This is a genomic window from Rhodococcus sp. OK302, assembly GCF_002245895.1.
Classification (GTDB): domain Bacteria; phylum Actinomycetota; class Actinomycetes; order Mycobacteriales; family Mycobacteriaceae; genus Rhodococcus_F.
Genome location: NZ_NPJZ01000001.1, coordinates 798551 through 850000, shown reverse-complemented (window position 1 = coordinate 850000; position 51450 = coordinate 798551). Strand labels below are relative to the sequence as shown.

At 60.1% G+C, this 51450-nt stretch carries 47 protein-coding genes, 2 rRNA genes and 3 pseudogenes (2 of these 52 only partly in view); 23 read left to right on the top strand and 29 right to left on the bottom strand.

Annotated features, from left to right (window positions below):
• The 3 genes from BDB13_RS03905 to BDB13_RS03895 form a co-directional block, all read left to right on the top strand.
• A 23S ribosomal RNA gene (locus BDB13_RS03905) occupies positions 1-1222 on the top strand; it begins 1911 nt to the left of the window's first position.
• Positions 1223-1374: 152 nt separating this feature from the next.
• A 5S ribosomal RNA gene (gene rrf, locus BDB13_RS03900) occupies positions 1375-1491 on the top strand.
• A gap of 243 nt (positions 1492-1734) precedes the next feature.
• Positions 1735-3159: an aldehyde dehydrogenase family protein gene (locus tag BDB13_RS03895; RefSeq protein ID WP_094270494.1), complete on the top strand. Its 1425-nt coding sequence runs from the start codon at positions 1735-1737 to the stop codon at positions 3157-3159.
• A 345-nt stretch (positions 3160-3504) separates the two neighbouring features.
• Here the strand turns inward: BDB13_RS03895 and BDB13_RS03890 are convergent, their stop codons facing one another.
• The 3 genes from BDB13_RS03890 to BDB13_RS03880 form a co-directional block, all read right to left on the bottom strand.
• Positions 3505-5058: an AMP-binding protein gene (locus BDB13_RS03890; protein ID WP_094270493.1), complete on the bottom strand. Its 1554-nt coding sequence runs from the start codon at positions 5056-5058 to the stop codon at positions 3505-3507.
• 43 nt (positions 5059-5101) lie between these two features.
• Positions 5102-6454, bottom strand: coding sequence for an MFS transporter (locus BDB13_RS03885; RefSeq protein WP_094270492.1), 1353 nt, complete (start codon positions 6452-6454; stop codon positions 5102-5104).
• A gap of 154 nt (positions 6455-6608) precedes the next feature.
• Positions 6609-7355, bottom strand: a complete 747-nt coding sequence (locus BDB13_RS03880) for a FadR/GntR family transcriptional regulator (protein WP_254922700.1) — start codon at positions 7353-7355, stop codon at positions 6609-6611.
• A gap of 162 nt (positions 7356-7517) precedes the next feature.
• On the opposite strand from BDB13_RS03880, the gene BDB13_RS03875 reads away from it, so the two are divergent.
• The 6 genes from BDB13_RS03875 (at position 7518) to BDB13_RS03850 (ending at position 14134) form a co-directional block, all read left to right on the top strand.
• The gene (locus tag BDB13_RS03875) at positions 7518-9203 is read left to right on the top strand and encodes an AMP-binding protein (RefSeq protein WP_094270490.1); all 1686 of its coding nucleotides are present in this window, start codon (positions 7518-7520) and stop codon (positions 9201-9203) included.
• 7 nt (positions 9204-9210) lie between these two features.
• Positions 9211-9975, top strand: coding sequence for an enoyl-CoA hydratase-related protein (locus BDB13_RS03870; protein WP_094270489.1), 765 nt, complete (start codon positions 9211-9213; stop codon positions 9973-9975).
• Positions 9972-11207 (top strand): acyl-CoA dehydrogenase family protein, encoded by a 1236-nt coding sequence (locus BDB13_RS03865; protein ID WP_094270488.1) that lies wholly within the window; start codon positions 9972-9974, stop codon positions 11205-11207. The genes BDB13_RS03870 and BDB13_RS03865 overlap by 4 nt, the downstream gene beginning before the upstream one ends.
• 9 nt (positions 11208-11216) lie before the next feature.
• A complete protein-coding gene (locus BDB13_RS03860) occupies positions 11217-12272 on the top strand; it encodes an acyl-CoA dehydrogenase family protein (protein ID WP_094270487.1) in 1056 nt (351 codons plus the stop codon).
• Positions 12273-12448: 176 nt separating this feature from the next.
• Positions 12449-12877, top strand: coding sequence for a YciI family protein (locus BDB13_RS03855; protein ID WP_094270486.1), 429 nt, complete (start codon positions 12449-12451; stop codon positions 12875-12877).
• Between the two features lie 3 nt (positions 12878-12880).
• Positions 12881-14134 carry an RNA polymerase sigma factor gene (locus tag BDB13_RS03850; RefSeq protein WP_094270485.1) on the top strand — a complete coding sequence of 418 codons (1254 nt, stop codon included), beginning with the start codon at positions 12881-12883 and terminating at the stop codon, positions 14132-14134.
• A 77-nt stretch (positions 14135-14211) separates the two neighbouring features.
• Here the strand turns inward: BDB13_RS03850 and BDB13_RS03845 are convergent, their stop codons facing one another.
• Complete coding sequence (locus tag BDB13_RS03845; RefSeq protein WP_176459520.1) at positions 14212-15279, bottom strand: esterase-like activity of phytase family protein; 1068 nt, start codon at positions 15277-15279, stop codon at positions 14212-14214.
• 173 nt (positions 15280-15452) lie between these two features.
• Positions 15453-16304, bottom strand: a complete 852-nt coding sequence (locus BDB13_RS03840; RefSeq protein ID WP_176459519.1) for an alpha/beta fold hydrolase — start codon at positions 16302-16304, stop codon at positions 15453-15455.
• 808 nt (positions 16305-17112) lie between these two features.
• Between BDB13_RS03840 and BDB13_RS03835 the strand changes: the two genes are divergently transcribed.
• Positions 17113-17961, top strand: a complete 849-nt coding sequence (locus BDB13_RS03835) for a fumarylacetoacetate hydrolase family protein (protein WP_094270482.1) — start codon at positions 17113-17115, stop codon at positions 17959-17961.
• Here the strand turns inward: BDB13_RS03835 and BDB13_RS32790 are convergent, their stop codons facing one another.
• Positions 17962-18303 (bottom strand): hypothetical protein, encoded by a 342-nt coding sequence (locus BDB13_RS32790; RefSeq protein WP_254922699.1) that lies wholly within the window; start codon positions 18301-18303, stop codon positions 17962-17964. It lies immediately after the preceding gene.
• A 243-nt stretch (positions 18304-18546) separates the two neighbouring features.
• Here BDB13_RS32790 and BDB13_RS03825 point away from each other — a divergent pair, with 243 nt between their 5' ends.
• Entirely contained in the window at positions 18547-18906 is a 360-nt protein-coding gene (locus BDB13_RS03825; RefSeq protein ID WP_094270481.1) for a hypothetical protein, read from the top strand.
• Between the two features lie 9 nt (positions 18907-18915).
• Here the strand turns inward: BDB13_RS03825 and BDB13_RS03820 are convergent, their stop codons facing one another.
• Complete coding sequence (locus BDB13_RS03820) at positions 18916-19551, bottom strand: DUF5701 family protein (protein ID WP_094270480.1); 636 nt, start codon at positions 19549-19551, stop codon at positions 18916-18918.
• 175 nt (positions 19552-19726) lie between these two features.
• Here BDB13_RS03820 and BDB13_RS03815 point away from each other — a divergent pair, with 175 nt between their 5' ends.
• Both BDB13_RS03815 and BDB13_RS03810 read left to right on the top strand, forming a co-directional pair.
• Positions 19727-20977, top strand: a complete 1251-nt coding sequence (locus BDB13_RS03815) for a M23 family metallopeptidase (RefSeq protein ID WP_094270479.1) — start codon at positions 19727-19729, stop codon at positions 20975-20977.
• A gap of 17 nt (positions 20978-20994) precedes the next feature.
• Complete coding sequence (locus BDB13_RS03810) at positions 20995-22323, top strand: diacylglycerol/lipid kinase family protein (protein ID WP_094270478.1); 1329 nt, start codon at positions 20995-20997, stop codon at positions 22321-22323.
• Positions 22324-22331: 8 nt separating this feature from the next.
• On the opposite strand, the gene tnpA is transcribed toward BDB13_RS03810, so the two are convergent.
• Positions 22332-22784, bottom strand: coding sequence for an IS200/IS605 family transposase (gene tnpA / locus BDB13_RS03805; RefSeq protein WP_094274653.1), 453 nt, complete (start codon positions 22782-22784; stop codon positions 22332-22334).
• A 19-nt stretch (positions 22785-22803) separates the two neighbouring features.
• On the opposite strand from tnpA, the gene BDB13_RS03800 reads away from it, so the two are divergent.
• Together BDB13_RS03800 and BDB13_RS03795 are read left to right on the top strand one after the other, a co-directional pair.
• A complete protein-coding gene (locus BDB13_RS03800) occupies positions 22804-24024 on the top strand; it encodes an RNA-guided endonuclease InsQ/TnpB family protein (protein ID WP_176459518.1) in 1221 nt (406 codons plus the stop codon).
• An 80-nt stretch (positions 24025-24104) separates the two neighbouring features.
• On the top strand, positions 24105-24767 hold the full coding sequence (locus BDB13_RS03795; protein ID WP_094270476.1) for a YoaK family protein: 663 nt from the start codon (positions 24105-24107) through the stop codon (positions 24765-24767).
• Between the two features lie 219 nt (positions 24768-24986).
• Here BDB13_RS03795 and BDB13_RS33530 read toward each other — a convergent pair whose 3' ends face one another.
• The gene (locus tag BDB13_RS33530) at positions 24987-25496 is read right to left on the bottom strand and encodes an O-acetyl-ADP-ribose deacetylase (RefSeq protein WP_369597467.1); all 510 of its coding nucleotides are present in this window, start codon (positions 25494-25496) and stop codon (positions 24987-24989) included.
• A gap of 570 nt (positions 25497-26066) precedes the next feature.
• A pseudogene (locus tag BDB13_RS33525) lies at positions 26067-26909 on the bottom strand (ADP-ribosylglycohydrolase family protein); the annotation flags it as partial.
• A 60-nt stretch (positions 26910-26969) separates the two neighbouring features.
• Here BDB13_RS33525 and BDB13_RS03785 point away from each other — a divergent pair.
• Genes BDB13_RS03785 through BDB13_RS03775 form a run of 3 tightly spaced genes read left to right on the top strand, consistent with a single transcriptional unit; the run spans position 26970 to position 29303 of the window.
• Positions 26970-27641 carry an NUDIX hydrolase gene (locus BDB13_RS03785; RefSeq protein WP_094270474.1) on the top strand — a complete coding sequence of 224 codons (672 nt, stop codon included), beginning with the start codon at positions 26970-26972 and terminating at the stop codon, positions 27639-27641.
• A 50-nt stretch (positions 27642-27691) separates the two neighbouring features.
• Positions 27692-28837 carry an NAD(P)H-dependent amine dehydrogenase family protein gene (locus BDB13_RS03780; RefSeq protein WP_094270473.1) on the top strand — a complete coding sequence of 382 codons (1146 nt, stop codon included), beginning with the start codon at positions 27692-27694 and terminating at the stop codon, positions 28835-28837.
• Complete coding sequence (locus BDB13_RS03775) at positions 28818-29303, top strand: carboxymuconolactone decarboxylase family protein (protein WP_094270472.1); 486 nt, start codon at positions 28818-28820, stop codon at positions 29301-29303. Before BDB13_RS03780 ends, BDB13_RS03775 begins: the two co-directional genes overlap by 20 nt.
• Here the strand turns inward: BDB13_RS03775 and BDB13_RS03770 are convergent.
• The 7 genes and pseudogenes from BDB13_RS03770 to BDB13_RS03740 form a co-directional block, all read right to left on the bottom strand.
• A pseudogene (locus tag BDB13_RS03770) lies at positions 29300-29459 on the bottom strand (SDR family oxidoreductase); the annotation flags it as partial. The gene BDB13_RS03775 and the pseudogene BDB13_RS03770 sit on opposite strands and share 4 nt — an antisense overlap.
• Positions 29460-29562: 103 nt before the next feature.
• Entirely contained in the window at positions 29563-30378 is an 816-nt protein-coding gene (locus BDB13_RS03765; RefSeq protein ID WP_094270470.1) for a mycofactocin-coupled SDR family oxidoreductase, read from the bottom strand.
• The gene (locus BDB13_RS03760) at positions 30375-31907 is read right to left on the bottom strand and encodes a flavin-containing monooxygenase (protein WP_094274652.1); all 1533 of its coding nucleotides are present in this window, start codon (positions 31905-31907) and stop codon (positions 30375-30377) included. The genes BDB13_RS03765 and BDB13_RS03760 overlap by 4 nt, the downstream gene beginning before the upstream one ends.
• A gap of 19 nt (positions 31908-31926) precedes the next feature.
• Complete coding sequence (locus tag BDB13_RS03755; protein WP_094270469.1) at positions 31927-32529, bottom strand: TetR/AcrR family transcriptional regulator; 603 nt, start codon at positions 32527-32529, stop codon at positions 31927-31929.
• A 99-nt stretch (positions 32530-32628) separates the two neighbouring features.
• A complete protein-coding gene (locus BDB13_RS03750) occupies positions 32629-33423 on the bottom strand; it encodes an IclR family transcriptional regulator (protein ID WP_094270468.1) in 795 nt (264 codons plus the stop codon).
• Positions 33424-33796: 373 nt separating this feature from the next.
• Positions 33797-35260, bottom strand: coding sequence for an FAD-dependent oxidoreductase (locus BDB13_RS03745; protein ID WP_094270467.1), 1464 nt, complete (start codon positions 35258-35260; stop codon positions 33797-33799).
• Positions 35261-35418: 158 nt separating this feature from the next.
• Positions 35419-36231, bottom strand: coding sequence for an SDR family oxidoreductase (locus BDB13_RS03740; protein ID WP_094270466.1), 813 nt, complete (start codon positions 36229-36231; stop codon positions 35419-35421).
• Between the two features lie 71 nt (positions 36232-36302).
• Here BDB13_RS03740 and BDB13_RS32785 point away from each other — a divergent pair.
• Positions 36303-36496, top strand: a pseudogene (locus tag BDB13_RS32785) (carboxymuconolactone decarboxylase family protein); the annotation flags it as partial.
• On the opposite strand, the gene BDB13_RS03730 reads toward BDB13_RS32785, so the two are convergent.
• The 6 genes from BDB13_RS03730 to BDB13_RS03705 are packed head-to-tail and all read right to left on the bottom strand — an operon-like array spanning position 36493 to position 44270.
• The gene (locus BDB13_RS03730) at positions 36493-37281 is read right to left on the bottom strand and encodes an SDR family NAD(P)-dependent oxidoreductase (protein ID WP_094270465.1); all 789 of its coding nucleotides are present in this window, start codon (positions 37279-37281) and stop codon (positions 36493-36495) included. The pseudogene BDB13_RS32785 and the gene BDB13_RS03730 overlap by 4 nt on opposite strands.
• Positions 37271-39016 (bottom strand): N-acyl-D-amino-acid deacylase family protein, encoded by a 1746-nt coding sequence (locus tag BDB13_RS03725; RefSeq protein WP_094270464.1) that lies wholly within the window; start codon positions 39014-39016, stop codon positions 37271-37273. Before BDB13_RS03725 ends, BDB13_RS03730 begins: the two co-directional genes overlap by 11 nt.
• The gene (locus BDB13_RS03720) at positions 39013-40674 is read right to left on the bottom strand and encodes a class I adenylate-forming enzyme family protein (protein ID WP_094270463.1); all 1662 of its coding nucleotides are present in this window, start codon (positions 40672-40674) and stop codon (positions 39013-39015) included. The genes BDB13_RS03725 and BDB13_RS03720 overlap by 4 nt, the downstream gene beginning before the upstream one ends.
• Positions 40675-40693: 19 nt before the next feature.
• Entirely contained in the window at positions 40694-41734 is a 1041-nt protein-coding gene (locus BDB13_RS03715) for an NAD(P)-dependent alcohol dehydrogenase (RefSeq protein ID WP_094270462.1), read from the bottom strand.
• Positions 41731-42885 (bottom strand): serine hydrolase domain-containing protein, encoded by a 1155-nt coding sequence (locus BDB13_RS03710; RefSeq protein WP_094270461.1) that lies wholly within the window; start codon positions 42883-42885, stop codon positions 41731-41733. The genes BDB13_RS03715 and BDB13_RS03710 overlap by 4 nt, the downstream gene beginning before the upstream one ends.
• Positions 42882-44270: a flavin-containing monooxygenase gene (locus BDB13_RS03705; protein WP_094274651.1), complete on the bottom strand. Its 1389-nt coding sequence runs from the start codon at positions 44268-44270 to the stop codon at positions 42882-42884. The genes BDB13_RS03710 and BDB13_RS03705 overlap by 4 nt, the downstream gene beginning before the upstream one ends.
• 168 nt (positions 44271-44438) lie before the next feature.
• Between BDB13_RS03705 and BDB13_RS03700 the strand changes: the two genes are divergently transcribed.
• Entirely contained in the window at positions 44439-45092 is a 654-nt protein-coding gene (locus tag BDB13_RS03700) for a TetR/AcrR family transcriptional regulator (RefSeq protein ID WP_441347224.1), read from the top strand.
• A gap of 10 nt (positions 45093-45102) precedes the next feature.
• On the opposite strand, the gene BDB13_RS03695 is transcribed toward BDB13_RS03700, so the two are convergent.
• A complete protein-coding gene (locus BDB13_RS03695; protein WP_094270459.1) occupies positions 45103-45666 on the bottom strand; it encodes a dihydrofolate reductase family protein in 564 nt (187 codons plus the stop codon).
• Positions 45667-45758: 92 nt separating this feature from the next.
• Here BDB13_RS03695 and BDB13_RS03690 point away from each other — a divergent pair, with 92 nt between their 5' ends.
• Positions 45759-47066, top strand: a complete 1308-nt coding sequence (locus tag BDB13_RS03690) for a M23 family metallopeptidase (RefSeq protein ID WP_217902116.1) — start codon at positions 45759-45761, stop codon at positions 47064-47066.
• Between the two features lie 14 nt (positions 47067-47080).
• On the opposite strand, the gene BDB13_RS03685 is transcribed toward BDB13_RS03690, so the two are convergent.
• Positions 47081-47683 carry a hypothetical protein gene (locus BDB13_RS03685; protein ID WP_254922697.1) on the bottom strand — a complete coding sequence of 201 codons (603 nt, stop codon included), beginning with the start codon at positions 47681-47683 and terminating at the stop codon, positions 47081-47083.
• The gene (locus tag BDB13_RS03680) at positions 47680-48138 is read right to left on the bottom strand and encodes a hypothetical protein (RefSeq protein ID WP_094270458.1); all 459 of its coding nucleotides are present in this window, start codon (positions 48136-48138) and stop codon (positions 47680-47682) included. The genes BDB13_RS03685 and BDB13_RS03680 overlap by 4 nt, the downstream gene beginning before the upstream one ends.
• A gap of 107 nt (positions 48139-48245) precedes the next feature.
• On the opposite strand from BDB13_RS03680, the gene BDB13_RS03675 reads away from it, so the two are divergent.
• On the top strand, positions 48246-48881 hold the full coding sequence (locus BDB13_RS03675; RefSeq protein ID WP_094270457.1) for a CHAP domain-containing protein: 636 nt from the start codon (positions 48246-48248) through the stop codon (positions 48879-48881).
• On the opposite strand, the gene BDB13_RS03670 is transcribed toward BDB13_RS03675, so the two are convergent.
• Positions 48872-49633, bottom strand: coding sequence for an acyl-[acyl-carrier-protein] thioesterase (locus tag BDB13_RS03670; RefSeq protein WP_094270456.1), 762 nt, complete (start codon positions 49631-49633; stop codon positions 48872-48874). The genes BDB13_RS03675 and BDB13_RS03670 overlap by 10 nt on opposite strands.
• 128 nt (positions 49634-49761) lie before the next feature.
• Here BDB13_RS03670 and BDB13_RS03665 point away from each other — a divergent pair, with 128 nt between their 5' ends.
• Complete coding sequence (locus BDB13_RS03665) at positions 49762-50172, top strand: DUF7144 family membrane protein (protein WP_094270455.1); 411 nt, start codon at positions 49762-49764, stop codon at positions 50170-50172.
• A 66-nt stretch (positions 50173-50238) separates the two neighbouring features.
• Here BDB13_RS03665 and BDB13_RS03660 read toward each other — a convergent pair whose 3' ends face one another.
• Both BDB13_RS03660 and BDB13_RS03655 read right to left on the bottom strand, forming a co-directional pair.
• Positions 50239-50451, bottom strand: coding sequence for a hypothetical protein (locus tag BDB13_RS03660; RefSeq protein ID WP_094270454.1), 213 nt, complete (start codon positions 50449-50451; stop codon positions 50239-50241).
• Positions 50452-50550: 99 nt separating this feature from the next.
• Positions 50551-51450 carry the 3' portion of a DUF1254 domain-containing protein gene (locus tag BDB13_RS03655; protein WP_176459517.1) on the bottom strand. Its footprint extends 504 nt past the window's final position, so the window shows 900 of its 1404 coding nt (coding positions 505-1404); the start codon falls outside the window, past its right edge — the gene reads right to left on this strand; its stop codon occupies positions 50551-50553.

The following is a 51450-nucleotide window of genomic DNA, read 5'->3' as shown; positions in this document are numbered from 1 at the left end:
CCCCCGTAACTTCGGGAGAAGGGGGGCCCTGTTTGGTGACGGAACTTGCTTCCTGAGCTGAGTGGGGCCGCAGAGACCAGTGAGAAGCGACTGTTTACTAAAAACACAGGTCCGTGCGAAGTCGTAAGACGATGTATACGGACTGACGCCTGCCCGGTGCTGGAAGGTTAAGAGGACCGGTTAGTCACTTCGGTGGCGAAGCTGAGAATTTAAGCCCCAGTAAACGGCGGTGGTAACTATAACCATCCTAAGGTAGCGAAATTCCTTGTCGGGTAAGTTCCGACCTGCACGAATGGCGTAACGACTTCTCAGCTGTCTCAACCGTAGACTCGGCGAAATTGCATTACGAGTAAAGATGCTCGTTACGCGCGGCAGGACGAAAAGACCCCGGGACCTTCACTACAGCTTGGTATTGGTGTTCGGTTCGGTTTGTGTAGGATAGGTGGGAGACTGTGAAGCGGTGACGCCAGTTACTGTGGAGTCGCTGTTGAAATACCACTCTGATCGAATTGGACCTCTAACCTCGGACCATGATCTGGTTCAGGGACAGTGCCTGGTGGGTAGTTTAACTGGGGCGGTTGCCTCCCAAAATGTAACGGAGGCGCCCAAAGGTTCCCTCAGCCTGGTTGGCAATCAGGTGTCGAGTGCAAGTGCACAAGGGAGCTTGACTGTGAGACTGACAGGTCGAGCAGGGACGAAAGTCGGGACTAGTGATCCGGCACCGGCAAGTGGAAGCGGTGTCGCTCAACGGATAAAAGGTACCCCGGGGATAACAGGCTGATCTTCCCCAAGAGTCCATATCGACGGGATGGTTTGGCACCTCGATGTCGGCTCGTCGCATCCTGGGGCTGGAGTAGGTCCCAAGGGTTGGGCTGTTCGCCCATTAAAGCGGCACGCGAGCTGGGTTTAGAACGTCGTGAGACAGTTCGGTCTCTATCCGCCGCGCGCGTAAGAAACTTGAGGAAGGCTGTCCCTAGTACGAGAGGACCGGGACGGACGAACCTCTGGTGTGCCAGTTGTTCCGCCAGGAGCACTGCTGGTTAGCTACGTTCGGAAGGGATAACCGCTGAAAGCATCTAAGCGGGAAGCCTGTTCCAAGATGAGGTTTCTCACCCCTTGAAGGGGGTAAGGCCCCCGGCAGACCACCGGGTTGATAGGCCAGAACTGGAAGTCCGGTAACGGATGTAGGTGACTGGTACTAATAGGCCGAGGACTTACCACAAAGAAGCTACGCGTCCACTGTGCGGTATCTGAAACAACACACAGATACCTTGAGAAACTTGTTTTCTCCATCCTCCAACACCATCAGTTTTGGTGTTGACGGGTGGTGGAACCGAGTGTCCAGGGTTGGTTACTGTGACAGTTTCATAGAGTTACGGCGGTCATAGCGAAGGGGAAACGCCCGGTCCCATTCCGAACCCGGAAGCTAAGCCCTTCAGCGCCGATGGTACTGCACTCGACAGGGTGTGGGAGAGTAGGACACCGCCGAACACAATTTACGAGAAGACCCCCAACCTGATGGTTGGGGGGCTTTTTCGTGTTCCGGAACGATTTCAACGATTTCGGAGAGCCGGTCAGGTCCTGGTCTCCGGCCGGCACGGGTGTTCCGAAGTGATATCGTTCCCCCAATTTCGTGTTGAACGGCCCCGTCGTGGCTAGGCTCAGAGCAGGTGCCCCACGCGCATGTGTGCGGTACCCCTCAATTGTGCATGTGTCACGACTACGGAGGCCTCGATGAGCGATATTCTCGACCGCACGAAGATTTATGTCGACGGAGCCTGGATCGAATCGACAGGAACCGGCAGGATCGACGTACTCAATCCGGCGACGGAAGAACTTATTGCGACGGTCGCTGAGGGCACTTCCGAAGATGTCGATGTTGCTGCGGCGGCAGCTCGGGCGGCGTTTCCGTCTTGGTCTGCGTTGACCGGTCCCGAGCGCGCCGAGTATTTGTCCAAGGCCGCTGGTGTTATTGCTGAACGTATCGACGATCTTGCTGCCTTGGTATCGGAAGATATGGGTATGCCGATCGGCTTTGCCAAGCCGGTGCAGATCGGCATGCCACTGGCGAATCTGAACGCATTTGCGGAGTTGGCACGTACCTACGATTTTGATGCCCACGAAGTTGGCAACTCGCTGATTGTCCGGGAGCCCGTGGGGGTTGTCGGTGCGATTACACCCTGGAATTTCCCGCTTCATCAGGTTGTGTTGAAGGTGGGCGGGGCGTTGGCCGCCGGCTGCACAGTGGTTCTCAAACCCACTGAGGTTGCGCCACTTATCTCGTACGCGCTCGCCGACATCTTCGATGAAATCGGTTTGCCGGCAGGTGTCTTCAACCTGGTCAGCGGATACGGTCCCGTTGTGGGTGAGGCAATCGCCGGGCACCCCGAGGTCGATATGGTCTCGTTCACCGGGTCGACGCGCGCCGGCAAGCGTGTAGCCATCGTGGCTGCGGACACCATCAAGAAGGTGTCCCTTGAATTGGGTGGAAAATCCGCGAACGTGATTCTCGACGACGCCGATCTGGAAAAGGCTGTCACCGACGGCGTCGCAAAGTGCTTCCTTAATTCAGGGCAGACCTGTTCGGCTCTGACTCGTATGTTGGTTCCCGCGGAGAAGATGGATGAGGCGGCAGCCATTGCCGCTGCCGTCGCAGCGCATTTCCAGATTGGTGATCCGACACAGCCGACATCGGTACTCGGGCCGTTGGTCAATGCGAATCAGCTCGGGCGAGTTCGTGGATATATCGAGAAGGGTGTGGCCGAGGGTGCCACCGCTGTTGTGGACGGGCGTGAAACCGGTTTGGAGAGTGGATACTTCGTCGGCCCGACGGTTTTCTCCAACGTGACGGAGGATATGACGATCGCTCGCGAGGAAATCTTTGGACCGGTGCTCTCGATCATGGGATACAAGGATGAAGCTGACGCGGTCCGAATCGCTAACGGGACAGAATACGGTTTGGCGGGCGGCGTCTGGTCGGGTGATCCCGATCGCGCGGACCGCGTCGCACGTCAGCTGAGGGCTGGGCAGGTCGAGGTCAACGGCGGCGCGTTCAATACGAATGCTCCGTTCGGTGGTTACAAGCAGTCGGGTGTCGGACGTGAAGCCGGCACATTCGGACTGGAAGAGTTCCTCGAGATCAAGGCAATTCAGCGGTAGACAATGGAAAATGGCGATGCGTCCGTACTAGCTACGGGCGCATCGCCATTGCTATGTCTGGATCAGGGCGTGCGGTCCAAGACCGCACGCGTCTCGACATAATTGAAGAGTCTGGAGAGTCGGCATAGAACAACAGAATCGAGATGCGAACATTCAGTGCGCTGGAAACGGTGCACTGAATGCTCTTGTGGCAGTTGTGGTTTGGAGCCGACTCGCTCGACGGTGGTGGTACCTGCTGGCTCCTACCCGACGAGGTGCTTGATCACGGGCCTAGCAGGAATAACATGGCGAACTGGCCTACATACCACCTCGAGGAACCGGCGTTCAGAGGCTACAGTTCGACCTTCAGTTCGGTCGCGGATTGTGCCCCAGGCGGTTGCGCAGAATGTACTTCTGAATCTTCCCGGTTCCCGTCTTCGGCAACGGTCCGAAGATCACCCGTTTCGGTGTTTTGAAGCCAGGCAGTATCTTTCGGGCGAATGCGATTAACTCCTGCTCAGTGAGTCTAGATCCGTCGACGACAGATGCGTACGCGACGGGCACCTCGCCCCAGCGTTCGTGTGATTCTGCGACGACGGCACATTCGAGTACGTCGGCGTGGCGTTCGAGCACCTGCTCCACTTCCACCGAGGCAATGTTCTCGCCACCCGAGATAATCACGTCCTTGGAGCGATCTCGCAGTTCGATGTAGTTGTCGGGGTGTTGAACTCCGAGATCACCGGTTCGAAACCAGCCGGATCCGAACGATTGACGCGTCGCTTCAGCATCGAGGTAGTAGCCCAGTGCCACTGTGTTTCCGTGTACGGCAATTTCGCCTGTCGTCGTTCCGTCAGCGGGAACGTCGGAGCCGTTTTCGTCCAGAACACGCAGGGGCGTACCTGCGATGTTGCAGTTGCCTTGTCGGGCCTTGAATCGTGCCTGTTCCTCCATGCCCAATGACGAATACTCGGAGGGGAACTCACAGATCGCCGACGGTCCGAATGTTTCGGTCAGCCCGTACAGATGGGTGATGTCGAAGCCGAGATTGCCGAGTTGTGCGAGCAGTGTCGGCGATGGCGGTGCACCACCGGTGCCTACACGCAGAAGTTTGTCGACAGAATGCGCAGCAGGGTGCGAGGCAAGGTCGATCAATACGGTTGGGGCAGCATTGAAACTGGTTATACCCTCAGTGTCGATGAGTTCCCAGATGCGTCCGGCGTCGACCTTGGGGAGGCACACGTGTGTGCCTCCGGCAGCGGTGACGGCCCAGGTGAACGCCCACCCGTTGCAGTGGAACATCGGTAGTACCCAGAGGTGAGCGGTGTCCGTATCGAGTTTGCTGTGAAAGGCCATTGCCATTGCCTGGAGGTAGGCACCCCGATGGTGGTACATCACGCCTTTGGGTCGCCCGGTCGTCCCTGAGGTGTAATTCAGTGCGATCATTGAGTATTCGTCCGCAACCGGAATTTCCAGTTCTTCCGCGTCGATCAGGCGTTTCTCGTACGTTTCTGAATCGAGTGAGAATTCCACTGCCAACTGTTCGGCGAGTTGGTCGAGCGATGTGTCGTACAGGAGGACTGTCGCGCCGGAGTGCTCGATGATGTGCTGGAGTTCGGGGGCCGTCAGTCGTGTATTCAGTGCTACCAGTACAGCTCCCGCCATCGCGGTTCCGTAGTGGGCGTCGAGAAGCATGCGGCTGTTCGGGGCGAGTACTGCGACGCGGTCTCCTGGCTTGACATCGAGTGAAGCCAGGAGGCCGGCGAGGCGCCGGCTGCGCGCCAACCACTGTCGGTAGGTGATTCGGATGTCTCCGTCGACGACAGCGATCCTGTCGGGGAAGAACGTGGCAGAACGCCGTAGGAACGACCCTGGAGTGAGTTGTTCTGTTGTCGCGGGGGCATGGATCGGACGTGCGTGCATCGTGCGGTCTTCCTTCTCGGATCGCTTCCGAAGTTCGATCGATCTATCGAATAGAAAGTGGTGCAACGGTTTCCGCATCAGATGCGGATGAGGTGCGCGATCCGCCGTACGTCGCGGTTCGAATGCTGAACAAGGTGACGATGCCGACCAAGCAGGAGCCGAGAAGGAAATACGCGGGAGAAAGGGAATTTCCGGTGCGATCGATCAGCCAAGTAGCAATGTACGCGGCGGTTCCACCGGTAGCGATGGTCGCGAGGTTGAAACCGAGTGCGACGCCGGTGAGCCTGACTCGGGACTTGAAGAGCGACGGGAAGAGTGGTGCAGTTGCGACCTGGATGAGTGGAGTGCCGAGCGCGAAGACGAAGAACGCCAGACCGGCAACGGCGAGTCCATGGCCGTTCATCAGTGACATGGCGGGATAGGCGAGGATACCGGATCCGATCAAGCCGGCTGCAGCGACGGGGACGCTGCCGAACCTGTCAACGAGGAGTCCGGCGACGGGCATGAGTAGAGCGATGAGGACGATGATGAGTGCCGTCATCCAGGTGACTTGCGTTCTGTCGTAACCACCTTGGCGGACAAGATGGATGGCGACGTAGGTGAGCACCATGTATCCCGTGGCATTCTGTGCTACTCCCAGCCCGAAGACCTGTAGGACTTGCTTGGGGTGAGTGCGGAGCAGTTCTGTGAGAGGCGCCTTTGCGACATCGACTGTTGTTGTGGAGTCAGTGAATTGGGGAGTGTCTTCGATTCGGGTACGGGTCCACAGGCAGAACAGGAGAAGTGGCACACCCAGCAAGAATGGGATTCGCCATCCCCAGCTGGACATTTGGGCATCTGTGGTGAGTGCGGAGACCGTGCCGACGGCGATCGCGGCGAGTGCGAATCCGGAGTTGCTGCCGAGTGCGACGAACGAAGCCCCGAGGCCCTTGCGCTTTGGGCCGACCGTTTCGTACACGTATGTCAGTGCGCCGCCTAGCTCTCCGCCGGCTGAGAATCCCTGCACCAGTCGCGCAACGACAAGCAGAATCGGTGCGAGAATGCCTACCGACTCGTAGACCGGCAGAAATGCCATGAGTAGGCTGCCCGCGCCCATCAGCAGGACTGACAACAGGAGCGCACGTTTCCGTCCGTGTCTGTCGCCAAGGCGGCCGAAGAAGATTCCGCCGATGGGTCGCATGAGGTATGCGGACGCGAATACTGCGAGGCTGGCGAGTAGCGAGGCGGTTGGATCTCCGCCGGGGAAGAACAGGGGACTCACGACTACCGCCAGGTAGGCGTAGACGGTGAGGTCGTAGTACTCGACGATGGTTCCGACTGCGGCGGCGAGAACTCCGCGGCGCCTGGTTTGGTCGAGGGCTCGGGTGTCGGCCTGGGAATTCGTGTGACTTTCCACGAACGTCTCATTTCTATGAGGAAGTGTGAAGGAGAACGTGCGCTCCCCACGAAGTGGGAGTGATCACAGCTCGGAGCGCTTTTCACACCATAACCGCTCGGGCCCTAAATCTGTACATGTTTAGTCGAGTTGGTTGAAATATCCCGCGGAATCGTCACAGTTGCCAGTGCACCGGCTCGGAAATGATGTGTGCGAGGCGCTTGCGGTAGTACTTCGCGGTGTCGTGGACGAAGGCCTCCATTGCATCTCCGGCAGCAGATGCGTTTCGGGAACGCATGGCGTTGAGTACGAGTTGCTGTGCCTCGACGGCGGCGATGCGGGTGACTTCCGGATGTCGTGACGGCTCGGCGTCGCGCACGAGGAGAAGTAGTGTCTCCATGAGAATGCGAAGGACGGGGTTCCCGGACGCCGTGTAGATGATCGTGTGAAACAGTGCGTTCTTCTCGATGAAATTGTCGTAGTCATCGGGACGCGTGCGCATGGTGTCGAGCGCTGACTGCAAATCGTCGAGTTGCTCTTCTGTAATTCGAGGCGTGGCAAGCTGTGCGACCACTGGTTCCAGGGTCAGGCGCGTATCGATGACGTCGCTGAGATTTGCCCCCTCTAGCTGCAGGAACAGCTTCATGGTGTTTCCCAGTGCTTCGAACTGCGGCCGACATGCGACGGGGCCTCCTCCGATGCCGGCGCGGATAGTGACCAGGCCTCGACTTTCGAGGAGGCGGAGTGCTTCACGTACGGACGTGCGTGCAACACCGTATTCGGCAACCATCTCCTTCTCGGTAGGCAGCCTGTCCCCGACCTCGATGTCTCCTCCGAGGATCTTGTCGGCGATTTGGTTGGCAATGCGCTCCGATATTTTCGGTACCCGACTCGGTGCGCTACGGGCGATGTCCTGCGTCATTGTTTCCCCGGTGTTCTCGTCGACAGTTCGATGTGTAGCCGTTATGCGTACAAACCCTACCTAGATTCGAAAGTGACTTGAGTTAAATCTGTACATATTTAGCAAAATCAGCTACTTTGGGCAACGTTCCTTGTATCGACGTACTGCTTCACGGAGGTAAAGATGTGGCCGACCCGCCCACCGACGCCCGAACTGGCCCAGCGCTACCGCGAGTCGGGACACTGGCGGGGCCGGACGGTCGGGCATTACTTGACTCGCGCAGCCGCGCTCTACCCGGATTCTGTGGCGGTAATCGACGACGATGTGCAGTTGACCTTCGCCGACGTCGACCGTGACGCAACCATCCTTGCGGCAGCGTTGCACGACGCGGGTATTGGTGCTGAGGATGTGGTTTCGTTCCAACTCCCGAACAGGGCAGAAGCCGTAGTTGTCTATCAAGCGATCATGAAAGTCGGCGCAGTCGCCAACCCCATCGTTCCGATCTATCGAGGGCGTGAGCTGCGGTTCATTCTTGGGCAGGCGCGAGTATCCGTTGTCTTCATACCCGCGTCGTACCGAGGATTCGACTATGCCGCGATGTACACGCGACTGCTCGGTGACTTGCCGCATCTGAAGAAAGTCGTTGTCCTCGGCAACCCTGAGGTAAGCAATGCCGACGAGCGGATGACGACCTGGACGGACTTCCTGCGCGGATCCTCGGCGGAGGCTGCGAAAGTGATTGCCGCACTCCCTGAGCCGGATCCTGATCAGGTCGCCGTCCTGCTTTACACCTCGGGTACGACTGCGGATCCGAAAGGCGCCTTGCATAGCCACAACACGATCGTGTTCGAAAACCATTCGATGATTGAGTTGTTCGATCTCAATGAGAAGGATGTCATCTTCAATCCGTCGCCGGTCACCCATGTGACAGGTGTGAATTGTGCGCTGACACTGCCCTTTCTGTTGGGAGCGCCCGTAGTGCTGCAGGATCAATGGGATCCCGAAGAGGCGCTGTCAAAGATCACTCGCTACGGCGCCAGTTTCATGATCTTCTCGACTCCGTTCCTTCAGGGGTTGGTCGAAGCCTCCGTTGCGGCGGACCTTCCCACTCCGTCGATCAGATATATCGTGTGCGGTGGTGCTGACATCCCAGACGAGTTGACACGTAGTGCGACGGATCGTCTCGGTACCGTCGTTCGTATGTACGGCGCCACGGAAGGCCCATCCGTGACGTCCGGAAATCGCTGGGATACACAACAATTGCGGACCCGCACCGACGGTCGTATTCTCGCACCTACAGAAGTTTTGATCGTCGACGGCTCCGAACTTTCCGCGGCGGCAGGTTCGGTTGGTGAGGTGTTGTGGCGGGGCCCCGACACGTTCCTGGGGTACCTCGATTCTTCGCTCAACGCTGCAGCGTTCACTGCTGACGGCTTCTTCCGAACTGGTGACTTGGCGCGCTTCGACGAGACGGGTGCAATCCACATCGAGGGTCGGATCAAGGACATTATCAATCGATCCGGAGAGAAGATCAGCACTCACGAGGTGGAGAACCTACTCAGTGAGCATCCCTCCGTCAGGGAAGTTGCTGTAGTAGCTGGGCCGGATGCGACAACCGGAGAACGTGGTTGTGCATTTGTCGTCACCCATGACGGCAAGGATCTGACTCTTGGTGAGGTTTACGAGTTCTTGTCCAATCGCGAGGTAGCCAAACAGAAGATCCCCGAGAGCGTATTTGTCGTTGAGGTGCTGCCGAAAACAGCAAGCGGCAAAATTCAGAAATTCGCGCTGCGCGACTGGACTCGTGATCGAAGTGTAGTTCCGCCGCAGATGGTCGACGTGATTGTCCATTCGGCGTATGAGAAGTGAGGGCTTCATGACAGAGAATATTGTTGTCTCCCAACCGGAGCCGGGCATTGCAGTGGTCGAGTTGGCGCGCGGCAAGGTCAACGCGATCGATCATCGAATGTATGGCGAGATTGCTGATGTCTTCGACGGATTGTCGGACGAATCGACAGTGAAAGCTGTTGTCCTGACAGGACGCGGTCACGTGTTCTGCGCCGGCAACGACCTGAATGACTTTCGTAGCATGGACTCCACGAGTGGCGAAATGCAGATGCGCAATGTTCGACGAGCGATGTTCAACCTCATCGATTGCTCGGTTCCGGTCATTGCTGCCGTCAACGGACCCGCGCTCGGCAGCGGGTTCGGTCTGACTGCATCTTGCGACCTGGTAGTCGCTTCGGTGAAGGCGACCTTCGGGCTTCCGGAGATGAATGTCGGCGTGCTGGGTGGTGGGCGATTCACAGCCCGCATGCTGCCAGAACAGGCGATGCGCCGGATGTTCTTCACCGCGGAAGCCGTCGACGCCCACACCTTGGAACGGTGGGGAGCGCCGATCGAGGTGGTGGAACACGAGGCTCTGATGGAAACCGCGATGGACCGCGCACGGTCTGTCGCGTCGAAGAGTCGTTACGCACTGACTCTGGCAAAAAAATCGTTGAACGGTTGCGAGGGTATGGATCTCAAACGTGGCTATGAGCTGGAACAGAATTTCACCGTCCGGCTATCCGAGCATCCGGATTCCAAGGTTGCAGTCGAGGCGCGGATGGCTGCGCTGACGAATGGGAAGAAACCATGAGTATGGCAACAAGTGAACTCGCTGTGCATCACGACTTGGATGCATTCAGTGACCACGTCAGGGCCTGGCTTGCGGAGCGTCTGGACCGGCACTTGCCGGCAGACGGGACACATAGCCACTCGGACGAGGAACGCTCGTACGCAATTTTTCACAACCGCACCGAAGATGAGGAGCGCGAGCTGCTTGACCGTGGTCGCGCGTGGCAGGCTGAGCGCGTCGACGCCGGTGTCGGTGCGATTACCTGGGGCCCGGAATGGGGCGGACCAGGACTGACAGCCTCTCATGAACGCATCTACGTGGAACTCGAAGGTCAGTTCCGGGCACCGGATCGACACGAAAACATTCTGGTAACGGTGGAACTGATAGCACCGACCATTCATCTCCTAGGTACCGAGGAGCAGAAGAAACGGTTTGTGCCGACGTTTCTGCGCACGGATGAACTGTGTTGCCAACTGTTTTCGGAGCCTGGAGCGGGTTCCGACTTGGCCTCGCTCTCGACCCGCGCAGTGCGTACCGATAGCGGATGGCGAATCACCGGCCAGAAGGTGTGGACTTCGGGCGCACAATTCTCGGAATGGGGACTGCTGATTGCTCGTAGTGACACCGAAGTCCCGAAACATCGTGGCATGACGGCTTTTTTGGTTCCCATGGATGCTCCCGGAGTAGAAGTTCGACCGATCCGTCAGATGTCGGGCGGTTCCACATTCAACGAGGTATTCCTCTCCGACGTTGAATTGCCGGATTCGTTGCGTCTCGGTGAGGTCGGCGATGGTTGGAATGTCACGTTGACGACTCTGGGTTTCGAACGTAGTTCCAGTGGAGGGATCGTATCTGCCGGCGGAAATGCCGCCGACCTGATCGCGCTCGCAAAGCAACTCGGAATTGCCGACGACCCTCTGGTGCGACAAACTCTCGCGGATGTCGTCATACACGAACGGGTCACGGCGATATTCAACGCCCGATACGCGGAACGCGAGCTGGCAGGCCATGTTCCCGGTATTGAGGGTTCTATCGCGAAGCTCGTGTGGACGCAGAATCTCAAACGGATCGGCGACGCGGCGGCGAAGTTCTTGGGACCTCGCATCCTTGCCGATACGGGCGCTCCGAATACCTATGCCTGGACCGAGCATGTGTTGGGCGCACCGGGCTACAGAATCGCCGGTGGATCCGATGAGATTCAGCGAAACATTATCGGCGAACGTGGCCTCGGCCTGCCAAGAGACTCCCGATAGGAGCACAGGATGGTCCTCGAACTGACTCAGGAACAAGAACAACTGCGCGACAGTGTGCGTGCATTTCTTGCAAAGAATATGGAAGACGAAAAGGCACAGTGGCTCGGTCTCACTGAGCTTGGTCTCACTGAGATTCCATTTCCCGAGCGCTTTGGTGGCGCCGGGTTCACGCTTAAAGACACCGCGGTGGTGATGCACGAGCTGGGACGCACGATCGCGAATGTTCCGTACTTCTCATCCGTGTGCCTTGCCGGATTCACGCTATCGGAATGCTGTACGGATGCGGGACGCGCTGCCTATCTGCCCGCTATTGCCTCAGGTGAATGTAAGGCTGCGCTGGTAACCGGATTCCCCTTCACCGATACCGCGATCACAGCCACTAAAACTGATGATGGTCGATTGAATCTCATTGGAACACAAGACTTTGCGGTTGATGGAGCCACAGCCGACCTATTTGTCGTAGTCGCACACGGGGTGAACGGCCTGGAACTAGCGGTGATTGGGGCAGATGCACGAGGCCTCATCTGCACGCCGCTGGAGTCTCTCGATCCCAGTCGTCCGCTGACCAGAATCACGTTCGACAATGCGCTCGGACAGGCGGTGGGTGGCGCGGACTTGCACGTGACATTGCCACGCGCACAGGCCTTAGCGCTCGTAGCGTTGGCATCTGAGCAGGTCGGCGCCGCCGAGGCATGCCTCGACATGTCAGTGGAGTATGCGAAGGTTCGTGAGCAGTTCGGCCGCCCGATCGGGTCGTTCCAGTCGATCAAACACCGCCTCGCAGACATGTTGGTGTCGCTCGAACTGGCGAAGGCGGCAGTCTTGGATGCCGCGAACGCTGACGAAAGATCTACTGATGAACTGACCATCGCGGCAAGCATCGCGCGGGTGATGGCGTCTGATGCTTTCACGTATGCGGCGGAGGAATCCATACAGATCCATGGTGGTCTCGGATTCACATGGGAGCACCCCTTGCACCGGTACTTTCGACGCGCCATGAGCGACGCATTGCTGTTCGGCAACTGCGAGGTGCATCGCGAGGTAATTGCTCGTTCTGTCGTGTAATTTGCTGGAATGTGTCAGGCACTCTCGCTCCCTGTGGCCTCGCGTCATCAGCGGACGTTGACCGCGCACGGGCAACGCTGAAAGATTCTTTTCGGCAAGTGTCGATCTACGACTCGCCCGTTCGACGTGTAGACAGAGGGACCGAATGAGCGGGCCCCAGACGCAAGGAGGACCCCATGAAGTACATGCTGATCATGCGTTCCACGGACCAGGCCATCGAAGCTGCTCAGGACATGGATTTCGACGCGATTATCACGGCGATGGGCCAGTACAACGAGACCCTGATCAAGGCGGGTGTTCTCTTGGCCGGTGAGGGTCTGGCGATGGAAGAGGGATTCATCGTCGATTTCGATGCCGATCCCCCGCTTGTTTCAGACGGGCCGTACGGAGAGACGAAGGAGTTGTTCTCGGGCTTCTGGATCATTCAGACCTCGACCAAGGACGAGGCTCTGGAGTGGGCGAAGCGTTGTCCGCTGGGTCCGGGTTCCAAGCTCGAGGTTCGCCGGGTGTCGGAGATGGAGGAATTCGATCAGAACAACGAGTACGTCCAGAAGGAGGCCGGCTGGCGTGACGAGTTGGGTACCGATCGCCCGGTCACGAGCTGAGTCATGTCTGACGGAGCGGTACGGGCTGCAGTCGAGGCGGTCTGGCGCATTGAATCCGCGAAGATCATCGCTACGCTCACCCGTACCGTCGGGGATCTGGATCTCGCGGAAGATCTTGCGGGGCAGGCGCTTCTCGAGGCAATGGAGCAGTGGCCTGTCTCGGGCGTTCCTCGTAACCCGGCGGCGTGGTTGACCTCCGTCGCTATCCGACGCGCAATTGACGGGTGGCGACGACGGGAACGCCTCGACGAGCGTTACGCGTATTTCGCGCGTGAACTCGAGAACGATGCGAGTCGGTTCGACGACGTCACGTGGGATCCTGACCGCATCGACGATGATGTGCTTCGTTTGATGTTCATTGCCTGCCATCCGGTGTTGAATCGAAAAGCTCAGGTGGCGTTGACGCTTCGGGTTGTGGGTGGGTTGACCACCGATGAGATCAGTAAGGCGTTCCTGACGCCGAAGGCTACGACGGCGCAGCGAATCGTGCGAGCCAAGAAGACGCTCACCGCAGCCAAAGTGGTATTCGAGGTGCCTCCGCGGGAAGAGTTTTCGAGCAGACTCGGCGCTGTTCTCGGTGTGCTGTACCTGATTTTCAACGAGGGGTACGCGGCGAGTTCGGGCACAGAGTGGATGCGTACCGATCTGAGCAGCGAGGCCTTGAGGCTCGCACGCATTCTTGCGGAACTTGTTCCGCAAGAGGCGGAAGCGCACGGTCTGGTGGCATTGATGGAGCTTTCGGCGTCGAGGTTCGGAGCCCGAACAACACCTACCGGGGAGCCAATTCTCCTGGCAGATCAGGATCGCACCCGCTGGGGTCGTACTCAGATCACTCGCGGGCTAGCAGCTTTGGCACGAGCTGACGAGGTGGGTCGAGGTCGAGGACCGTACGGATTGCAGGCCGGTATTGCGCAATGCCATGCACAGGCAGCAACTTTCGAGGAGACCGATTGGAAGAAGATCGTCCTGCTCTACGAAGCGCTCCGGCAACTTGCACCGTCGCCGGTGGTTGATCTCAACCATGCCGCCGCTGTGTCCATGGCGTACGGCCCGGCGCCGGCGCTCGAGTTCGTCGACAAGCTTGTTGCAGCAGGCGAACTCGCCGGCTATCACTTGCTGCCGAGTGTGCGGGGTGAACTGCTGGGAAGGCTCGGGCGAAACGAGGAAGCTCGAGCCGAACTGCTCGAGGCTGCTCGTCTGGCAGGCAATGAACGTGAGCGAGCAGTACTCATCGCGAAGGCGGAGTCACTTTCATGACCTAAATGTTGTCGCTCTGGTCGTAATTGCCGGTGCGCTCACGATCATGTCTGCGTAGGGCGTGTGTCTGTTCCGAACTACTTCACGGCGAGGACGTGGAACATGGTGTGCTGCCCACCCTCTGGGTTGAAGTTGTCATCGGCGGACAGCACCAGGGTCCGGGTGCCGTCGGAAAGCGTTGGACCCCAGGTAATGCCCTCGACGTTGTCGGGGTTGGCGCCGGTATCCGAGAAATCGAACAGCAGTTTCTTGCGCATCGGAGTTTCTGTCCCGTCGAGTTTTTCCTTGCCGATGACTGTTGTCGCGCCTTCGGTGGAGGCCCAGTAGATCTGCACCTCACTGCCCTTCCCCGGTACCGCCCCGCGTTCGATGACGAGATACTCGTTGTTGTCGACGGCCAGTATTTCGGTAACGCCGCGGTCGGCCTTCAGCGTAAAGCCGGTGGGGCTGACCATGTCCGGATATGTACCACTGATCGGTTCGACCGCGTAGATGTACTCGTCGACAACGTCGCCGCCCGCACTGTCGAACATGATTACCCGGGAATCGGTTCCGTTGGTGGGAGAGGGAATCTGGCCATCCTGAACCAGCGAGTTCTCGGTGACGGCGACAATCTTCGAGCCATCCGGTGAGAACGTCAATCCTTCCAACGCAAGGTTGTTGCGGACACCGGTCACCTGGACGCCACTGGCGTCGGCCGCCGGAAGATATTGCGACGATAGTGCATAGTCACGAACGAACTCACCCTGCGCGGTCGCCCGGCGAACGAGCGGTGCGATCAACTTCGACGCGTCGCCTTCGCTGGTGTAAACGATGTCGGTGCTGTCGTGCACACGGCGAATCGACTCCGGATCGACGCCCTTCTTCGGATACGGTTCGCCACCCTGGTCCGCGATGGGCGTCATTCCTGTCACAACCGGTGCGTCCGTGGCGAAGCGGCCGTCAGGACCGAGTGTGAGCTCGAGTGTGTAGAAGCGTGCGGGCCCCTTCTCTGCCCTGTCGTCGCTGATGGCCCAATAGCGTCCGGTGGCGTCGTCGTAGTCGATACCCGAGATCCCGCCGAGTGGCACACCGAACGGAGTCAGACCGTCGGTAACTTGCATGGAGTCAAGGTGAGTGACCGTGAAACCTTCATTGTCAGACAATGTTTCAGTGTTTGAGCACGCTCCGAGCACTAGGAGCAGTGGGATTGCGCCGAGAATATGGCGAGATCGTTGTTGCATGCGGCGACCGTAGAGGCGGAATATTAACGAAACTTGACCACTGCACTACGGATCAGCAAGGTTCCGCGCCCCGAGCGTTCACATGCGTGTGTGCTTCATGAAATCCACTGGTCCGGATTTGTTCGAGCAGCATCAACAACCTGGTCGATTGTGGAGATCGTGAGGGCGGGCTGTTCGGTCTGGACGTAATGGCCTGCGTTTGTGTTCAGATCGATCCTTGCATGCAGCCGTTCGGCCAGCGCATTCTGACCTGCAAGGTGGGCGGCGAAGATAACCTGACCGAAGTCTGCTGGGATACCTAGCGGCAATTCGCCTGCAGCAGCAATGGGTTCAAGGTCATAAGGCTGGTCCGATGTGAGGATGGCTGCCGGCATGGGTAGAGGATCACCGGCGTCCCGCATTGACTGGAAGCTGGGTTCGAAGTTGCTTTTCTCCTGGTTGTACGGCTCGAGGTCCGGTGAGTAATTACTGTTGAGCGTGAGCCACCACTCCTGCTCTTGCGGGGTGAGACCGTCGTAGAGCAGTTCGGTGAGGGTGTCGACGAGAACCAGTCCGTCGACGCCTGTTGGATAGGTATCGGCGTAAAGGCGGGCGATTAGCCCTCCCCAGGAATGCGCGACCAAAACAATCGGACCCGGGATCTCGGCTGCGCTCAGAAGGGCATGAAGGTCCCGCACCCCGTCGGCTGCGGTGGTGGGTTGAGGAACGGGGGTAGAGCGACTGGCCTCCACGTGTTCTCCCGTGATCGTCACTGTCCCGGGGCGGTCATAGGCGCACACACGCGTCGTCTCGGATACGCCGGAAAAGACTGGCGGGCCGGACTGTTCCGGGGTTGCCACACTCTGCCAGATATCGCTTCGGTCGGTCCGACCGGAGACGAGTACGACGGTGGGCGATCCTGACCCCTGGCACGTCAGATACATGGCGCGGCCTCCGCCGATGTCCACGAGACCAGAGAAGTCGGCACTGATTACAGTACTTGGCGTCGGGGCGCTCGAGCATCCGGTTGAAACCATTGCTGTGCATGCGAATAGAGCTATCGCGAGCCGTGATCCAGCCTTCATGATGTCCGTCTCCTCGTGAGCGGGGCAGCGACGCGGCCGGAGTCTGGCCGCGAAGTCGCCTGTTCGAGTAGTACCCCGATCGCGGTGGCGGTATCCGTGAATCTTGCCGATAAGTTAATCGCATTGTGGCGCATCATGATCAGATTCTCGAAACACTCTCGGGAGTAGCGGAGTTGATCACAAGCGGCACCACCTTGTCTGCGTGCCTCTCCTGGATCATGTAGCGGACCCATCGAATCACGTGGCAGTGCTCATAGAGATCGGAATGACCTACGTGAGCTGACGATGTGCTTGCCGTCGGGCACAACCGAAGCCGTCGCCACTCTGGACGATCAGATCTGATTTCCGTGAAGCGCCTCGGAAAGCAATGCATCGCTGGCACTATGAACAAAACGACTGATGAAGGGATGAGATCGTGCCGGGGATTTACCGAGTAGCTGCAGCTGGCGGCGTGTTGTCCGTTGCGCTGGCGCCGGGACGTGAGTATGCCGCGTACCCGGCGTTTCCCCGATGGCGATCGCATTGTGTTCCAGCTGGTGCCGCAATCCTGTCTGCTCCCGGGATGGAAAGACGATCGTGTTCGCCAGTAATCGTGGCGGGACTCCGACAGACCAGATAGCGCAAAATCCTTCCAGGGGCGGCACGTTCATTACCGACTAGTAGCAATCTTTATTCGAAAGGTTTCTCAATTATGCGTATCTACAATATTTCGGGTCGCGCTTGCCTCGGAACAGGCTCGGGCGCTGTTGATATCGAGATTGCGAGCAGCGGGGCGTTCTCAGCGGATGTGCAGAGCCTGTACTCCCGATGGGATGAGTTCACTGCATGGGCGGCAGATTTCGACGGCGCGCCGACGGTCGCAATCGAAGAGTCGGAGCTTGCGAGTCCGGTGCCGTTGCCGCCGCAGATCTTCGCGATCGGCCTGAATTATCGTGACCACGCCGTGGAGTCGGGCTTGGATATCCCTGAAATTCCGGTCGTGTTCGCGAAGTTTCCCGCCTCGGTGGCCGGTCCGTACGATCGGATTCTCTTGCCCCCGGGAGCCGTTGATTTCGAGACGGAACTTGTTGTTGTCATCGGCAAGCCGTCGCAAGGTGTGAGGGCTGCAGATGCATGGAGTCATGTGGCTGGACTGACTGTGGGACAGGATCTTTCGGAGCGCCATGCACAGTGGGCCGGAACTCCGCCGCAACAGTTCAGTTTGGCCAAGTCGTTCCCGGGCTTCAGTCCGATCGGTCCGGTGCTGGTTACGCCCGATGAGTTCGAGAACCCCGACGACCTCCAACTCGGTTGCAGCATAAACGGAGTCGAGATGCAGAAGAGCCGTACCAGCGACATGCTCTTCACGATTCCGGAAGTGATCGAGTATCTCTCTCGGATCGTTCCGCTTCTACCCGGAGATGCCATCTTTACCGGCACGCCGGCCGGGGTCGGTTTCAGCCGTGACCCGAAAGTGCTGCTTGGTCAAGGGGATACATTGACGACGTATGTGGAGGGGATCGGCGAGATGCGGCATACCTTCGGGCTTCGGGGCGAATAGCTACAAATACGGTCGAACCAGGCCGAAGAACGCGGCGCTGAAGATCAAGCCGAGTGTGCCCACGCCCAACCCGACCAGTGCGTCGACAGGTATGGATCTACTGCGCTCCGGCGGTCGTTGACCGATCGCGAACACCCCGGCAGCGATCGCACCGATGCCCAGGACGATGCCCAATCCGAACGCCCAGAAAACGAGTACCGACAGGGCGCCGAGCATCTCTGACCGCTCGCTCCATGTTGCGACACGTTGTGACGGAGTTTGCGGCGGCCATTTCGGCTCCGGGGACAACGTTGCCACGAAACTCTGCGCTCGATCACGAATCGACTGGTCGTTAAGAAGCATTGCGGACTCCACTGAATGAGGTGGTGCGGCGGTCGGTACTGCTCGTCTACCCCGTCTGAGCGGATCTATGCGGCCAGGTTGTCAGCTGGTTTCGGAATTCGGATCCAATTCACAGGGTGATGCCAGGAAAGTGGCATTGGCGGGCGTTGACTGGATTCATGGCCTGAACACGGGCTGCAACGATAGAACTGGCGAGGCGTGGGACGAGTGAAGTGGCCTCGCTGCGATCACGAAGGATTTATCATGAACTACACCAAGAAGGCTCACCCACAGCACCGGCTTGCCCGGATCGCTGTCATCGGGTCGCTGGTGATTCTCCCGGTCGGACTGTTTGCTGCACCGGCATTCGCAGACACTCCGACTGCTGTGGATCACTCGGCGACGCAGGGCACCTATCTCGTCGACGGCAGTCATCACGATGGCGACCGTGACGGCAACCATGGCAATCAGAACTGGAACAATCAAGATCCAGGTCGGTGGAATCAGAACAACCAGTGGAACCAGAACCAGTGGAACAATCAGTGGAACCAGAACCAGGGCAATCAGTTCAACCAGTGGGTTGCACCTAATTCGAATCCGTTCGGCTTCTTCGGAAGCCTGTAACAGCGTCGACTATCCCAGCGGCGTCCGATTGCTCGCGGAAGCAAACCCGAGCCAGGTGTGACGGTTGCCGGCCCAGCACCATCCGACTTTCGGTGCATTCTTGTTGTCACGTCCGTCGCGTCCGGTGCCGTTGCTTATCCACAGCGCTGGGGTGCGGGAATCGAGTGCGCCGTTGGGTTTACGCAGTCGCGAGCCGATGGTCATGAAGCATTTGCCACGTTCGAGGGCGTCGGGGCACTGTAAGAGCCAATGGATTCCCTCAGTGAGGGTCAGCGGTGTGTGCTGGGCTTCGATTATTGCAGGCAGTGCTTCGTCCGGACTCCAGTTTGCCATGTCGTCGCCGCGATCGACTCCTTCGAGGAGGTACAGCGAATTATCCGGCAGCGCACTGTGTTCGGTGGGAAGAAACTGGTCGACGTCAGTCATGTCGGTGACAATGAAGCCTTGCTTGCCGTGAAGGCTGAGCAGTGGTGCCAATACTGATGCGGGAGCGTACTTTTCGTGGATTGTCAGTAGCGCGCCCGGAGTGTGCGTAGATGCTGCGGCGGCGCGTAGGGCTTCGGCAGGGAGGCCGGCGAGTTGGTGAACTCCAAGTTCGATCAGTCGTTCGGCTTGCTGGTCGAGTGGGGGGAGCGTTGAAGGCATCTGTCAATTGTACGGACTCCCGAGAAGGTGGTGCATTCATTGAAATGGATGACCATGATTACAGTGCAAAATTATGGGTATACAAATTGATCGGTATGAAAGTAGATTCATAAATACATGCGATGTATTCGCATCGATTATTCCGACCGGTCATGTATTGATCTAATATTCACGAATGGCATATCTGACTCGCAAGAACAGTATTGCATTGATTTTTGTCGGCGCAGCGTTGGTGGCTTCTTGTTCCGGTGCGAAGGATGCGACGCAGGCAACCTCTTCGGAATCATCTGCGACTACGGTGCCGTCTTCCAATCCTGCTCCGGCCGTTCTCACTCCGGTGACTGCTGCGGCTCTTGCTCGTCCGATACCGGTGACGGCCACCGACGGCAAGGTTCACCTCGCCTATGAACTTTTCCTGACGAATACGCTCCCGCAGCCGGTTAATCTGCGAGGTATCGCGCCGATGGCCGACGGGGCGCCTTTGCAGAGTCCGATTACCGAGAATCTCTTGCCCTGGGTCAAGGTCTTCGGGGCTACGGGACCGACAACAATCCTGGGCCCCGGGCAGTCGGCACTGGCTTGGTTGGATGTGACTGTGCCGTCGCCGGCCGATATCCCCGAGGTGATGCAGCACCGAATATCGTTGCAGGTCACCACCCCGAATCCGCCTCTGCTGCCGGCCGATCTGACGGAGATCGTTGCACGTACGGAGGTGTCCAAGAAGTCTGCGATCACAATCGATCCGCCGTTGAAGGGTGAGAACTGGCTCGACGGTAACGGTTGTTGTTCGGTGACGCCGCACCGCGGCGCAGTCAGCCCTCTCAACGGTCAATTGTTGGCACCCGAGCGGTTTGCCATCGACTATGTTCAATTGACGTCCGACGGGAAGATGTTCAACGGAGATCGGACTTCGGTCAACAGCTATCCGTACTACGGGACGGACGTGTTTGCGGTGGCTGCCGGAAAGATCGTGTCGATTGTGAACGATCTTCCGGAGCAGACGCCGGGTGCCAACCCGACGGGGTTGGCCCTTGAGCAATACGGTGGAAATCATATTGTTCAGGATCTTGGAGACGGTCGATTTGCTTTCTATGCTCATCTGCAAACAGGAAGCGTGCCGTTCAAGGTCGGCGACACTCTGACAGCGGGTCAATCTTTGGGGAAGCTGGGTAACTCCGGAAATACCGATGCTCCCCATCTGCATTTCCACATCATGGACGGGCCGGATCCTTTGGCGTCGAACGGCCTTCCATTCGAGATTCGTTCATTTGATCTCACCAACCAGATCGTGAGTATGGACAACCTCTCCGACGTCACGGACACCGGTGGCGCAGCCCAGTTCGCCACGGGAGTGGCCACTGGTCCTCGCAGCAATCAGATGCCGCTCACGTTGGATGTCATGAAGTACGACGTGGCTGCCGGCTAGTCAGTAGGCTTGTGTAGATGGGAACCGGTAGCCAGAGGTGGCTGGCCCGATCAGCAGTTGCGGCGATGTTCGGTGCCGTCGTCGTTCTGCTTGTCTTCGCCGGCTTGAAGACGTTGATGCTCCTGATCTTGGGTGTCGGAGCCCTGGTCGTGAGTGTGGTGGCGGCCTACTGGTTTCTGACCAGTCGTGGCTTTCTGCGGTGGTTCGCCCTGTGCGTCGGGGTATTGACTCCGATAGTGGTGGTTGTCTTTCTCGTTCGTGCGCACCTACTTTGGGTAGTGCTGGTGACTTTCGGGTTGTTGGTAGTGGCAGCGCTCTGCGCCCGTGCAGCACTCGCGGACAAACCGTCGGATGTTGTTGTCCCGGAACATCCGTCGACGCCTCCCACCCGGCCTTTTCTGGTGATGAATCCGTATTCCGGCGGAGGGAAGGTCGGCAAGTTCGGATTGCGTGAGAAGGCCGAAGCGTTGGGCGCAGAGGTTTTTGTTCTCGATGCGGACAACCCGGTGGATGTGGCGGAACTTGTACGCAAGGCCGTCGATGACGGGGCCGATCTGCTTGGGGTGGCCGGCGGAGACGGAACGCAGGCCCTCGTCGCGGCTGTCGCGGCGGAGCACGGTCTGCCGTTTCTGGTGATCAGTGCAGGGACTCGAAATCATTTTGCAGCCGACCTCGGTCTGGACCTTCAAGATCCGTCTCATTGCCTCGATGCGCTGACCGACGGCACTGACATCTACGTCGATATCGGGACGGTCGGAGGGCGGACGTTTGTCAACAACGCGTCGTTCGGTGCGTATGCGGAGGTGGTGCAGAGTCCGTCGTATCGCGATGCCAAGACCAGCACTGCCTTGCGGATGCTCCCGGACGTACTTACCGGGCAGGACGGCGCGCACCTGATCGCACACGTTGCGGGCAACGTGATCGACTGCCCGCAAGCAGTGCTCGTGAGCAACGGACCCTACGAAACTTCAGACCTGGCAGGTCTCGGTCGTCGCCCGCGATTGGATTTGGGAACACTTGGGGTTGTCGCTCTGTCGGTGACAAATACGCGTCAGGTGATCGGATTGCTTCGCCGCGCGCATCAGCGCGGACTCACGCAGGCAACAACATCCGAGGTAATCGTCGACGCAAACATGCCGTCTATCCCGGTCGGTGTCGACGGAGAAGCATTACTGATGCCGACGCCGGTGCGATGTACGGTTCGGCCGGCTGCACTTCGGGTCCGGGTGCCGCGCCACCGCCCGGGGGTGGCGCGGCCGAAACGAACCTTCGACCTTGTGCGATTGCGCCAACTGGCCAGTTTCAGATCTGTTGACCTAGTTTCTGAGCGCAAGCCCCGTCCGTGAGGGCGGGGTCAGCGAGGTTGCTGTTTCGGTTTCCCTGGAGCGCGGGACGGCTCGCGCTGGTCGCGAACGTACGCAGCAACTTTTTCCAGAGATGCACCACCGGTGGAGGTGACGAAGTAGGACGGGGACCAGAAATGATCACCCCACAGAGCTTGCGTTACTTCGGGAAAGTTCTCACGTCGGACCCACAACGACGTGTTCGTCTTGATCGCCCCGACCAGCTTCGAGAGCGACACCTTCGGCGGATAGTCGACGAGCAGATGCAGATGGTCGTCTTCCCCGTCGGCTTCGACCAGTGTCGTCTCGAACCGTTCACAGACGTCGTGTGTCGTCGCGATCAAGTGTTCACGGACGCGGTCGGTGATCGCCCCGCGTCGGCACTTGGTCACCAACACGACGTGCGCCTGGAGGCTGTAGACCACATGCCGTCCGGTCCTGTATTTCTCCTGGTCAATGCTCATATCTGATATGATAGACCGTATGAGTATCGTGCAGCGCGTCTACCCCGGGGAGGGTGCGCAACTCGATGTGCTGACCATGCACTGCGATCACGCGCGATACGTCTACAACCTGGGGTTGGAGCAGCGTTCGTGGTGGACCCCTTCGCGCCGTCATTTCCGGCAGAAGATTTCGGTCGCCTCGCAGATGCGGGACCTGACCGAAGCCCGGCGTGAATTCGACTGGCTGCGTGCCGGTTCCACCGTCGTGCAGCAGGGCGCGCTTCGGGATTTGGATCGGGCATTCACCAATTTCTTCGCCCGCCGTAGCGGGTTTCCGACATTCAAGAAACGGTCCGGTTCCCGGCAGGGATTCGTGGTGCGTGATCTGGCGGTGCGGCGCATCAACCGGAAATGGGGCGAGATTCAGGTCCCGAAGGCCGGGTGGGTGCGGTTCCGGATTTCCCGGGCCTGGACCGACATTTCTGCTGCGACGTCGGCTCGGATCGCGCTGGCGAACGGTCGGTGGACGGTGAGCCTGACGACGCCGCCGGTACCTCGTCGGGAAGTGTCCACCACAGCGGTGGTGGGGATCGATCGGGGAGTGGCGAACTCGGTCGCCACGAGCGACGGCCGGATGTTTCATGCGCCCGGATTCTCTGCCGGGGAACAAGTTCGGTTCGTGGCCCTGCAACGCCGCTTGTCCCGGCAGCAGAAGGGTTCGGCGAACCGGGAACGCACGAAAGCGACGTTGGGGCGGATGCGGCTGCGACTGGCTGATCGTCGTGGTGACTGGATCGAGCAGACCACGACCGACATTGCCAGCACCTATGCGGCGGCGGCGATCGAGAATTTGCCGATCCGAAACATGACCCGCCGGGCGAAACCGAAACCGGACCCCGACAACGTCGGAGCTTTCCTACCGAACGGTGGGCGGGCGAAGTCCGGTTTGAACCGGGCGATCCTTGCCTCGTGTTGGGGGAAGTTCGCGCAGCGTCTCGACCAGAAGATGTCGGTAGTGACAGTGTCGGCGGCCTACACGTCCCAGGAGTGCTCGAACTGCGGTCATATCTGTCCGGAGAATCGCGAGAGTCAAGCGGTTTTTCGGTGTCGGGGCTGCGGTTTCGAGCATCATGCGGATACGAATGCTGCGATCAATATTCGTGATCGTGGGTTCAGTCTCGAATATCAACCCGGGGGCATTCTGGGGGATCGGGTGTGTCAGTCACGGAGACGTGCCGCACCAACCGTCTCGGTAGCGTGAGCTATTAGGGAATCCTCGTCTGTGAGGGCGGGGAGGATGTCAAGCATAACCTGCCCCGATAATGTGTCACGCTTTGTCAGGTGACGGGATACAGCAGATCACTGATCGGGCTCGCGATTGCTCTTGCAGGTCTGGCCGGGTACGTCGATGCGCTCGGATTCATCGTCCTGAGCGGACAGTTCGTATCCTTCATGAGCGGCAACATGACTCAGATGAGTGTCTCGATTTCCGAGGGTCTATGGTCGGTGGCCCGCGTGCCCGCGGCAGTGATTGTTCTCTTCTTGATCGGTATCGCGCTCGGAACGGTCATTACCCATGTCACCGAACGCTTTTCGATACGAGCCCGCAAGGTGGCGGTCTTGTCGGTGGTGACAACTCTGTTGGTCGTGGGTTCCGTCTTCAGTAGCTTCGACATCACTCCCGGTGCGGTCACCGCGATGGCGTTGGCGATGGGTGTCGTTAACTCGGTATTCCAGCGTGACGGTGAGGTGACGATCGGTGTCACCTATATGACGGGTGCGTTGGTGAAGATGGGCCAGCGACTGACCGGTGCATTTCTCGGTGGACCGCGGTGGGCGTGGCTGCAGCACTTCGGTATGTGTGCGGGGCTGATCGCGGGAGCGATTCTCGGCGCCTTGATGCACCGCTGGATCGGTGTCCATGCGCTCTGGCCGGCAGCGGTAGTTGCTGCCGGCCTGATCGAAGTCGCGTGGCTGGTATCGCCGTCACCCAGTGCCAGGTGAGAGACGCCACATTGCACGTAACCGTTAGTTACATATACTTGGTGTCGGCCGACAGGCTCAGAATTCTCCATCTACATCAGAAAGAGGTGACGCATCATGAGCGTAGTCATCATCTCGTTGTTGGTCGCCGCCGGACTTACCGCACTGGTCGCCAGTGACGGCTCGGGTCTGGACTTCGGAAACCGGCAGCTGAGTCGCCGTATGCGGACCCGCTAGCGCTCACGCAAGTACGCGCCGCATCAGGGCCGCAGACTCCTGGTTGTAGGCGACAAGAATGACGGATTCCACCTGGGTGTCCGCTGCACGGATGGCGGAAACCGCCTGCCGCACTGCATCTTCTTTGGGCCAGCCGTAAACGCCGGAGGAGATCAACGGAAATGCAACCGTCCGGGCGCCCAGGGAATCGGCAACCGCCAAGCTGCGCGTGTATGCGGAACGGGGCCGGGCCGAGAGGTCTTCGGTATCCGAATAGCGCGGTCCGACCGTGTGGATCACGTTGCGGGCTTTCATCTTCCCCGCAGTGGTTGCTACGGCGGCACCCACCGGCAAACCGTCGGGCAGGCTGGTGTTTCGAAGAACCTTGCAGGCTTCGAGGATTGCCGCACCTCCGGCGCGATGGATCGCTCCGTCGACTCCGCCGCCGCCGAGCAATCTCGAGTTGGCGGCATTGACGACGGCATCGACGTCGAGGGTGGTGATGTCGCCTTCGACGACGGTTATCGTGGGCATGGTTCCTCCGGTAGGGGTGACGGCTGTCGGGGTGACGGCGCTGTTCCAAAGGTCGGTCTTCGGGCGTGCCCATGGCATGGCGGTGCGCACGTCGAGGGGATTGCGTCCGAGCAGTACCGAGTATCGTGCAGCAACGGAGGGCGTGCGACTGTGTGCCTGAACGCAGTGCAGCAGTACGCGTTTGCCCTCTTCTCGTAGGCTCTTGACAGTCTGGGCGGCGTCGTTGATGACAAAATCAAGGTGGGCATTGGATTCGTGGCCGTCGTCGACCAGTCGGAACTCGATGTGTTCGGCACTGACCTGTTGAGTTCCCATGCGGCAGAGGCTGACTACGGCGTCGTAGTGCGCAGTCGATACCGCGTCCACTCCGCCGAGCAGCACACCGTCGTCGTGCGGGTGCGTGGTCAGATGGTGAGTGCCGCGGAACCGTGAGTAATCGAGTGTTGCCGTGGACGGCCAGCCATGTCGATCGTCGGTGCCGCCGCGGGCAGTCTTGATCGCGAGACGAATCAGATCGGCGGAGGTGTGCCCGGGCCAGCCGTGCATGATGCGGCGCCAGCGCGCCGGGACGGCCGATGCTCCCCATCGAGCGCCGAGCAGGCCGCCGGCGATGGCAGCGGTGGTGTCGGTATCGCCACCGGCGCGGACGGCAGCTTCGAGGGCGCGCTGAAGGTGGCCTACGTCGCCACTGTCGGTGGAGGTGATGGCCCACCATGCGGTTTGGAGTGCGTGGACCACCCAACCATTTTTGGAAAAGTCTCGGGGACTGCCAGTTTCGGCCTGATCGAGCAGGGGGCGCCAGTAGTTGGCTGCCTCTGCATCCGCGATGGACAGGTAGTCGCGGACGCCGTCGAAGGTGCCGTGAAGGACTGCGTGCCTGATGGCATGGGTCCACATCTGGCAGGCCTGGCCGGCGCGCAGATCGTCATGGGTGAGTGCGCTGATGCGCTGTGCGGCGTTGATTGCGCCGTCCGGGTCGTCGAGGTAGGAGAGTGCTACCGGCGCAGTGCGCATGAGTGAACCGTTGCCGCCCTTGAGGCCATCGAGCGCCCGGGCGCACTCTGTCATGGCGGACGCGCTGGTTGACCGTGCGGATAATACGGCCTGGGTCTGATTTCCGATGTCGGCAGGTTCGGAGTTGTACCACCGAACAAACTGCGCTGCAATGGCATCGAGTCCTTCGGTGCCTCCGATATCGATTCCGGTTGCTGCCACCTCGGCAATGCACAGGGCCATCGCGGTGTCGTCGGTCCATTCGCCGGGCGCCCACTTGAAGGGGCCGCCGCCGATCATGTTGATCGACGCCTTGGCGTTCGGATACGTGAATTCGTATCCCGCGCCGAGGGCGTCGCCCGCTGCGGTGCCGAGCAGTACCCCCGCTGCGCGGTCGGACTGCTGTGTGGTCAGGTTCATGTTCGCCCCTTTGCTCAATTTTGAGCTAACAATAGATCATGTTTGAGCTAACATGCAAGAGTGGATGAATGGAAAGATTCGACTGGTCATGCTCTGACGGATTACCCCCGTCCGTCGATCGCCGTGGATGTGGCGGTACTGACCTACTCGGACTCCACGCTGAAGGTGCTGGCAGTCAAGCATCGCCGCGGAAAACTGGCGCTACCCGGAACGTTTCTCCATGAACGTGAATTGCTCACTGCCGCAGCTGATCGTGCCTTGCAGACAAAAGCGGACATGGCGAATACGGAGTTCCATCAACTGGCAATCCTCGACAACCCCGACCGTGACGACAGAGGGTGGGTGCTGTCGGTAGCGCACGCTGCCGCGATACCGCAATCCGCGCTGCCCACCGGCGCGATCCTGCTCAATGCGTACGGCGCCGACGATATGGCCTTCGATCACACTGAGATAGTCAGGCTGGCCGTCACCGACTTGCGGCACCGGTATGCCGTCAATATCGATCCGACCGGATTCCTCGGGGATACCTTCACGGTTCCTCAACTGCGACAACTGTACGAGGTAGTCTTCGACCGCGAACTGCAGAAAGACGGGTTCCGGCGCCATGTCATCGATTCACTGATCAGTACCGGAGAATACGCCCGAGCGGGCACAGGTCGTCCGGCCGAGACGTATCGCCGAAAGCCTGGAGTCGCACTTCCAGCGCAAGCTTTGGTGTTCCTGACCGGGTAGTTCGCGCATTCTGCCGTGCGATGAACTCCGGGCTGAGTAGTGTCCGACTCATGGATGTCAGTGATGCCACGGCAGGTCTTGTTGGACGGATCCGAACCGTCGTCTGGGGGACCGGGAACGTCGGTCGTGCCTCGATTCGCGCAGTGGTCGCAAATCCTGCCCTCGAGTTGGCAGGGGTCATTGTCGCGAACCCGGAAAAGGTCGGCCGAGACGCGGGGGATCTTGCTCAACTCGGATACAGCCTCGGCGTAGCAGCTACGGATAACGCCGACGCGGTGCTCGCTACCGCCCCCGGTGCGGTTGTCTACGCCGCGTCCGGAGAGATTCGGCCCGACGACGCGGTCGCGGACATCACGCGCGCACTGGACGTCGGCGCAGTGGTTGTGACGCCGTCGGTGTACGCGCTGTACGACTATCGATCGGCCCCACCGGAAGTGCGTGACCCAGTCGAGTCCGCGGCCAAGGCCGGGGGCGGCGCACTTTTTGTGTCCGGCGTCGACCCTGGTTGGGGAAACGACATACTTCCCGTGCTCGTCAGTGGATTAGCGGGAACGATCGATCAGATCCGGTGCCAGGAAATCTTCGACTACACAACCTACGATCAACCCGATTCCGTCCGCTATCTGGTCGGTATGGGTCAACCCATGGACTACGAGCCCCCGATGGTGGCCCCAGGTGTGCCGACGATGGTGTGGGGCGGCCAGATTCGGCTCATAGCCCGGGCTTTGGGTGTTGAACTCGACGCTGTGCGTGAGACACTGCTGCGTCGGGAACTCGATCAGAGTGTCACGACGGAGCAGATGGGTGAGTTTGCCGCCGGAACCCAGGGTGCTCTGCGCTTCGAAGTTCAGGGGATCGTCGACGGCAAGCCGCTCATCGTCATCGAACACGTCACGCGTATCCATCCGTCATGCGCTCCGGACTGGCCGATGCCACCGGACGGTGGCGACGGAGCGCACAAGGTCATCATCGAAGGTCGCCCGCGCATCGAGGTCAATGTCGAGGCGACCGATGAGGGCGGAAACCGTGCCGCCGGCGGAAACGCCACTGCGGTAGGGCGTCTCGTCAATGCCATCCCGTGGCTACGTGCCGCGAAGCCTGGCTTGTACGATGCGCTCGACGTTCCACTCACCGCTGGCGTCGGTAAACTCGGCGCCGAAACTTGGAGGACAGAGCATGAACATCGACATTCCTGAAGGCAAAGATCCTCTGGCTTATGTGTGGGGAGAGATGGTTCCGGGCATCGGTCCGGCGGCGGCGGCCCTATCTCAAAACGTCTACAGCAAAAGCTCTTTCGGTCTTCGAGAGTTCGAGGCCGCACGTCTGCGTATCGCGCAGATCAACGGATGCATCACGTGCCAGGACTGGCGCACGAAACGTGACGGCGAAATTGTGGAGTCCACTTTTGCCGAAGCCGTCACGGATTGGCGTACTACTGACGCCTTCGACGACAGGACCCGTTTGGCCGCGGAATACGCCGAGCGGTATGCCATCGATCATCACAACCTCGACGACGAGTTCTGGAAGCGTATGAGCGCCCACTACTCTCAGGCCGAAATCGTCGAGCTGAGTATGTGCCTCGGATCGTGGTTGGCCTCAGGTCGGCTCAACCACGTCCTCGGCCTCGACATGGTGTGTGCGTTGCCCAGCAGCGAATCTTAACTGCCGAGGGTTGTCAGATCGGGGTAGTTGGACACTTCCCATCCGCCGTCGACAACCAGTGATGTTCCGGTGACGTAAGTGGCGTCATCGCTCGCAAGGTAGAGACACGGGCCGGCAACTTCTTCGGGAGTTGCCGGCCCGTGCCATGGGAATACGTGTGGTCTGGCAGATTGTCGGCGAAGAGTTGCCCGACAAGGGTTCGTACGCCGGCCGCTCACAGACCCGACCAGCAGAATCATGCCGAAGTGTTCCGGGTACGTCAGCGAGCGAGGAACCCCTTGTCCACCGGTATCTGTGCTCCGGTGATCACGGCCGACGCGTCGCTTGCAAGCCACACAACAGCTTCCGAGATCTCAGCCGGCTCAATCAACCCGTCGGTCTTGAGCAGGTTCGGCGGGTAACTGTAGACGTACGTGGGGTACTTTTCGAAGAGCTTGTACATCGAAGTGTCAGTTCCCAGTGCCGTGTTGGTTCCGTACGGCAGAACAACATTCGCACGAATGCCGAACTCGCCCAACTCCACCGCCAAAGCCTTTGTCAGGCCCACGACCCCGAACTTTGCGGCGGCGTAGTGCCCGCAACCGGGAGGCGCTTTCACGCTGGCCGACGAGCCGACCGTGATGATGGATCCGCCGTTGCCGGCCTCGATCATCGCGGGCACCGTCGCCCGGATCGTGTTCCACACACCGGTCAGGTTGATGTCGACGGTCTCCTGGAACTGCTCGGCCGAGATCTCCCAGAGACGGCCCCAATTGCACACCCCCGCGTTGGCGACCACGATGTCGAGGCGACCGAACGTTTCGATGATCTCGGCGACGACCGCCTGCTGGGCCGCGAGGTCCCGCACGTCGAGTTGCCGGGTGAGGACCTTGCGCCCTTCCGCCTCGATCAACCGCGCAGTCTCCTCGAGGTCCGCAGGCTCGGCCATCGGGTAGCCGCTGAACTCCGCGACCGGACCGCACACGTCGACGGCCACGATATCGGCCCCAGCCTGCGCCATGCGGACTGCATGCGAACGGCCTTGTCCGCGAGCCGCTCCCGTAACATACGCAACTTTTCCTGCAAGTGAGCTCATGACTGAACCTCCGTGAATGTGTAGTCGTTGAATGATGAAAATCGGCTGAACCAGAAAGCGCCGCTGATGGTCTGCGGCCGGTAGTAGAGGGCCTCGCCCTGCGAGTTGACGAAATAGGTGCGAAGCCCGGGGTTGCTGTCCACGGTGTAGGCGCTGATCGCCTTGCCGTGACGGCGCATCTTGCGCACCCACCGGGCGAAGGCTTCGGTGCGCACCTGCGCCACAGTCGCGCCCCTTCGTTCGGTCTCGGCGATCACTCGGACGGCGTGCCGGGCGGTCAGATCCACGAACGTGTGCCACGCGATGCCGACGTACCCCTGCGGGGCGACCAGCGCCCAGCGGTTCGGCAGACCCGGATGCGCGCTGCCGCCGTAGCTGCGCAGTCCGTTGCGGCGGTAGTCGTCGGCGAGGTCGAACCCGGCTGGGCCGACGACGGCGCCGCTGCGGTACGTCTCCGGATCGGTGAACAGTTCGTATCCGGTGGCGGCGACGATCAGGTCGTACGGGCGCTCGGCACTGTCCGACGTCCGAATGCCGTTGGCGGTGACCCGTTCGATCGGGTCGACTATCAGCGACACCTTCGGATCCGCGAGGGCGGGGAAGAAGCTGCTCGACAGCACCGGCCGTTTGGCGAGGATGCCGTAGCCGGGTACCAGGGCGCTGCGGACTTCGTCGTCGTCGATGTTGCGCCGCAACATGGTTCGATAGATCGATTGCCAGATTCGGTCGTACTGCGGCATGACCGTGGAAAGGAATTTGCGGGGCAACAGCGGCAGCACATTGCACAGGATCTGCATAGGCAGTTCCATAGCAACCAGCGCAGACCCGTTGACAAGTGCGCCCACACCGGGCATTCCGAGAAAACGGTGGGCACGCGGCGACAGTTCCACATCGGGCTTGGGCAGAATCCACGACGGTGTCCGCTGATAGATATCGACGCTGCGGGCCTGCTGGTAGATGGCCGGGACGATCTGCACCGAACTCGATCCGGTACCGATCACCGCAACCCGTTTGTCGGACAAGTCGTAGTCGGGGTCCCAGGCGTTCGGGCGCAGGACGGTTCCGGCGAACTCGTCGATTCCCTCGATGCCGCTAGCCGATTTGGCGTTGATGTAGCCGCCGACGGCGTTGATGACGAACCGCGCGCGAACAGGGGCATCGTCTTCGATGTGCAGAATCCACAGTTGCTCGGCGTCATTCCACGACTCCTTGAGCACTGTGCAGTTGCCGCGAAAGTACTTGTGCAGGTTCAGGTCGTCAGCGACTCTCCTGTTGTATTCCTGGATTTCCGGGCCGGTCGGAAAGAGTCGTGACCAGTCGGGCTTGCGCGCGAAGGGGAACTGATAGAACAGCGTCGGCACGTCCACGGACAAGCCGGGGTAGTCGTTGTCGCGCCAGCTTCCTCCGAAGTCGTGACTGCGTTCGAGGATGACGAAGTTTTCGATACCGGCTTGCTGCAGATGGTGGGCAGCGGTGATGCCGCCCGGTCCGGCGCCGATGATGGCGACGTCGACGTACTCGTGTGTCATTTCCACTCAATTCTGGTCGTCAACGACGTGGCGCCAAGCCGTCGAGCATGAGGTTGCCGATGCGTGTTCGCGCATCGTCTGCGCTGCTGAACCCAGCCACCGACAACGGCAGGATCTCCAGACTCAGGAGTACGCGAACGATCCAGTCGCCGGCGTGCATCGTGTCCAGGGTCGAATCGACCTCACCCCGCCCTTGGGCATCCGCGACGAGTGCCGCCCAGAATGCGGCCCAGGTCCGGCAGAGTTGGTCGCCGTAGTGCTCGAGCAGTGTCGTGATGATGCTGTCGGTCCGCAGTGGCGGCGCCAAGGCTTGCGGAGTGGTGGCGTGTTCGTAGATAAGAGCGGCTGCCTCGCCGATTTGGCTTCGCAGGGTCGTCTGGGGTGTCACCGCGGCAGCCAACCCGTCGATGAAGGCATTACACAGGTACGCGAGACCAGCGTTGATTGCGGTCTCTTTGTCGCCGAAGGCGTTGTACACAGTCCCTCGGGATACTCCTGCAATGGTGGCGACTTCGCTCAGTCGAAAGCCTCGAACTCCGTTGCGCCGAACGCATTCTGCGGCTCCGAACACCAAGTTCAGGGGCGGGGCTGCTGCCTTTGTCTCGATTTCGCTATTGAGCATAATGAACAAATTACGTCAAAGTGTTCAATTTGGGATCGGAATCGCAAAACTCGGTACACCTGGCAAATGCGCCGCCTGGTGGTCCACACACTCAAGGCGTCACGAAGCTTCGGAACGATCCTGTGAACGCAGATCATTTGCGACACATCTGTCCCAGATATCGCGCGCTGCAATCCGCACCGTGGATACGAGTTGGTTCAGTTTCACTTGGTCGAGAGGTCCGCAGACCGAGACCGCGGACCGGTTCCCGTAGTGGTGATCGCGTGGACCGATAGATGTTGCGATACAGGCGATTCCGAGTACTGATTCTTCGCGGTCCATCGCGAAACCGCGGTCGCGGATACATTCGAACTCCGCGTGGAGGCGGTCCTGTGAGTCGATGCTGTGTTGAGTCGTTTTGCGCAGCGGAGTGGGAATGGAACCGTGGACCTTGTCCTCGTCGAGATTTGCGAGAATCGATTTGCCGACGGCGGTGAGGTGCGCGGGCATCCGGGAGCCGACGCGGCTGGGCAATGTCAGCGGTGTGCGCCCGGGGATACGGTCCAAGTACAGCGTGTCACCACTGCTTACAGCGGCCAGATGTACAGTCAGGCCCGTTGAACGAGCTAACTGGTTGAGTACAGGTAAAGCGCCGTGGCGTAGTCGGTTCTGATTGAGTGCCCACTGGCCGAGTTCATATGACTTGCTGCCCAGCTCGTATCGATGCTCGAGTCTGGTGAGCCATCGTTTTGCGAGAAGTTGTTCGAGCAGGCGATGGGACGTTGAACGAGGAATCCCCGTGCGTTGGGACACCTGTGAAAGCGTGAGGGGCCCGGAATCTTCGAATGTTTCGAGGATAGCCGAAATTCGATCCACTACCGATACCGGATCGTCTACCTTGCTAGTGGTTCTCACCAGTAACTCCTACCTTGCAGCAATTGCATGATCACGGTCATAGTTGCGTCCGATTGGCATTGGCAAACGAGTAGCCCAACCAGAGAGGTCGTTTGCCGAGAGCGTCAGCCGAAGAGGTCACCAGATGATCGCTACTGGATGATTCTGGATGCAGCATATGCCGGCTTCTTCCCATTTCAATTGAAAAATGAACCAGTTAATGTGTGTCTAGACCTTTGCCGGCACTACTGCGCCTGGGCGCGGTCCGGTGTTCGTGGTTGCACGCAAATCGCCTCCGGATCGCTGGATGTGGGTCAAGTCCATTCCTGAAGGAGTGGGTGTCTGTCAGGCCCGTTTCTGCTGTCCTTGAACGGTTTCGGGCAGTGTCGACTATCTAGCGTGCAGCGCTGATGCCGGCGCGACGACCGAAGAAGCTGCCGTCACCGAGGCTTGTTCCGCTGGCATATCCGCCGGCGCAGACGCCGGAGGTGCAGCGGCCCGCCGCGAAGAGCCCGGGGATGGGCTCACCGGAGACGTGCAGAACCTCGGAATCGATGTTCGTCTTCAACCCGCCGAGGGTGAATCCACCGGTCCGACCGCGCAGATCGATAGCGGCAACGGGAGTGCCGATCGGCTTGACCCACTCGGATTTCTTGCCCAACAAGGGATCCGAACCGGTTTCGGCGTAACGGTTGTAGACGTCGACGGTCGACTGGAGCGTCCCGGCGGGTAGGCCCATCTCGGCTTCGAGTTCCTCGACGGTTTCGGCGACCCACTTCGGCTTCGCCCGCAACCGATCTGTGGCGGTTTCCGCGACCACACCTTCTTCGTACGCGGCTTCGTCGATGACGAGGAATGCCTGATTGTCCTGCTGGAACAGCGTTGCCTGGCCGATCCGGCCCGGGTATGTGTCCTCCGGGATGTATCGCTGGCCACGGCCGTTGACGAGGATACCGCGCACCATCAACTGCGGGTCGCAGAAGAAGGCGACCTCGGTGGCATCCATATGCGCGGTATCGGCGCCAAGGGCCTGCCCGATCGCGATCGCGCGGCCGTCGTGCGCCTCGATGGAAGCTGCCGGACGCCCGAAGATCTTGGGAGCGTTGGAACGCACCATCTCGTCGTTGTACGCAAAACTGCCCATAGCCAACACCACACCCTTGCGGGCCCGGATGGCGACGTCCTTGCCGTACCGCTTGGCGACGATTCCGACGACGCGACCGGTCTCGTCGACAGCAACAGTCTGCACCCGCAGATCGTATTCTGCTCGTACGCCGAGCTTTTCGGCAGTGTCGACGAGAGGCTTCATCAGCATGTAGCCGCCGCCCTGCTCGCCGCTTTTCTTGTTCGACATCTGCGGGACGTGCCCACGCGGAGAGGGATCGACGAGACTGTTGAACGGTGCGGAGTTCTCGCCGCCGGAGTAGGCGAGACCGTCGTCGTACGGCGGTTCCCAACCGGGCTGCCCCCAGAACGATTCCTTGAACGGGACGCCGGCGTCGACGAGCCAGTTGTAATGGTCGACGCTGCCCTCGCAGTAGGCGTCGATCTTGGCGTCGTCGGTTCCGGGGCCGAGCGCGGCTTTCATGAAGGTCTTCATGTTGTCGACGGTGTCGTCGAATCCGCAGGCCTTCTGCAGCGGTGTGCCACCGCCGAGGTAGATGAATCCGCCGGCCAGCGAAGCCGCACCGCCCCATCCTCCGGTCCGTTCCAGTACCAATACCTCCGCGCCGGCGCGTGCGGCTTCGATCGCGGCGGTGACGCCGGCGATGCCGTAACCAGCGACAACGACGTCGGCTTCGTAGTCCCAGGTGGTGATGTCAGCGGCAGAGATCGGCTTGATTGTGGCGTCGGCCATGGGCAGAGTCCTCTCCAATTGTGGATTGTTAAAACAGTCGAAAATGGTACGAACTGAATCGCATGTGGGTGAGCACGAAGATTTACCAGTTCAGCGACGGGAACGGGAGGCACTGCCACCCGCATGAACCGAGTCGGCGTCCGGGCGATGCACAAGCCTCAGGCCGGTATCTCGATCTGCCATGCCTTCGGCCAGTCCATTCCGCGGAAGGCGGCGTCGGTGCCGCCGTCGGCAAAGACCACCGAGCCGACGAAGTACGTGGACTCGGGGCCGAGCAGGAAGGCCACCAGAGCAGCCACTTCCTCGGGCCGACCGGCCCGCCCGGCCGGGATGATGGCCAGGAACTGCTCCATGCCGGGGCCGATCAGCTCGTCACGGCGTCCCTCCTGTGTCATCGGCGTGTCGATCAGGCCCGGCGCAATCGCGTTGAGTCGGATGCCCTGCGCGATGTACTCGGAGGACTTGGTCCGGGCGTAGTAGGCAAGCGCCGCCTTCGTTGCCGGGTAGGCCTGGATTGCGCCGAACTCGCCGAAGCCGTCGGCGATCGCGACTGCCGCTGCCTCGTCGCCGGCCAGGCACGCTGCGGCCATGTCGGTCGGCCAGTTCGGTTGGCTGGTAGTGGAGTTGGAACTGACCAGCACCACCGACGAGTTCTCGCCCGCGGCTAGCAACGGACGCAGGCCCTCGAGCAGTTCGACTGCGCCGAAGTAGTTGACGGCGATCAGCGCGCTCGCGGGGCGCCCGGTGGCCGCCGCCAGGCCGGCGAACGGCACGAAGCCGTCGATGCTGCCGTCGACCAGTGCGGTGACCTGCTCGACGGCCGACCGGCGCCCGTCGGTCGTGCTCAGGTCGACGGTGACGTCGGCATCATGGAGATCGACACCGATCACGCGGTGGCCGTCGGCCTCCAGGCGGGCTTTGGTAGCCGCGCCGAGGCCCGATGCCGACCCGGTGAGCACATAGGTAGCCATGTTGTTTCCTTTACTACAGTTTTGAACGGTGCGGCGAGATACCGCACCGTTCAACGGGTTCGGATTCAGAGGCCGAGTATGCAGAGTGGTACGCCATCGATCATCGCAACCTTGATGACGAGTCCTGGGGGCGTATGCCGCCCACTACTCTCAGGCCGAAATCGTCGAACTGAGTATGTGCCTCGGATCGTGGTTGGCCTCAGGTCGGCTCAACCACGTCCTCGGCCTCGACATGGTGTGTGCGTTGCCCAGCAGCGAAACTTAACTGCCGAGCGTTGTCAGATCCGGGTAGTTCGAGACTTCCCAGCCGCCGTCGACAACCAACGATGTTCCCGTGACGTAGCTGGCGTCATCGCTCGCGAGGTAGAGGCACGGGCCGGCAATTTCTTCGGGAGTTGCGGCCCGGGCAATGGGAATGCGACTGAGGAACATGTCGCGGGCGGGTTCGTAGGCCATGACCGGAGCGACGAGGGGAGTGTCGACCAGTCCGGGCAAAACGGAGTTGACGCGAATCCCGGAACTCGAGAGTTCCACTGCAGCAACCTTGCTGAACATTTCCACGCCGGCTTTGCCGGTGGAATAGGGGCTACCGTACGGCATCGGGATGTGGGCGTTGAGCGAGGCGACATTGACAATGGCGCCGCCGCGGCCGTGCTCCTTGATGTGGCGTGCCTCGTGCTTGGTGCACAGGAATACGCCCTTCTGCACCAGATCGATCGTGAAGTCCCAATCTGCTTCGTCGAGGTCGACGATGGGCCCGACCCTCGACGCACCGGCAACGTTGAATGCAATGTCGATGCCACCGAATTCGGCTGCCGCGGCGGCGACGGCCGCAGCAACCTCGGATTCCTTGGTCACGTCGGCCGGGGCAGCGAAGAACGCACCGTCATGCTGTGTCGCCATCTCCTTGAGGGCGTCCTCGGCGACGTCGATACCGGCAACCCGCGCGCCTTCACTGATGAGACGCAAGGCAATTGCCGCGCCGATCCCTGAAGCCGCGCCGGTCACGACAGCGGTCTTGCCGGCAAACCTGGAAGTATTAATGTGCACCTGCTTTCAAGAATTTTCCGGTCCGGCGATTGCCGAGAACGGGCGCTGCTTCTCCGTCGCCGAACACGTATTCGCCACCGACAAGAACTGCGTTGACGGTCTTGTCGTTGCGATTGACCATGCGAGAGAGGTTGTCGTACTCCACAACCGGGCTCTCCGCATAGCCGTCGAGTGAATCGTCGAGATAGGCGGGATCGATGACGACGAGGTCGGCACGGTCACCCAACCGCAGGTGCCCTGCATCAACGTCGTACCAGTCGGCTAACTCACCGGTGAGACGATGTACCGCGGCCTCGATGGTCATGAACGGCTGTCCCGCCTTCTGCGCATCGTAGACGCGTCGAAGAAATCGCAAGCCGAAGTTGTAGAACGCCATATTACGCAAATGCGCTCCGGCGTCGGAGAATCCGAGCTGTACGCCGTAGTCCGTAGCGAACTTGTCCAGAATCTCCGGTCGGTGATTGGAGATGGTTGTGCGCCAACGGACCTTGGTGCCGTGTTCGAGAATCAGGTCGAGAAATGCGTCCACGGGGTGGGAGATGCCGCGTTCGACACCGACTTGACCAAAAGTCTTTCCGACTACCGAATCATCTGGGCAAGCAACGATTTCGGCGTCGAAGAAGTCACGATGCCACACCTTGACGCCGAACTTCTGGTCGTAATCCTTGCGGAACTGTCGACGGTATTCCTCGCTCCGCAACATGGTATTGCGTTCCATCTCGTCCGTCAGATGCAGTGCTGCCGCACCGGAGCCGAACTCCTCGAAGACAACGAGATCGATTCCGTCGGCGTACACCTCGAACGGGACAGGTAGGTGCTGCCAGCGCAAGTCGCCGCCGAGTCGATTGACCAGGTGCGCAAGGGGACCGAGCACGGTGACTGCCATCTTGTTCGACTTGATATCTGCTGCTGAGAGCATGCTGGTCTTGAGTCGCTTACGCCAGATGCCGACGCTGGTGAACGCCATCATGCCGGTGTTCACCGGATTTGTGGGATCGGGTCCGGCCTGAAATACGCGTCCGCGACGACGCAGAATCGCGTTGAGTCGGCGTCGCTCCTTAGCGGTCGCATATGTCGACGGCAAGGTCCGCGAGCGGCAGGTCTCACCATCAAGTTTGTCGAATAACAGTTGCTGGCCAGACATTCCGACGAACCCGGCGTCGAGCGCCTCGGTCAAATGTGCTTCCATCGATGCAAGTTCGGCGTCACTGGGGCGCACGTCTTTCCGTGTTGCACGGTCCAGTCCCATCTCGGCGGCTCGCATGTCGGAGTGCCCGATGAAGGCTGCCACATTGGGACCCAACGGCAGTGATTCGAGCGCCGCAATGTACTCGCTCGCGGAGTTCCAGGTCTTGGCCCGCGTGAGCGCATCGACAACGTGCTTGCGGGGGATCGCTTCGACCCGGCCGAAGAGATCTCCGGCATCGGACGGGCTGGCGTGAATGGTGGACAGGGAACACGATCCGACAAAGATCGATGTGACTCCATGCCTCAACGATTCGCTCAGCGCGGGGCCTTCGAGGATCTCGACGTCGTAGTGCGTGTGAATGTCGACGATTCCCGGGATCACCCACTTGCCGCGAGCGTCGATGACTCGGGGACAATCGGTTTCGTCGAGGGGATCGATGGAAATGGCAGTGACGCGGCCGTCTCGGATCCCGAGATTGCGAATCGCAGGCTCCGCACCGGTGCCGTCGAACCACAGTCCGTTGTTGACTACGGTGTCGTAGATCATGAGATAACCACCTTTGCGCGTATCGTCTTTCCGGTTGCGTTGCGAGGCAGGGGTGTTGTGCCGATTTGCCACTTCACCGGCACCTTGAAATAGGCGAGTCGTTCTGCGACATAGTTGCGTAGCTCTTCTTCTGTCGCGGCATCCTCGCTGCGTAGAACGACAACGGCCGCAACTTCCTGGCCGAGATCTGCCGAATCGATACCGATCACAGCGCATTCGAGTACCTCGGGATGCTCGTCGAGGCACTGTTCGATCTCGAGGGGATAGACGTTTTCGCCGCCACGCAAGATCAGATCGGAGCGGCGTCCGGTCAGTCGGAGTCGGCCGTCTTCGAGGACTCCGAAGTCGCCGGTCCGGAGCCAACGGTCGGGGCCGATGGCGGCGGCGGTGGCGGCTTCGTCGTTCCAGTATCCCAGCATCACATAGGCACTGCGAGCACAGATTTCGCCTTCCTCGCCGTCCGGAACCGCAACGCCGAAGGGATCGCGAACTTCCACGCTCACACCGATGATGGGTCGTCCCAGAGTTCCGGGGAACGCGGCCAGTTCCGGGGGTGTGGCAACCGAGATGCCGGTGCACGATTCCGTGAGTCCGTAACTGTCGACCAATGCGTGCTGCGCAAATGGCAGGCTCTCGCGTAGACGTTCCTGCAACGCCGGCGACGACGGCGCGGAAGCCAAGGCAAAGGCGCTCAGCGACGTCAGATCGTACTTTCCGAGGTCGCCGTAGTCGAGGAGGCGACTTGCCATGGTCGGGACGACTGCCCAGTTGGTGACCTTCTCTTTTTCGACGAGGGAGAGGACTTCGTCGACGTCGAATGCGCCCTGGTGGATGACCACGGCGCCACCGGTGGCCAGTCGTGGAATTGCCAGGTTGTGCAGACTCGCGATGTGGAACAGCGGTGCAGTCAGCAGGTAACGCAGATCGCTCGGGCGACCGTCGGTCGGCTGACCGGTGAACGCTGCAGCGAGGCGGTCGCTGTAGCGGTGGTAGTCGATGACTGCCAACACGTTTCGGTGCGTATGTACGGCTCCCTTGGGGCGCCCACTGGTTCCGCTGGTGTACAGGATGACGGCCGGATCGTCCTCGTCTACTGCTGTATGGGGGAGTGGTGATCCGGAGTACTTCTCGAGTAGTGCCGGGAGACTCTCTTCCATTGTGAGCACAGGAACGGTGGTGTTCAACCCGGCGAGAATTTGTGCGCGCTTGGCATCGGCGATCACCACCGTGGGTGTGGTGTGCTCGATTCCGTACTCCACCTCACGGGCCACCCACCACGAGTTGAAGCCGACGGCGATGGCCCCGAGCGATTGAGCGGCCCAGAAGGTCATCACCCATTCCGGTGTGTTCGCGGCAAGAATGCCAACACGATCGCCCTTGCGCACGCCGTACTTGTCGCGGAGTGCAGTGGCCAAGGCTGCCACGGCCTCACCGTGTTCGAGGTAGCTGAAGCGGCGATCCTTCGTCACCAGATAGTCGCGAGTTCCGTAGTCGAGGGAGGCCTCGAGTACGTCGCCCAGTGACTTGTCGCGGTTCTTCATGACGGGCATCGAGCTACCGAGAACATCCTCGACACCCAACTCGAAACGTTTTCCGGGGCCGGTGAGTCCGGCCATGACGGAGGCGATGAATGCTTGTGGATCAGTGGAGGTAGTCACGTGAAGCGCCTTTCGAGGATTAGGGTACGAGCACTGCGCGTCCGGTGATCTTGCCGTGCTCGAGACGGTCGAGAGCGTCGCGAGCGTCGGCGAGATCGAATCGGGTCACTTCTACCGTTACCAGACCGGCCTGTGCCAGGGCGATGGAATCGACCAGATCGTTCCTGGTGCCGCCGTAAGACTTTCGAATCGATGCACCCCACGGCCAACCCGGTCCGCCGGCGGCCTCCGTGGTAATTCCGGGACTGCCGCCGCCCAGTCCGACCATGCGGTAGGCGCCGTTCGGGGCGACCGCTTCGACGGACATCTGCGCGGTAGCGTCGATGCCGACGAAGTCGAAGACGGTTTCTGCGCCTCGACCAGAAGTCAGTTCGAGGATCTGCTTCGCCGTGTCCGGTCCCGACTCGAGCGCGATATCTGCACCGCATCGCTTGGCGAGATCAAGTTGGTCTTGCCCGACGTCGACAGCGATGATCCGGACCGCACTGATGGCCCGAAGTATCTGCACTGCAACGTGTCCGAGTCCGCCGACGCCGATGACCACGGCGGTTGTGCCCGGCTGCAAGTGTTCACGCGCGCCCCGGATTGCGTGATAGCTGGTCAATGCGGCGTCAGCGAGCGGCGCGGCCTGGAGAAAGTCGAGATCTCCGATCGGTACAAACGAGCGTGCCGGGATCTTCACGTACTCGGCCATTCCGCCCTCAGGCCCCAACCCCGGGCAGGGCGGCATCGCCGTGCGTCCGGCAGCGAGGCACATGTTTTCGTTGCCGCTCATGCACTCTCGGCATTGCCCGCACGACCAGCACAGGTACACGACGCCGCGCTCACCGACGGAGCGGCCGTCGACGTTGCTGCCGAACGCTTCGATCGTGCCGGCAATTTCGTGGCCGATGGTCAGCGGTTCTTCGCGCATCTTGTACGGGAAGTGCAGGAGGTGAAGATCGGAGTGGCAGATTCCGGCGGCACCTACCCGGATGAGGATTTCCGACGGGCCGATCTCGGGGATCGGTACGTCGTTGATTTGCAGGAGTCCCGGACCCATGAGTTGAGCTGCCTTCACGACGCAACCTCGCTAACTTCGGAGTTGTAGGCAGCGCTGAGGTAAGCGTTGCTGCGGTCGGAACCGATCAGGCCCGGTGCCATCTTGTTCATGACGTAGGCGAAGGTCATGCGTCGGTCCAGGTCGTTGACGAGCATCGATCCACCGATTCCGGCCCACCAGCATGAGCGGCCGGCGGGTACGAGGGGAGCGGTGTCCGGGTGAGGCAGTCCGTAGCCAATGCCGAATTTCAGCGGAGTCATGATTGCCAGGTCGAGGCCGTCGGCCTGAATCTCGAAAATCAGGTCGATGGTGCTCTGGGAGAGCAACTTCTTGCCGTCGATTTCGCCGCCGTTGGAGATCAGTGACTGGATTCGGGCGATGGAGCGCGCGTTTCCGTGACCGTTGGCTCCACCGATTTCAGCTTCACGCCACGGCGCGGTATTGACCTTGGGGTAGTCGAGCAGGGGGCAGGTCAGGGTCTTGATGAAGATGCTGTCCTGATCGAGTGTGGACAGATCGAATTCGAGCTCGGGCGGCGGAACCAGCGTGGCAATCCGGCCGAAATCCTTTGCGGATGTACCGATCTGGTAATCCGCGCCCAACGGTCCGGCGAGTTCTTCCGCGAAGAACCTGCCGAGGGTGCGTCCATCGATCCGGCGGATCACTTCACTGATCAGGTGGCCGTAGTTGATGGCGTGATAGCCCGACGCCGTTCCCGGTGGCCACCAGGGGGCCTGCGTTGCGAGTCGCGCGCTGGAAGCCTCGAGATCGTAGAGGTCCTCCAGTTCGATCGGACGTTCCCAGCCGGAGACTCCGGAGGTGTGAGAGAGCAGGTGTCGAACCTCGATGTCCGCCTTACCGTTTGCCGCAAATTCGGGCCAGTAGTGAGCCACCTTCTGGTAGACGTCCAGTTGGCCACGCTCGACGAGGAGCAACGCGGAGAGTGCTGCCATTGTCTTGGTGATGGAGAAGGTGTTGACAATGGTGTCGGGGCCCCACGGGGTGGTCCGTGATTCGTCGGCATAGCCGCCCCAGATATCGACGACAGGCTTACCGTCGACGGTGATGCAGATGGATCCGCCCAGCTCCTCGCCGGATGCCAGTTGAGCCTCGAAAGCGTTGTAGACAGCTTCGAACTCGTTGTCGCAGTGACCGTTCACCAGGCTCATGCGCGATCCGCCTTCTCGAGTTCGTGTGCTGCGGCGCGGGCTGCGATGGGCAGCTTGTTGCCCGAGGCCTCAGCGCGCTTGGCGCCCTTGGTGATTTCCTTGTTCATGTCGCGGACGTAGGGATCGAACTCGACCTGAATGGTGTGGCGGGCAGACTTGTAATAGGGGGCGAGGAAGTACGCCTCGTCGGCCTTGGTGATGTCCTGCATCTCGGTGGGTGACGGCAACTGGTATCGGCCGGTGAGGTACGCCGCGACGAGCTTGCTCTGCTGCTCGGCAAAGTTGACGAGAGTCGGCATCGGTTGTGCCAGACCCAGGTAGAAGAGGTTGTCGATCCCGGGCTTCATCATGCGCTTGAAGAGGGGGAGTTGGTTGTCCTTGTTCGGCACCAACTTCGGGTCATTGAAGAAGGGGAAGGTGATGTTGTATCCGGTTGCGCAGACGATGACGTCGACATCCTCGGCGGTACCGTCCGCGAAACGAACCTGCTTGCCTTCGAGCTTGGTGATCGCCGGCTTGAAGGAGATGTCGCCTGATCCGGCGCGTCCCAGGAACTCGCCGCTGGCCGAGGGGTGGGCTTCGAACGGACGGTGGTCGGGCTTCGGAAGGCCGTAGCCTTCCATCGTTCCGAGGTTTTTGCCCAGGAATCGACGGCTCAGGAAGAGGCGCAGACTGCGGGGCATCCAGGGCGGGGTGATCAATTTGTCGCCGGGCACGCCGTTCAGGTACTTCGGCAGCACCCACACACCGCGGCGGGCTGAGACCGTCAGCTTTTCAGCGAGGTATCGCTGTCCCAGTTCGGAAGCAATGTCCAAGCCGGAGTTGCCCATTCCGACTACGACGACCTTCTTGCCGCGCATGTCGATCGGATCGAAGGGGTCATTGTAGGAGTGGCTGTGCATAAGGACGCCGTCGAACTCGCCCGGGTAGTCAGGGATGTTGGGATCCCAGTGGTGCCCGTTGCAGACCAGTAGTACGTCGTACGTGCGGACTTCACCGTCGGAGCGGGTGATAGTCCACAGACCGTCAGAATTACGTTCCGCTGAAACTACGCTGGTGTTGAAAATGATCGACTTACGCAAGTCGAAATGCTCGACGTAGTCCTTGAAGTACTGGAAAAGTTCGGAGTGGTGCGGAAAGTCCGGTAGTTCTGCGGAAACCGGGAAGTCCTCGAATGCCAGCCGCCACTTGGAGGTGTCGATGTGCAGGCTCTGGTAGCACGCGGACATTCCGTTGGGATTCTTGTAGTACCAGTTTCCGCCGATCTCGTCGGATGCCTCGTAGCAGTCGAAGGGTATTCCGTATTCCTTCATCCGCTTGGCTGCGGTGATTCCGGAAGGGCCTGCGCCGATGATGCAGACGCGGGGCAAGTTCGTGGGGCTCATGGCCATCGCTTTCTGTTCTGTTCCGGACATGCAATCGAAGATTCGCCCGAAAAGTGACTTGAGTCATAGTGCACCATTGACTGACGCCGTGTCAATGAGTGACGCTATGTTGGTCGATGACATCGAGTCGGCGATTTGCCACTCCGGCGGAATTCAACAAAGGTAGACATTGTGAGTACGGCAACTGAGGGCTCGAAAGGCAAGCGTGGAACGCTGCGCGACGAGCAGAAACGCGCGACACGGGCCAAGCTCGTGGACGCGGCACGAACCTTGTTCGAAGAGCGTGGGTACGCAGCGGTGACGGTCGATGACATCGCCTCCGTAGTGGGATGCAGCCGGGCCACGTTTTACGTGCATTTCCCCAGTCGGGTCGAAATGCTGAAGACGATCGGCGCGGCCGGAATGGCCACCAGTGCATTTGCGTCCTACATGGATCTCGACGAGGTGCTGGACTCGGGTTCGCGCGCAGAATTCACTCTTTGGCTCGAGCAGTCTTTCGACTGGTTCGACGAAAACAAGCGCCTGCTACCCGCCTGGGACGAGGCAGTCGCGCTCGAGCCCGAGTTCCGGATCACTGCCCGAGACGGGATCAGTGGGTTGCCCGATGCGATGCCGAAGTATTTGTCGCGTTGGCCGGCAGATGAGCAGGACGAGGCGCGGTTGCGGGTCGAATTACTTGTCACTCAGCTCGAACGATTCTTCACCCGCTGGGCGGTGCAGGGAACCATCGACGTGACCCGCGCTCAAGCAGCCCGGGTGTTGACGGATATCTGGTTCCCGGCGTTGTCGCCAGCCGATCCGGAATCACCAAAGAGCTTGTAGGTCAAGAGATCTACGCACGTGGCCGTTCAGTGCGTCTGTAGTGCTCGAAGATCACGCGCGAGCCGAACGTCCTGGTCTCGATGAGGTTCAGCTGTATGTCTTCGGTGACGGGCGGCAGGAAGGGCGTGCCGCCGCCGAGGATGATCGGATAACGGAACATGCGTAGCTCGTCGACGAGGCCGAGTTCGATCGCTTCTGCAGCGAGGCCGGCGCCGCCGATCGAGATGTCTTTGTCGGTCGCATCGAGCGCGGCAGCGACCTCGTCGGCTACCGATGCCTCAGCGAGCCGGGCATTGCCCTGAACGCTGTCGAGTGTGCGGCTGAAGACGACCTTCGGGAGAGCGCACCAGATGTCGGCGAATGCGGCTCCCGGCTCGGTGTCGCGCATCGACGGGTCGGTCTCCCATGGCAGCATGGTCTCGTAAAGTCTGCGGCCGCACAGATAGCTGCCGAGTTCGCGTACCTGAGAGATGTGGAACCGAAACTGTTCCTCGTTGGGGCCTCCCCACCCGAACGAGCCTGAGCGGTCGGTGATGAAGCCGTCCACGGAGACGCTCATCGAGTAGATCAGCATGGCCGCAAGTCTACCGCTCCGGAGTGGAATGAGTCCGAATAGTCGGCTATGGCCTGGTAGGTTCTTGCGAACCGAAGAAACGGAGATCCGCCGTGCTCATACGCCGCGTGCCCATCCTTTTCGTCTCGCTGATAGCCACGGTCGCCCTTGCTGCGGCCGGATGTTCGTCGGACTCCGGCACTGATTCGACAAACACAACCGCGTCGCCACCGGCCGGTTCCGTTGTCGGCGTGAGCGTTCCGGATGCGTTTACCGCGCTCACCCTCAACGCGATCGGGAATTCGCCGCTGCCGTTCCGGGGAACCGACGGCAAGTATCACGTTGCCTACGATCTGCAACTCACCAACGCCACCAAGGTGCCGGCGAGCCTGGACAAGATCGATGTAGTCGACGGAACTGATCCGACAAAAATCATTGCCAGTTTCTCCGGTTCGGCACTGGTAGATCCGACGTGCGTCTTCGGCAACTGCAATCGACTGCGCGACCTGCCCGCGGGCTACGTCGACAGCGCTGCGATCCCGCCGCAGGAGAGTCGTGTCCTGTTCATCGACTTCACGCTGGACTCGCTCGACCAGGCGCCAAAGGCTGTATTGCACCATCTCTACGGAACCGGTGCTGCCTCACCGGCATTCGGTGCGCCCGGGCCCATCGACTATCTGGCAATGCCGGTCGCTTTCTCCACGCAGACCGTGCCGGTCATTTCGCCACCGGTGCGTGGTGACAACTGGATTGCGCTCAACGGTTGCTGCGAACCAGGTTTCCCGCATCGCAGTTCGGTGATGTCGGTCAACGGCAAACTGAACAACAGTCAGCGCTTCGCGATCGACTGGAAGCGCACCAATGACCAGGGCGAGTTCTATGCCGGTGACAAGACCGACAATGAGAGCTACGTCGACTACGGGACCGATATTCTTGCCGTTGCGGACGCCACGGTGGTCTCGATCCTCGACGGTATGGAGGCGAATGCTCCGGGCGTCCTGCCCGCCAGTAACCCGGCATTGGCAGCGAAATTGACTGTCGAGAATGTCGACGGGAATCACGTTGTGCTCGATCTGGGTGACGGCGTGTACGCAATGTACGCCCACATGATCTCCGGGTCGGTCAAGGTCAAACCCGGTGACAAGGTGACCGAAGGTCAGGTGCTCGGAAGGCTCGGAAACACCGGCAACGCCAATGCTTCACATCTGCATTTTCAGCTGATGAACGGACCGAGCCTGCTCGAGGCGGATTCGCTGCCGTACGAACTCGAGAGCTTTGGTTACGACGGGCAGGTTGCGCCGCAGCAGATCGCGGATGCAGACGACTACCTGAGTGGGACGTTCCTTCAGGGCAAGTTGCCGAAGCCGGAGTCGCGGACCAATGAAATGCCGCTCAACCTGGCGATTGTCAATTTCCCTTAGGCTGAGTGTCTCGCTCACTGCAGGCCGGCCACCCACTGCGCAAAGATGTCGCTGAAGACGTCATCCTCGCAGCGATGTGCGGTGTGCGGAAACGCGCAGTCCGGGAAACCCGCGACAACATCGGCCAAGTCGGCACCACAGCATTGCGCCAGAAGTCCACGAAGTAGATCGGCTATGGACCATTCTTGGACAAGGGACCCCGGCAGGCCTTCGTCCTCGTAGACGCTCACGAGGTCCGACTGGTGCCACGACAACTCTTCCGCGACGATCGCCGCCGGGTTGAATTCCATCGCCCGATCGAGGGCCTCACGCAGCATCGCATGCGGATCATCTTGACCGCGAAGGAGAATCGCGATATCTGCCGGCGCCTTTTGCATGATAAACATCCATGGCTTGCCGTCGGGAAAGACACCGCCGAATCCTGCGACATGAAACGGTAGATGGCTGCTCAGAAAGTCCGTCTCGACGTCAACATGTTGATCGTCGCCGAGGTGAATGAAGTGGCCCGTCGCAATTTCCTCTCCCACGGCTTCGTCGGTCCAACTGTTGTTCCACAGGTCCGTCATCCGGCTACCTTCGGGGAGGTCGAGGAGTTCGAAGAGAAATCCCACGGTCATACCTCGCCGTCGAAGTGGGTGCTTGCCCGGCCGCTGAGTTGGCAGACCGATTGAGCTGACGCTGCAAGGACGACTCTGCTTGTCTCGAAGTTCAATTCGTCTCGTGCCGAGTCATCGGAATCAGCATCCTCGGAGAGTGAGAATTCAAGTTCCACCCGGAGGTCAGTGCTGGAACGGGCGGAGATTGCGAGTCCGAGGGTTTCATCGGTGAATACCGGCAGTGACTGCTCGGGATGGAAGTCGGCGGCTGCATGGAAGAAGAACGTTGCGAGGCGCTCGACAAATCCCTCACTGACGGGTCGCCCCAGATACTGGTTGTACTCGTCGGGACTCAGTAAACCCACGTCGAATACGAGGCTCGGAGCATCGGTCTCGAGCATTCGTGCTGGGACAGCATGGCTGCGCAGGAAGACGGCGGCGCCGCCGTAGCCCGGTAAGCGAAATCCATCACGCATCGGGTGTTCTCCTGTCTCCGGAGGTGTTCTGCTCACGGTAGGCCACGGTTCCGACATACCGCAGTTCGAGGCTCCGTCATCGCCGGCAGATCAACCGCCGTTCTGACATGGCCCGAGCTGGCACACTCGTTGGGGTGAGCGAACCACTGAGCCAACAAGCCCGCAGCCGCAGCAGAGTGGTGTTGTGGATTGCTACTGCTCTGGCGCTTGCTGTCGTCGCCGTAGGGATCGTTGTGGTGTGGATCGCGCCGTCTCGCTATTTGCCCTGGGATACCGCAGATTTCCCGGCCATCGACACCAGTGCATTATCGGCCGATCAAACGGCGGTGCTGCAACTTCTGGACGCGGAGCAAGGGCAGGACCGTCCGGGTACCTACTACTCAGACGGTATCGACGAAGAATGGTGTGCAGACTTTGTCAGCTGGATCATGCGTGAAGCGGGCCGCCCACTGTCCAACCCCAATTCGGGGAGTTGGCGTATCCCCGGCGTCTATACGCTCCAGGAGTACTACCAAGGTATCGGTGCCTACGTCGAAAACGGTAGCGGCTACACGCCCGAGGTGGGTGACGTCGTGATCTACGACAGTTCACGATGGGCTGGGCAGCACACCAATATCGTTGTAGCGGTTGATGGTGACAACGCGACTACTGTCGGCGGCAACGAGTTCGGCAAGGTGCGGGTTCACGACCTGGATTGGGCGTCGGATTCCGCAGTCGTCGGGTTCGGAAAGCTTCAGCCCTGAAAGACCTGCGCGAGTGGAAACCAGCGCGCAGATGCACGAGTTTCCCCATCCACGTCGATGTCGAGGGTTCTGCCGTCCGCACGCTCGCATACGGTTACCTGCTCACCTCGAGTAATGGGCTGTGAATATTCGATGATCGATCGAAATGGCTTCTCTCGCAGATCTTCTCCCATTGCTTCTTCGGCCGGCTGCCAGTAGACCGCGTTATTCACATGGTCGAACGGATCGAAATCGCTGGCGCGCAATGGGAAAGATCGTTCCGGCGCGTCACTCGCCTCCGGGGTAATCCAGCGATGCCAGTGCAGGTGCTGGTCAACGACAGTGGAGTCGAGTTCTCGAGTGAACCGTTCGCTTATCCGCGCGGGCATCCCGGTTTTCGGGTCGACGTTGATCCAGAAGCCTTCAGTTTCCACCAGGCCTCCGTCGTCGGAGTCGATACGTACCCGCATGGAGCACCATTTGCGGGATATCCCGGTACACCAGCGTCGCAGATGCACCCGATCAGGCCACCTGATCGGCCTGACTACATCGATCACTGTGCGGCGGACAACCCACGTCGGATGTATATCCAGCGCGTCGGACGCTATGAGATTGTCGAAACCCACATCCTGAAGGTAGCGGGCTATCGCATCGAGGCGGAGGCGTCGATCGCTGTGGATATCGCCGGTGCGGACAGGCCAGGAGGCTTCGAAGATGTGTCCGGCATGAGGTAGCGGCGCTAATGGAGCGTGGTCCTCTCGGGGGCTATTCACACGATTGCCATACCCGGTCAGATTTCGCTGAACCCCGGCGTGTGCGGTTCATCCTCGACGGGTGATGCCTTCACCGAGCCAGCACTCGAGACTGAGATGGAAGTGCATCCTCGTCGAAAGGAACGCTCATGACTGCTCCACCGCGAGAACCCGCGGAGCACCCTGTCAAACAGGGCTTCGCGGTTGGTACGACGTTCGCAGCGGCAATTCTGCTGTTGACCGCCGGCATTGTTGCTTTGCTTCAGGGCATCGCGGCAGTTGCCGACAACAATCTGTTTGTCGTCGGAATCAACTACACCTACAAGTTCGATATTTCGACGTGGGGTTGGATCCATATCGTCCTGGGCATCATTGGAATTCTGGTGGCGCTGGGACTCTTCACCGGTGCAGTGTGGGCTCGAGCTGCGGCAATCGTGATTGCGTCAATCTCGATCATCGCGAATTTCCTGTGGCTGCCCTACTATCCGATGTGGTCGATCCTGGTGATTGCTCTTGACGTTGTGGTCATCTGGGCTGTTGCAACGTGGGATACCGCGTAGATCGTCACGCGTGTAGGCCTCTGGCCCCGACCGTTACGACGGTCGGGGCCAGACGCTTGACGTCGATCAGTCTGGCAGCCTGCGTAATTCGGCTACCGTCAGGCCCAACGAGTCGAGTCGGGCCATAATGCTCCGCATAGCAGTGTGATTGGCGACGGGCCCGTAGAGGCTGGTGAAACCGCCGGCAGCGGGCGCTACGGCCAACTCGGGGAACGCGGCTTTCACTCGGTCGGATACTTCGCCGTCGATGAGGAACTGGTAGCGAGTGGGAGCATTCATTCCTTGCACTCCTGCCTCTCCGACGTACGTTGTATCCCATCAAGTTTGGCGCGCTCTGCCAGGCAATGCGTCATCCAATTCGGGTGAATGGCTGGGCTGTCAGTCCTGTGAAGTTTCTTCGATCTCACCGGGCTGCCAGGCCTTGTCGAACCATGGTTGAAGTGGACCGTAGAGACGGATTATCGGAAACCAACTCTTGTCGGGGACGGTCTGAATCCAGTTCGCTTCCTTGCCTTCCGGCGCACTCGGACCGAACCAGAGAACAAGTGAACCATCCTGTTCTTCGGCGACAGTCCCGCTCAAGCTCATGAGGCTCGGGTAAGGGTTGTCGGTTTGCAGAAGCGACCGGGTTTGAGTGTCGTAGATGTCGACTGACCAGAAGTTTTTGGCCGGCGGATTCGGGGGGAGTACCAACCGATAGGCCTTGCCGCCGTCGAGTAGACGACCATTCGAGTCTTGAGCGGTATATGTGTAAGCGGACCCCGCCCCGACCTGTGCGTGGGCCATCGCCGGCGTGATGACGGTGGCTAAGTAGTGGAATTGAGTGCGTGCGTCCAGTAATCGTGCGTGGTTGCCGAGAAATTCGTAACTGCCACCGACAAATGCTTCTTTCCACGATGCACCCTCGAACACAAAATTTTCCGGGCTTCGCGGGAAGAAGGCCAGTGCACGGCTGATTCCCGCCGCAGTTGTCGCCGCCGTATCGAGGATGTTTTTCAGTCGTGTGTCCGGTGCAAAGGTGCGCCCGTGTTCGATGCCGATCCCGGCGAGTTGCCCGGCGCGCTCGGGGTCGAGGGTACCGGCAGGTTCTTCCTGAACCAGTTCATCAACCTCTTCGAAGAAGGAGAAGTCGTTCGAGTGCACCGTATTCAGTACTTGTTCGGCAAGATTGACGAATGTCATCGCCGGCGGATTTTCCGCATCGGCCAAACGATAGACGCGAGTCTGCTTGATGGCGTCGATGCCTGCGAGTGCGCGGAACACAACCCAGTTGGTGTA

Bases quoted from the DNA above. Each gene is read 5' to 3' on its own strand.
- BDB13_RS03705 (WP_094274651.1), bottom strand. From the start codon at position 44,270: ATGAGCCCCACGAACTTGCCCCGCGTCTGCATCATCGGCGCAGGCCCT.
- BDB13_RS03835 (WP_094270482.1), top strand. From the start codon at position 17,113: ATGCGTATCTACAATATTTCGGGTCGCGCTTGCCTCGGAACAGGCTCG.
- BDB13_RS03755 (WP_094270469.1), bottom strand. From the start codon at position 32,529: ATGCTCAATAGCGAAATCGAGACAAAGGCAGCAGCCCCGCCCCTGAAC.
- BDB13_RS03815 (WP_094270479.1), top strand. From the start codon at position 19,727: ATGGCATATCTGACTCGCAAGAACAGTATTGCATTGATTTTTGTCGGC.
- BDB13_RS03890 (WP_094270493.1), bottom strand. From the start codon at position 5,058: ATGCACGCACGTCCGATCCATGCCCCCGCGACAACAGAACAACTCACT.
- BDB13_RS03855 (WP_094270486.1), top strand. From the start codon at position 12,449: ATGAAGTACATGCTGATCATGCGTTCCACGGACCAGGCCATCGAAGCT.
- BDB13_RS03660 (WP_094270454.1), bottom strand. From the start codon at position 50,451: ATGAATGCTCCCACTCGCTACCAGTTCCTCATCGACGGCGAAGTATCC.
- BDB13_RS03675 (WP_094270457.1), top strand. From the start codon at position 48,246: ATGGCCCGAGCTGGCACACTCGTTGGGGTGAGCGAACCACTGAGCCAA.
- BDB13_RS03775 (WP_094270472.1), top strand. From the start codon at position 28,818: ATGAACATCGACATTCCTGAAGGCAAAGATCCTCTGGCTTATGTGTGG.
- BDB13_RS03665 (WP_094270455.1), top strand. From the start codon at position 49,762: ATGACTGCTCCACCGCGAGAACCCGCGGAGCACCCTGTCAAACAGGGC.
- BDB13_RS03820 (WP_094270480.1), bottom strand. From the start codon at position 19,551: ATGCCTTCAACGCTCCCCCCACTCGACCAGCAAGCCGAACGACTGATC.
- BDB13_RS03745 (WP_094270467.1), bottom strand. From the start codon at position 35,260: ATGGCCGACGCCACAATCAAGCCGATCTCTGCCGCTGACATCACCACC.
- BDB13_RS03870 (WP_094270489.1), top strand. From the start codon at position 9,211: ATGACAGAGAATATTGTTGTCTCCCAACCGGAGCCGGGCATTGCAGTG.
- BDB13_RS03895 (WP_094270494.1), top strand. From the start codon at position 1,735: ATGAGCGATATTCTCGACCGCACGAAGATTTATGTCGACGGAGCCTGG.
- BDB13_RS32790 (WP_254922699.1), bottom strand. From the start codon at position 18,303: ATGCTTCTTAACGACCAGTCGATTCGTGATCGAGCGCAGAGTTTCGTG.
- BDB13_RS03810 (WP_094270478.1), top strand. From the start codon at position 20,995: ATGGGAACCGGTAGCCAGAGGTGGCTGGCCCGATCAGCAGTTGCGGCG.
- BDB13_RS03680 (WP_094270458.1), bottom strand. From the start codon at position 48,138: ATGCGTGATGGATTTCGCTTACCGGGCTACGGCGGCGCCGCCGTCTTC.
- BDB13_RS03685 (WP_254922697.1), bottom strand. From the start codon at position 47,683: ATGACCGTGGGATTTCTCTTCGAACTCCTCGACCTCCCCGAAGGTAGC.
- BDB13_RS03725 (WP_094270464.1), bottom strand. From the start codon at position 39,016: ATGATCTACGACACCGTAGTCAACAACGGACTGTGGTTCGACGGCACC.
- BDB13_RS03875 (WP_094270490.1), top strand. From the start codon at position 7,518: ATGTGGCCGACCCGCCCACCGACGCCCGAACTGGCCCAGCGCTACCGC.
- tnpA (WP_094274653.1), bottom strand. From the start codon at position 22,784: ATGAGCATTGACCAGGAGAAATACAGGACCGGACGGCATGTGGTCTAC.
- BDB13_RS03865 (WP_094270488.1), top strand. From the start codon at position 9,972: ATGAGTATGGCAACAAGTGAACTCGCTGTGCATCACGACTTGGATGCA.
- BDB13_RS03695 (WP_094270459.1), bottom strand. From the start codon at position 45,666: ATGCTGATCTACTCGATGAGCGTCTCCGTGGACGGCTTCATCACCGAC.
- BDB13_RS03780 (WP_094270473.1), top strand. From the start codon at position 27,692: ATGGATGTCAGTGATGCCACGGCAGGTCTTGTTGGACGGATCCGAACC.
- BDB13_RS03800 (WP_176459518.1), top strand. From the start codon at position 22,804: ATGAGTATCGTGCAGCGCGTCTACCCCGGGGAGGGTGCGCAACTCGAT.
- BDB13_RS03710 (WP_094270461.1), bottom strand. From the start codon at position 42,885: ATGAGCCTGGTGAACGGTCACTGCGACAACGAGTTCGAAGCTGTCTAC.
- BDB13_RS03760 (WP_094274652.1), bottom strand. From the start codon at position 31,907: ATGACACACGAGTACGTCGACGTCGCCATCATCGGCGCCGGACCGGGC.
- BDB13_RS03880 (WP_254922700.1), bottom strand. From the start codon at position 7,355: ATGACGCAGGACATCGCCCGTAGCGCACCGAGTCGGGTACCGAAAATA.
- BDB13_RS03825 (WP_094270481.1), top strand. From the start codon at position 18,547: ATGAACTACACCAAGAAGGCTCACCCACAGCACCGGCTTGCCCGGATC.
- BDB13_RS03740 (WP_094270466.1), bottom strand. From the start codon at position 36,231: ATGGCTACCTATGTGCTCACCGGGTCGGCATCGGGCCTCGGCGCGGCT.
- BDB13_RS03860 (WP_094270487.1), top strand. From the start codon at position 11,217: ATGGTCCTCGAACTGACTCAGGAACAAGAACAACTGCGCGACAGTGTG.
- BDB13_RS33530 (WP_369597467.1), bottom strand. From the start codon at position 25,496: ATGCCCACGATAACCGTCGTCGAAGGCGACATCACCACCCTCGACGTC.
- BDB13_RS03765 (WP_094270470.1), bottom strand. From the start codon at position 30,378: ATGAGCTCACTTGCAGGAAAAGTTGCGTATGTTACGGGAGCGGCTCGC.
- BDB13_RS03850 (WP_094270485.1), top strand. From the start codon at position 12,881: ATGTCTGACGGAGCGGTACGGGCTGCAGTCGAGGCGGTCTGGCGCATT.